At 60.8% G+C, this 55,212-nt stretch carries 57 protein-coding genes and 4 pseudogenes; 35 read left to right on the top strand and 26 right to left on the bottom strand.

What is annotated here, in order from left to right; all coding sequences use genetic code 11:
* Positions 1–206: pseudogene (locus tag KGA85_RS16920) on the bottom strand (tripartite tricarboxylate transporter substrate binding protein); the annotation flags it as partial.
* Between the two features lie 377 nt (positions 207–583).
* Here KGA85_RS16920 and KGA85_RS16925 point away from each other — a divergent pair.
* From KGA85_RS16925 to KGA85_RS16940, 4 genes are all read left to right on the top strand, one after another.
* A complete protein-coding gene (locus tag KGA85_RS16925; protein ID WP_223461400.1) occupies positions 584–841 on the top strand; it encodes a DUF2790 domain-containing protein in 258 nt (85 codons plus the stop codon).
* A gap of 84 nt (positions 842–925) precedes the next feature.
* On the top strand, positions 926–1,597 hold the full coding sequence (locus KGA85_RS16930; RefSeq protein ID WP_223543251.1) for a heavy metal response regulator transcription factor: 672 nt from the start codon (positions 926–928) through the stop codon (positions 1,595–1,597).
* Between the two features lie 8 nt (positions 1,598–1,605).
* Positions 1,606–3,036, top strand: a complete 1,431-nt coding sequence (locus KGA85_RS16935; RefSeq protein ID WP_223543252.1) for a heavy metal sensor histidine kinase — start codon at positions 1,606–1,608, stop codon at positions 3,034–3,036.
* Between the two features lie 108 nt (positions 3,037–3,144).
* Complete coding sequence (locus KGA85_RS16940; RefSeq protein WP_223543253.1) at positions 3,145–5,571, top strand: DUF3772 domain-containing protein; 2,427 nt, start codon at positions 3,145–3,147, stop codon at positions 5,569–5,571.
* Between the two features lie 30 nt (positions 5,572–5,601).
* On the opposite strand, the gene KGA85_RS16945 is transcribed toward KGA85_RS16940, so the two are convergent.
* Together KGA85_RS16945 and KGA85_RS16950 are read right to left on the bottom strand one after the other, a co-directional pair.
* Positions 5,602–7,092 carry an aldehyde dehydrogenase family protein gene (locus tag KGA85_RS16945; protein ID WP_223461395.1) on the bottom strand — a complete coding sequence of 497 codons (1,491 nt, stop codon included), beginning with the start codon at positions 7,090–7,092 and terminating at the stop codon, positions 5,602–5,604.
* A 48-nt stretch (positions 7,093–7,140) separates the two neighbouring features.
* On the bottom strand, positions 7,141–7,530 hold the full coding sequence (locus tag KGA85_RS16950) for a c-type cytochrome (RefSeq protein WP_223543254.1): 390 nt from the start codon (positions 7,528–7,530) through the stop codon (positions 7,141–7,143).
* Between the two features lie 282 nt (positions 7,531–7,812).
* Between KGA85_RS16950 and KGA85_RS16955 the strand changes: the two genes are divergently transcribed.
* The 4 genes from KGA85_RS16955 to KGA85_RS16970 all read left to right on the top strand — a co-directional run bounded on the left by KGA85_RS16955 (position 7,813) and on the right by KGA85_RS16970 (position 13,289).
* Positions 7,813–9,135, top strand: coding sequence for an alginate export family protein (locus KGA85_RS16955; RefSeq protein WP_223543255.1), 1,323 nt, complete (start codon positions 7,813–7,815; stop codon positions 9,133–9,135).
* A gap of 525 nt (positions 9,136–9,660) precedes the next feature.
* The gene (locus KGA85_RS16960; protein WP_223461390.1) at positions 9,661–10,974 is read left to right on the top strand and encodes an amino acid permease; all 1,314 of its coding nucleotides are present in this window, start codon (positions 9,661–9,663) and stop codon (positions 10,972–10,974) included.
* Positions 10,967–12,247: an aspartate aminotransferase family protein gene (locus KGA85_RS16965; protein WP_223461388.1), complete on the top strand. Its 1,281-nt coding sequence runs from the start codon at positions 10,967–10,969 to the stop codon at positions 12,245–12,247. Before KGA85_RS16960 ends, KGA85_RS16965 begins: the two co-directional genes overlap by 8 nt.
* Before the next feature lie 10 nt (positions 12,248–12,257).
* The gene (locus KGA85_RS16970; protein ID WP_223543256.1) at positions 12,258–13,289 is read left to right on the top strand and encodes a phosphotransferase enzyme family protein; all 1,032 of its coding nucleotides are present in this window, start codon (positions 12,258–12,260) and stop codon (positions 13,287–13,289) included.
* A gap of 178 nt (positions 13,290–13,467) precedes the next feature.
* On the opposite strand, the gene KGA85_RS16975 is transcribed toward KGA85_RS16970, so the two are convergent.
* Complete coding sequence (locus KGA85_RS16975; RefSeq protein ID WP_223543257.1) at positions 13,468–13,764, bottom strand: DUF6124 family protein; 297 nt, start codon at positions 13,762–13,764, stop codon at positions 13,468–13,470.
* Between the two features lie 474 nt (positions 13,765–14,238).
* Positions 14,239–14,748 carry a 4-hydroxyphenylacetate 3-monooxygenase, reductase component gene (hpaC, locus tag KGA85_RS16980; protein ID WP_056723075.1) on the bottom strand — a complete coding sequence of 170 codons (510 nt, stop codon included), beginning with the start codon at positions 14,746–14,748 and terminating at the stop codon, positions 14,239–14,241.
* A 259-nt stretch (positions 14,749–15,007) separates the two neighbouring features.
* On the opposite strand from hpaC, the gene KGA85_RS16985 reads away from it, so the two are divergent.
* Positions 15,008–15,637, top strand: coding sequence for a response regulator transcription factor (locus KGA85_RS16985; protein WP_053161157.1), 630 nt, complete (start codon positions 15,008–15,010; stop codon positions 15,635–15,637).
* A gap of 289 nt (positions 15,638–15,926) precedes the next feature.
* Here the strand turns inward: KGA85_RS16985 and feaR are convergent, their stop codons facing one another.
* On the bottom strand, positions 15,927–16,847 hold the full coding sequence (gene feaR, locus KGA85_RS16990; RefSeq protein WP_223457870.1) for a transcriptional regulator FeaR: 921 nt from the start codon (positions 16,845–16,847) through the stop codon (positions 15,927–15,929).
* Between feaR and KGA85_RS16995 the strand changes: the two genes are divergently transcribed.
* On the top strand, positions 16,846–17,001 hold the full coding sequence (locus tag KGA85_RS16995; protein WP_223457861.1) for a hypothetical protein: 156 nt from the start codon (positions 16,846–16,848) through the stop codon (positions 16,999–17,001). The genes feaR and KGA85_RS16995 overlap by 2 nt on opposite strands.
* On the opposite strand, the gene KGA85_RS17000 is transcribed toward KGA85_RS16995, so the two are convergent.
* From KGA85_RS17000 to KGA85_RS17035, 8 genes are all read right to left on the bottom strand, one after another.
* Positions 16,998–17,948, bottom strand: coding sequence for a PDR/VanB family oxidoreductase (locus KGA85_RS17000; protein WP_223457859.1), 951 nt, complete (start codon positions 17,946–17,948; stop codon positions 16,998–17,000). The genes KGA85_RS16995 and KGA85_RS17000 overlap by 4 nt on opposite strands.
* A 95-nt stretch (positions 17,949–18,043) precedes the next feature.
* Positions 18,044–18,784 (bottom strand): SDR family NAD(P)-dependent oxidoreductase, encoded by a 741-nt coding sequence (locus tag KGA85_RS17005; protein WP_223457857.1) that lies wholly within the window; start codon positions 18,782–18,784, stop codon positions 18,044–18,046.
* 10 nt (positions 18,785–18,794) lie between these two features.
* Entirely contained in the window at positions 18,795–19,295 is a 501-nt protein-coding gene (locus tag KGA85_RS17010; RefSeq protein WP_223457855.1) for an aromatic-ring-hydroxylating dioxygenase subunit beta, read from the bottom strand.
* The gene (locus tag KGA85_RS17015) at positions 19,292–20,575 is read right to left on the bottom strand and encodes an aromatic ring-hydroxylating oxygenase subunit alpha (protein WP_223543258.1); all 1,284 of its coding nucleotides are present in this window, start codon (positions 20,573–20,575) and stop codon (positions 19,292–19,294) included. Before KGA85_RS17015 ends, KGA85_RS17010 begins: the two co-directional genes overlap by 4 nt.
* Positions 20,576–20,598: 23 nt before the next feature.
* The gene (locus KGA85_RS17020) at positions 20,599–21,747 is read right to left on the bottom strand and encodes an amidase (protein ID WP_223543259.1); all 1,149 of its coding nucleotides are present in this window, start codon (positions 21,745–21,747) and stop codon (positions 20,599–20,601) included.
* Positions 21,744–22,229 (bottom strand): nuclear transport factor 2 family protein, encoded by a 486-nt coding sequence (locus KGA85_RS17025; RefSeq protein WP_223457850.1) that lies wholly within the window; start codon positions 22,227–22,229, stop codon positions 21,744–21,746. Before KGA85_RS17025 ends, KGA85_RS17020 begins: the two co-directional genes overlap by 4 nt.
* Positions 22,230–22,232: 3 nt before the next feature.
* Positions 22,233–22,604 carry a hypothetical protein gene (locus tag KGA85_RS17030; protein ID WP_046040355.1) on the bottom strand — a complete coding sequence of 124 codons (372 nt, stop codon included), beginning with the start codon at positions 22,602–22,604 and terminating at the stop codon, positions 22,233–22,235.
* Between the two features lie 37 nt (positions 22,605–22,641).
* Positions 22,642–23,805: an acyl-CoA dehydrogenase family protein gene (locus tag KGA85_RS17035; RefSeq protein ID WP_223457848.1), complete on the bottom strand. Its 1,164-nt coding sequence runs from the start codon at positions 23,803–23,805 to the stop codon at positions 22,642–22,644.
* A gap of 231 nt (positions 23,806–24,036) precedes the next feature.
* Here KGA85_RS17035 and KGA85_RS17040 point away from each other — a divergent pair, with 231 nt between their 5' ends.
* The 7 genes from KGA85_RS17040 (at position 24,037) to KGA85_RS17070 (ending at position 30,257) form a co-directional block, all read left to right on the top strand.
* Complete coding sequence (locus KGA85_RS17040; protein WP_223457840.1) at positions 24,037–25,533, top strand: ATP-binding protein; 1,497 nt, start codon at positions 24,037–24,039, stop codon at positions 25,531–25,533.
* A gap of 361 nt (positions 25,534–25,894) precedes the next feature.
* Positions 25,895–27,043, top strand: coding sequence for an amine dehydrogenase large subunit (locus tag KGA85_RS17045; RefSeq protein WP_223457838.1), 1,149 nt, complete (start codon positions 25,895–25,897; stop codon positions 27,041–27,043).
* An 11-nt stretch (positions 27,044–27,054) separates the two neighbouring features.
* A complete protein-coding gene (locus KGA85_RS17050) occupies positions 27,055–27,594 on the top strand; it encodes a MauE/DoxX family redox-associated membrane protein (protein ID WP_223457837.1) in 540 nt (179 codons plus the stop codon).
* 5 nt (positions 27,595–27,599) lie between these two features.
* On the top strand, positions 27,600–28,226 hold the full coding sequence (gene mauD, locus KGA85_RS17055; RefSeq protein WP_090454794.1) for a methylamine dehydrogenase accessory protein MauD: 627 nt from the start codon (positions 27,600–27,602) through the stop codon (positions 28,224–28,226).
* Between the two features lie 18 nt (positions 28,227–28,244).
* Positions 28,245–28,766, top strand: coding sequence for a methylamine dehydrogenase light chain (locus KGA85_RS17060; RefSeq protein WP_008050506.1), 522 nt, complete (start codon positions 28,245–28,247; stop codon positions 28,764–28,766).
* Between the two features lie 169 nt (positions 28,767–28,935).
* Entirely contained in the window at positions 28,936–29,457 is a 522-nt protein-coding gene (locus KGA85_RS17065) for a cytochrome C (RefSeq protein ID WP_223457835.1), read from the top strand.
* Between the two features lie 128 nt (positions 29,458–29,585).
* A complete protein-coding gene (locus KGA85_RS17070) occupies positions 29,586–30,257 on the top strand; it encodes a class I SAM-dependent methyltransferase (RefSeq protein ID WP_223457833.1) in 672 nt (223 codons plus the stop codon).
* A gap of 101 nt (positions 30,258–30,358) precedes the next feature.
* On the opposite strand, the gene metE is transcribed toward KGA85_RS17070, so the two are convergent.
* Positions 30,359–32,647, bottom strand: a complete 2,289-nt coding sequence (metE, locus tag KGA85_RS17075; RefSeq protein ID WP_223457831.1) for a 5-methyltetrahydropteroyltriglutamate--homocysteine S-methyltransferase — start codon at positions 32,645–32,647, stop codon at positions 30,359–30,361.
* 114 nt (positions 32,648–32,761) lie between these two features.
* Between metE and KGA85_RS17080 the strand changes: the two are divergent.
* From KGA85_RS17080 to KGA85_RS17105, 6 genes and pseudogenes are all read left to right on the top strand, one after another.
* Positions 32,762–32,905: pseudogene (locus tag KGA85_RS17080) on the top strand (hemin-degrading factor); the annotation flags it as partial.
* A gap of 166 nt (positions 32,906–33,071) precedes the next feature.
* Entirely contained in the window at positions 33,072–34,055 is a 984-nt protein-coding gene (locus tag KGA85_RS17085; RefSeq protein WP_223457874.1) for a FecCD family ABC transporter permease, read from the top strand.
* Positions 34,055–34,822 carry a heme ABC transporter ATP-binding protein gene (locus KGA85_RS17090; RefSeq protein WP_223457830.1) on the top strand — a complete coding sequence of 256 codons (768 nt, stop codon included), beginning with the start codon at positions 34,055–34,057 and terminating at the stop codon, positions 34,820–34,822. Before KGA85_RS17085 ends, KGA85_RS17090 begins: the two co-directional genes overlap by 1 nt.
* A gap of 52 nt (positions 34,823–34,874) precedes the next feature.
* Positions 34,875–35,759 (top strand): ChaN family lipoprotein, encoded by an 885-nt coding sequence (locus KGA85_RS17095; protein ID WP_223457828.1) that lies wholly within the window; start codon positions 34,875–34,877, stop codon positions 35,757–35,759.
* Positions 35,760–36,076: 317 nt separating this feature from the next.
* Complete coding sequence (locus KGA85_RS17100; RefSeq protein WP_095945888.1) at positions 36,077–36,682, top strand: SCO family protein; 606 nt, start codon at positions 36,077–36,079, stop codon at positions 36,680–36,682.
* A gap of 1 nt (position 36,683) precedes the next feature.
* The gene (locus KGA85_RS17105) at positions 36,684–37,193 is read left to right on the top strand and encodes a copper chaperone PCu(A)C (protein WP_223457826.1); all 510 of its coding nucleotides are present in this window, start codon (positions 36,684–36,686) and stop codon (positions 37,191–37,193) included.
* A gap of 122 nt (positions 37,194–37,315) precedes the next feature.
* Here the strand turns inward: KGA85_RS17105 and KGA85_RS17110 are convergent, their stop codons facing one another.
* Entirely contained in the window at positions 37,316–37,732 is a 417-nt protein-coding gene (locus KGA85_RS17110) for an organic hydroperoxide resistance protein (RefSeq protein WP_150725279.1), read from the bottom strand.
* A 124-nt stretch (positions 37,733–37,856) separates the two neighbouring features.
* Positions 37,857–38,186 (bottom strand): hypothetical protein, encoded by a 330-nt coding sequence (locus tag KGA85_RS17115; RefSeq protein WP_223457824.1) that lies wholly within the window; start codon positions 38,184–38,186, stop codon positions 37,857–37,859.
* 185 nt (positions 38,187–38,371) lie between these two features.
* On the opposite strand from KGA85_RS17115, the gene potE reads away from it, so the two are divergent.
* From potE to KGA85_RS17155, 8 genes are all read left to right on the top strand, one after another.
* Positions 38,372–39,781: a putrescine-ornithine antiporter gene (gene potE / locus KGA85_RS17120; protein WP_046040324.1), complete on the top strand. Its 1,410-nt coding sequence runs from the start codon at positions 38,372–38,374 to the stop codon at positions 39,779–39,781.
* The gene (locus KGA85_RS17125; protein ID WP_223457822.1) at positions 39,778–42,063 is read left to right on the top strand and encodes an Orn/Lys/Arg decarboxylase N-terminal domain-containing protein; all 2,286 of its coding nucleotides are present in this window, start codon (positions 39,778–39,780) and stop codon (positions 42,061–42,063) included. Before potE ends, KGA85_RS17125 begins: the two co-directional genes overlap by 4 nt.
* A gap of 186 nt (positions 42,064–42,249) precedes the next feature.
* Positions 42,250–42,651 (top strand): hypothetical protein, encoded by a 402-nt coding sequence (locus tag KGA85_RS17130; protein WP_223457820.1) that lies wholly within the window; start codon positions 42,250–42,252, stop codon positions 42,649–42,651.
* Positions 42,651–43,190, top strand: coding sequence for an HD domain-containing protein (locus KGA85_RS17135; protein ID WP_223457818.1), 540 nt, complete (start codon positions 42,651–42,653; stop codon positions 43,188–43,190). Before KGA85_RS17130 ends, KGA85_RS17135 begins: the two co-directional genes overlap by 1 nt.
* A gap of 203 nt (positions 43,191–43,393) precedes the next feature.
* Entirely contained in the window at positions 43,394–43,672 is a 279-nt protein-coding gene (locus KGA85_RS17140; protein WP_223457816.1) for a DUF3303 domain-containing protein, read from the top strand.
* A gap of 219 nt (positions 43,673–43,891) precedes the next feature.
* Positions 43,892–45,505, top strand: coding sequence for an arylsulfatase (locus tag KGA85_RS17145; protein ID WP_223457814.1), 1,614 nt, complete (start codon positions 43,892–43,894; stop codon positions 45,503–45,505).
* Between the two features lie 68 nt (positions 45,506–45,573).
* Positions 45,574–46,842, top strand: coding sequence for an OmpP1/FadL family transporter (locus KGA85_RS17150; RefSeq protein WP_223543260.1), 1,269 nt, complete (start codon positions 45,574–45,576; stop codon positions 46,840–46,842).
* Positions 46,843–46,892: 50 nt separating this feature from the next.
* Positions 46,893–47,567, top strand: a complete 675-nt coding sequence (locus KGA85_RS17155) for a DUF3313 domain-containing protein (protein ID WP_223457802.1) — start codon at positions 46,893–46,895, stop codon at positions 47,565–47,567.
* Positions 47,568–47,630: 63 nt separating this feature from the next.
* On the opposite strand, the gene KGA85_RS17160 is transcribed toward KGA85_RS17155, so the two are convergent.
* Positions 47,631–47,834, bottom strand: coding sequence for a hypothetical protein (locus tag KGA85_RS17160; RefSeq protein WP_223457876.1), 204 nt, complete (start codon positions 47,832–47,834; stop codon positions 47,631–47,633).
* Between KGA85_RS17160 and KGA85_RS31440 the strand changes: the two are divergent.
* Positions 47,794–47,931 (top strand): annotated as a pseudogene (locus KGA85_RS31440) (cupin domain-containing protein); the annotation flags it as partial. The gene KGA85_RS17160 and the pseudogene KGA85_RS31440 sit on opposite strands and share 41 nt — an antisense overlap.
* Before the next feature lie 38 nt (positions 47,932–47,969).
* Here KGA85_RS31440 and KGA85_RS17165 read toward each other — a convergent pair.
* Positions 47,970–48,056 (bottom strand): annotated as a pseudogene (locus tag KGA85_RS17165) (DUF533 domain-containing protein); the annotation flags it as partial.
* A 187-nt stretch (positions 48,057–48,243) separates the two neighbouring features.
* Between KGA85_RS17165 and pcsA the strand changes: the two are divergent.
* Both pcsA and KGA85_RS17175 read left to right on the top strand, forming a co-directional pair.
* Positions 48,244–48,966 carry a phosphatidylcholine synthase gene (gene pcsA, locus KGA85_RS17170; protein WP_223457800.1) on the top strand — a complete coding sequence of 241 codons (723 nt, stop codon included), beginning with the start codon at positions 48,244–48,246 and terminating at the stop codon, positions 48,964–48,966.
* A 2-nt stretch (positions 48,967–48,968) separates the two neighbouring features.
* Positions 48,969–49,355, top strand: coding sequence for a DUF488 domain-containing protein (locus KGA85_RS17175; RefSeq protein ID WP_223457798.1), 387 nt, complete (start codon positions 48,969–48,971; stop codon positions 49,353–49,355).
* Positions 49,356–49,503: 148 nt separating this feature from the next.
* Here KGA85_RS17175 and KGA85_RS17180 read toward each other — a convergent pair whose 3' ends face one another.
* From KGA85_RS17180 to KGA85_RS17200, 5 genes are all read right to left on the bottom strand, one after another.
* Positions 49,504–49,890: a hypothetical protein gene (locus KGA85_RS17180; protein WP_223457796.1), complete on the bottom strand. Its 387-nt coding sequence runs from the start codon at positions 49,888–49,890 to the stop codon at positions 49,504–49,506.
* Between the two features lie 37 nt (positions 49,891–49,927).
* Positions 49,928–50,527, bottom strand: a complete 600-nt coding sequence (locus tag KGA85_RS17185) for a polymorphic toxin type 44 domain-containing protein (RefSeq protein ID WP_223457794.1) — start codon at positions 50,525–50,527, stop codon at positions 49,928–49,930.
* A gap of 397 nt (positions 50,528–50,924) precedes the next feature.
* Positions 50,925–51,338 carry a hypothetical protein gene (locus tag KGA85_RS17190; protein ID WP_223457792.1) on the bottom strand — a complete coding sequence of 138 codons (414 nt, stop codon included), beginning with the start codon at positions 51,336–51,338 and terminating at the stop codon, positions 50,925–50,927.
* Entirely contained in the window at positions 51,319–52,401 is a 1,083-nt protein-coding gene (locus KGA85_RS17195; protein ID WP_223457791.1) for a polymorphic toxin type 44 domain-containing protein, read from the bottom strand. Before KGA85_RS17195 ends, KGA85_RS17190 begins: the two co-directional genes overlap by 20 nt.
* Positions 52,401–52,895: a hypothetical protein gene (locus KGA85_RS17200; RefSeq protein ID WP_223543261.1), complete on the bottom strand. Its 495-nt coding sequence runs from the start codon at positions 52,893–52,895 to the stop codon at positions 52,401–52,403. Before KGA85_RS17200 ends, KGA85_RS17195 begins: the two co-directional genes overlap by 1 nt.
* A 587-nt stretch (positions 52,896–53,482) precedes the next feature.
* Between KGA85_RS17200 and KGA85_RS17205 the strand changes: the two genes are divergently transcribed.
* Positions 53,483–53,845, top strand: a complete 363-nt coding sequence (locus tag KGA85_RS17205) for a DUF6124 family protein (protein WP_223457789.1) — start codon at positions 53,483–53,485, stop codon at positions 53,843–53,845.
* 219 nt (positions 53,846–54,064) lie between these two features.
* Here the strand turns inward: KGA85_RS17205 and KGA85_RS17210 are convergent, their stop codons facing one another.
* Together KGA85_RS17210 and KGA85_RS17215 are read right to left on the bottom strand one after the other, a co-directional pair.
* The gene (locus tag KGA85_RS17210) at positions 54,065–54,877 is read right to left on the bottom strand and encodes a class I SAM-dependent methyltransferase (protein ID WP_223457787.1); all 813 of its coding nucleotides are present in this window, start codon (positions 54,875–54,877) and stop codon (positions 54,065–54,067) included.
* Positions 54,878–54,921: 44 nt separating this feature from the next.
* A complete protein-coding gene (locus tag KGA85_RS17215; protein WP_223457785.1) occupies positions 54,922–55,191 on the bottom strand; it encodes a DUF4242 domain-containing protein in 270 nt (89 codons plus the stop codon).
* Positions 55,192–55,212 lie beyond the last annotated feature (21 nt).

Below are 55,212 nucleotides of genomic sequence, written 5' to 3' on the forward strand. Positions count from 1 at the left end.
CCCTTGTTCTCGAAGGTCACCGCCTTGGCCGCATTGGCCTCGACCATGGCCTTGCCCAGCACCCGGGCGGTCTGGTCGTAACCACCGCCCACGGAACCCGGGGCCATGAATTTCACGGTATCCAGCGCGAAGGCGGGGGCGACAAGCACGGCAGCGGTCAAACCGGCGGCCATGCAGCGACTGAAACGACGGATCAAAGCGGTCATGGGCATCTCCTGATTGCATTGTTTTTATAGGTGCCGCTTGCCCATCGAGGTGTGCGATGAACATGGGCCTGCGAACAAGCTTAGGCCATGGATCCTTGGGTTGATCTGTTTTGCTAAAACCACCCGCCAAAGGCCTGTAGGAGCGAGCTTGCTCGCGATGGACGTAAAGGCACCGCGTTTTTACAGACAACACGCGTAACCGTTAGCGACCATCGCGAGCAAGCTCGCTCCTACAGGGTTCGTGGTGTTCCAACCGGCGTTTGATTACAACTTTGTCATCAAGCTGTTGGTCGGCTGTCCGGATCACTTCGTTAGCCTGAACTCACTGTCAGGCCAACCACCGGCAGGCACCCTGCCCTTGTAGAGAGAGATTTGTCATGAAAATGTTGATCGCGGGTTTTGCCGCCCTGCTCGCCACCGGTTCGGCGTTTGCCGCCACCCAGCCCACCTCGGCGGTCATCCACGACAAGGACGGCTTCTATGTCCCGGTAGACGTGGCCAAAGTGCTATCCATGACCGACCTCAATGGCCAGTGCGGCATTGTTCCGGCGCAGTTCAACTACCTCGACCACCAGGGTCGTGAGCACCAACTGGACTACCAGGTCCAGGGCGTAGGTTGCCTTGGTGAGAACTGAGCGGATGCCTGTATTCACCGCCGACCGGGCTACACTTTCGCCATTGGCTCGCCCCTGTAGCCCGACCGGATCAGGCAGGTTTGCATGAACATCCTCGTAGTCGAAGACGAACCCAAGGCCGGCAATTACCTGCTCAACGGCCTGCAGGAACTCGGATACACCGTGAACCTGGCGCGGGACGGCGTCGATGGCCTGCACCTGGCCCTGGAACACGACTTCGATGTAATCGTACTGGACGTCATGATGCCGAAGATGGACGGCTGGGAAGTCCTGCGCCGCTTACGCAAGGAAGCCGATACGCCGGTGCTGTTCCTCACCGCCCGGGATGACATCGCCGACCGCATCAAAGGCCTCGAACTGGGCGCCGACGATTACCTGATCAAGCCGTTTTCCTTCGCCGAACTGGTGGCACGCCTGCGCACCCTGACCCGGCGCGGTCCTACCCGGGAAGAAGAGCACCTGCACGTCGACGACCTGCAGATCGACGTGCTCAAGCGCCGCGTCAGCCGCGCCGGCAACCGCATCACCCTGACCAACAAGGAGTTCGCGCTGCTGCACCTGTTCGCCACGCATCAAGGCGAAGTGCTGTCACGCTCGATGATCGCCTCCCGGGTCTGGGACATGAATTTCGACAGCGACACCAATGTCGTCGATGTCGCGGTGCGCCGCCTGCGCCTGAAAATCGATGATCCGTTCCCGCTCAAGTTGATCCGCAGCGTGCGCGGCATCGGCTACCGCTTCGACACCCAACCCTGAATGCAACCATGAATGCGATGACACCGCTGCAATCCGCCTCCCGTCTCAGCCACTCCCTGACCCTACGCCTGGCGCTGGTGTTTGCCCTGCTGGCGTTTGTCTCGCTGGCGCTGCTGGGCGTGGCGCTGTACCGCGACCTGGAGCGTGAGCTGATCCATCGCGACGACATTGCCCTGATCACCCGCATCGACCAGTTGCGCACCTTCCTCAACGACAGCAATACCCTGGACCTGATCAAGGCCAAGCCGGCGCTGTTCCAGAACATGATGGGCAACCGCGAGGCCCTGCTGACCATCGGCACCCCTGGCCAACCGCCGTTGCTGGTGGTCAACCCGGGCAACCTGACGATGCCGGTGCTGACCCCGGTGGCCATGGATCATCGGTTGACCCTGAAAGACGTGCAGCATTTGCCCAGCGTCAATGGCGTGCCGTTTTCCGCCCTGGCGGCGACCATCGACTCCGGTGACCTGGGCAGCCTGCAAGTGGTGACCGGGCGCCTGATGACCGAACGCACCGCCGTGCTCGCCGACTACCGGCTCAATGTGTACCTGTTCGCCAGCGTCGCGGCGATCCTGCTGGCGCTGTCCGGTTATGTGCTGGTGCATCGCGGCCTGTTGCCGGTGCGGCGCCTGGCCCGCCACACCCAGAGCATCGACGTCGGCAACCTCAACGAACGCCTCGACAGCCAGGGCGCGCCGCTGGAACTGCTGCCCATGATCGATGCCTTCAACGCCATGCTCGACCGCCTGGACAAAGGCTTCATCCAGCTGGGCCAGGTATCGACCGACATGGCCCACGAACTGCGCACGCCGATCAACAATTTGCTGGGGGAAACCCAGGTGGCCTTGCAGCAGAACCGCAGCACCGACGCCTATCAGCAGCTGCTGGCCTCGAATGTCGAAGAACTCGAACGCCTGGCGCGCATGCTCGACAACATGCTGTTCCTGGCCCGCACCGATCCGCGCAGTGCCTTGCGCCAGCGTCAGGAACTGGATGCCGCCGACGAAATGCAACGCATGGCCGATTATTTCGAAGGCCCGGCGACCGACGTTGGCATCTGCATCGATGCCCGAGGCAGCGGCTTGATCTGGGCCGAGCCGATGCTGCTGCGCCGGGCATTGGCCAACCTGTGCGCCAACGCTATCAAGTACGGCGCGCCGCATTCCGAGCTGTGCATCCACGCCAGCCCGACGGCCGACGGCATCCAGGTGCAAGTGCGCAACCACGGCCCGACCATCCCGGCCCAGCATCTGCCACGGCTGTTCGAACGCTTCTACCGGGTCGATGAGTCCCGCGAACGCTCGGCCCAATCCAATGGCCTGGGCCTGTCGATCGTGGCGACGATCATGCAACTGCACAATGGTGCCTGCCATGTCAGCAGTGCCGACGGCATCACCTGCTTCGAACTGTTTTTCCCGGCGCGGCAACAGCATGAGTAGCGCCTGGGCGAAAACCACACGGGGTACTTCCGACAAAACAATGCTCAAGGGTGCGTGTCATGACCTAACCTCATTGGCTATGTGACTAACAACCCGTCGAGCTCGCCAATGCGCAATGTCTTGAAGTCAATGATTTACGTCGCCTTCGCGGTTCTGGCGGCAAGCACGGGATGGCTGTTGGCGGGGGACATGGCCGACGCTCCTGCTCCTGCTCCTTCTCTTGCTCCTACTCCTGCTCTTGCCCCCGCTCCCGCTCCCGCAGCCCCGATCATCAGCATCTCCGACAGCGAGTTGCTGGGGGTGCAAAACCAGCTCAACAGCCTCAAGCAGCAGGTTTCCCAAGCCACCAATTACACTCAGCTGGAAAGCTCGCAGGACCTGGTGCAGGTACTGATTCAGGAGATTGAACGCCTGTCCACATCGCTGCTGCCTGGACAGGCGCAGTTGCAGGCGCAACTGAACGTGCTGGGGCCAGTGCCGCTTGACGAGAACGCACAGGTGACGACTGCCATTACCTCCCAACGAGACGCCCTCGGCGAGCAAAAAGACAAGATCGACAGTCAACTCAAAACCCTGGCCGCGCTAAAAATAAGTGCCGCCGAACTGATCACCCAGATTGCCAGCATCCGGCGCAGCCTGCTGGAAGCGGAAGTGACCCAGCAGACCAGCAGCATCCTGAACCCGAGCTTCTGGTCGCCATTGTTCGCTCTGCCGATCGAGGACCGCCAGCGTTTCAGCGCCCTCATCGAGCAACTCGAGGCCACGCACCGGGCCGCCTGGCAACCCGGACAACGCGGGATCACGGGCGCCCTGCTGTTGCTGGCCCTGGTCATTTGGACCGTGGGTCGAAACCTCGCCGGCCGGGGCCTGGCGTGGTTATGCTTTCATCGAATGCCTGCAGGCCGGCTGCGGCGCAGCTCCCTTGCGCTGGCGTCAGTGATGGCGACGGTGCTGACCGCCGGCATCGCCCTGCAACTGCTGCATTTTGCCGGGACCCGGCAACTGCCCTACCCCCCCCAGTTGGACGACCTGGCGCAATATCTGGAGAAGCTGGCCTATACCTGCGTGCTGATCACCGGGCTGAGTCGCGCGTTGTTGTCCACCAAACATCCTTCATGGCGCCTGCCCGATATTGCCGATCCGGTGGCGCTGGCGATGGAGCCCTATCCGCGGTTGCTGGCCAGCCTGCTACTGGTGCTGGTAACCCTGGTACAGATGAGCAATGTCACCGGCATGAGCGCCGAAGTGGTGTTGTTCGGTCGGGGCATCGTGGCATTGGTCGCGGCACTGGTGATCGGTGCGCTGTTGTTGCGCGTCAGCAAGACGCGCAGAGACCTGATCGTTGCCGGAGAAGCCCCCGAAGGCGTCACCACCTTCGCCGGTCTGATTTACACCTTCACCGGCGTTGCCGTGGTGGTGTCCCTGTTCGCCCTGTTGATCGGCTACGTGACGTTGGCCCGGTTCATCACCTATGAAATGGTCTGGATATTCATCATCTGCGCCGGTTTCTACCTGCTCACCCAGGTCTACCAGGACACCTGCGACTATGTTTTTTCGCCCCGGCAACCCACCGGCAAAGTAATCAAACAACTGCTGGGCATCGGCAATCCACGGCTGGAGCAGATCTGCACCGTCATGTCCGGGGCTGGCCGCGCCATCCTGATGCTGATCGGCGTCATTGCCCTGTTTGTCGGCGGCGTGGGGACGACGCTCGGGCAACTGGTCACCGGCACCGTGGCCGTACTCGGCGGCGAAGGGCTGCGCAAACTCAACATCGTCCCGGACAACCTGCTCAATGCCGTACTCGCCCTGGTGATCGGCATCTACCTGATTCGCTCCTTTCGACGCTGGCTGGATAACGAGTTCCTGCCCAAAACCGAGATGGACCCGGGCATGTGCGCCTCGCTCAGCACCCTGTTTGCCAACATCGGTTACGCGTCCGTGGTGCTGCTCACGCTGTCGTCGCTGGGGATCAAGTGGACCAACCTGGCGTGGATCGTCAGTGCCCTGTCAGTGGGTATCGGCTTTGGTCTTCAGGAGATCGTGAAGAATTTCATCTCCGGCCTGATCCTGCTCACAGAGCGCCCGGTGAAGGTCGGCGACCTGATCAGCATCAGCGGCGTCGAAGGCGATATACGACGGATCAACGTGCGGGCCACGGAAATACAACTGGCCGACCGCTCGATCATGATCGTGCCCAACTCCCACCTGATTTCCCAGAACCTGCGCAACGTCACCCTCGGTGGCAGCGCCCAGGGCGTGGTGATACTCGAACTGATGTTCCCGCTGGATATCGATCCGGAGCTGGTGCAAAACCTGCTGATGGACACCTATACCGAGCATGAATCCATTCTGGATAAACCAGCGCCGTTTTTGCGCTTCAGTCAGCTGAAACCCGAAGGCATCACATTGACCATCACCGGATATGTCGGCAGCCCACGCACGGTCGGCGCGATCAAAAGCGAGCTGCTGTTTGAAATTCTCAAGCGGCTGGGTGCTGCGGGGATTGAACTGACGAAACCGCCTGCCGTGTGATGCTCAATCACACGGCAGGTGGTCGCTGGATCAATGGGCGATACACACCGACTTAAGCTCGGTGTAAGCCTCGATCACCGCACGGCCAAACTCGCGGCCCATGCCCGATTGCTTGACGCCACCGAACGGCATCGCCGGGTCGAGCAGCACGTGGGCGTTGACCCACACCGTACCGGCTTCGATGCGCGGCACCAGGTTCATGGCTTTGCCCAGGTCGTTGGTCCACAAGCTGGCGGCCAGGCCGTAGCGGTTGTCGTTGGCCAGTTCGATCACGGCGTCTTCGTCGTCGAACGGCATCACGCCCAATACCGGGCCGAACACTTCTTCACGGGCCACGGCCATGCTGTGGTCGATGTCCGCCAGGATGGTCGGCTGCACGAAGAAACCATCACCCTCCAGCAACTCGCCGCCAGTCACCACGCGCGCACCTTCCTGGCGGGCCAGTTCGATGTGCTTGAGCACGCTTTGTTGTTGCTTGCGCGACACCAGCGGGTTGATCGCGGCTTCGCAGTTCATTCCGTCGCCGATCGGCATCGACGAAACAGCAGCCGCCAGGGCTTCAACGAATTGGTCGTGGATCGAGCGGTGCACGTAGAAACGCGAGGCCGCCGCGCAGACCTGGCCATTGTTCAGCAAGCCGCCGAGGATCGCGCCTTGCACGGCTTTTTCGATGTCGGCATCGGCGAGCACGATCATCGGGTTCTTGCCGCCCAGTTCCAGGGAGAAGCGCGTCATGTTTTCCATGCACGCCACGCCGACGCTCTTGCCCACGGCGGTGGAACCGGTGAACGACACTTTGCTCACCAAAGGATGCGCGGTCAGCACGCCGCCAACGGAAGCGCCGCCACCGGTGACCACGTTGAATACGCCGGCCGGGATGCCGGCTTCCAGCGCCAGTTCAGCCAGGCGCATGGCAGTCAGCGGGGTTTCCATTGCCGGCTTGATGATCACCGTGCAACCGGTGGCCAGGGCTGGCATCAGTTTCCAGGCGGCGATCAGCAGCGGGAAGTTCCACGGCACGATACCGACCACGACACCGACCGGCTCGCGCTTGGTGAACGCGGTGAATTTGGCGCCCGGTGGCAGCGGGATCGACACATCGAAGGTCTGGCCTTCGATCTTGGTCGCCCAGCCGGACATGTAGCGCATGAATTCCACGGTGGCGTTGAGGTCTAGCGCGCGGGCCATGTTGATTGACTTGCCCTGGCTCAGGGTTTCCAACTGGGCCAGTTCTTCGGCGTGCTCTTCGACCAGGCGGGTGAAGTTCAGCAGGATGCGTTCACGGTCCGCCGGGCGCAGGCTTGACCACACACCGGACTTGAACGCCTTGTGGGACGACTGCACGGCGCGCTCGACGAGTTCCAGCGGCGCATCCAGGGTTTCGCACAGGGTTTGCCCGGTGGCCGGGTTGACCACGGCGATGCTGTCGCCCTCGGCAAGCACCCACTGGCCATCGATGAAGCAACCGTGGCGACGTGCAAGGAATGCAGCAACCTGGGGCAGGATTTCAACGTTGCTCATAATTCACCTTTCATTCAGACGAGTTGTTCAGGCGCCAATCCGGCCTGATCAGTGTTGTTCTTTGAGGTAGCACGCGACCGCCTGGCGGTCGTCGGCGGAAGCCAGGCCCATGTAGGGCATGTAGGTGCCCGGCACGAAGGCCTGGGGCTGGGTGATCAGTTGCGTGATGTTCTCGGCCAGCCAGTCGACGTCTTTGTCGCGCATCGCCTGGGAGTAGCTGAAACCCGCCAGCGAACCGGACTTGCGCCCATACACACCAAACGGGTTCGGCCCCATCATCCCGGTCGTGCCCTTGGTCACCGCGTGGCAGACGCTGCACTCAGTGGCAAACACCTCGCCACCACGGCGCGTGTCCGGGGTGCACTCGGCGGCAGACACCGCCTGAACCAGGGTGAGGGACAACAAACCGATCACGGGCAATCGCAGCGAAGTGAACATAAAAAAACGACCTTGAAAATCCACGCGCCCGCCAGCAGGCGAACGCCAACACTAAAAATGCCTAGGCAACGGTGCTTCGGCAGGTTGGTAAGGATTGTCGGTGGTCGCCGGCACGCAGGTTTTGCCCTGCGTGCCAGTTGTATTGGCCGGGCTGCCAAACCGGGCAATCTGGCATGCACAACCAACTAATTGGCAAACAGGGAAAAGGGCAAACAAAAGTCGCGCCTTAGTATCCGGACAGACCGCAAACCTGCGCTCAAGAACAAGAACGGATGCCACACCATGCTCAAGTCCCCCTTGCTTCGTCTCTCGACGCTCGCGCTGATGATCAGTGCCGGCAATGCCGGTGCCTATGAACTCTACGCCGATGACGACAGCCATCTGAACGCTACCCTCGAAGCCGTATTCGGCATTTTCCACAGCCAGGAAAACTACGCCCTGTCCGGTCGCCTGAATGAAGGCAGCTCATCGTGGCGCGAGGGCTACATCAAATACGGCTTGAGCTTCGATCAAGGCCTGGGCGGTGTGGGCACCGCGTACGGCGCGGGGAACATGCTCAGTTCCGGCACCTGGGGCGACGGCGATGCCGCCGGTTTCACCGACGGTTCGGAACGCACCACCAAGTTCGAAGACGCCTACCTCGGCTGGCGTTCGGCCGATCTGTTTGGCGCACTGGGCAAGGATGGCGTCGACCTGTCCTTCGGCCGCCAGAACATCGTGGTTGGCGATGGTTTCCTGATCGATGGCGATGCGCTGAACATGGGTAAGGGCCTGGCCGACGGCCAATTCAACCGTGGTGGCGCCTATTACCTGGCAGCACGCAAAGCCTTCGACGAAACCGCCGTTTTGCGTCTGGGCGGCAAGGAAGGCTGGCGCAGCGACCTGATGTGGCTCAAATCCGACAACCGCGCCCAGGCCAAGACCGAAATGTACGTCGGCACCCTGGAGCACGTAGCCGAGGCCGGCACGGTCGGCCTGACCTACATCAAGACCACCGATATTGATGAACAGTACGCCTCCCCGGCACAACTCGAACGCGACGGCATGAAGACCTACAGCGTGCGCGCGACAGGCAATGCCGGGGTGAAGGATCTGTTCCTGTCCGGTGAGTACGCCAAGCAGGACAAACCTCACGCCGCCGACGAAAACGCCTGGTACCTGGAAGCCGGCTGGACCTTCTCCGACGCGATCTGGACCCCGAACGTCAGCTACCGCTACAGCCGTTTCTCGGAAGGCTACGACACCTTGTTCTACGGCATGAGCCGTGGTTACGGCACCTGGTTCCAGGGCGAAGTGGCAGGCAACTACGCCGGGCCGTTCAACAGCAACTCACGCATTCAAAACGTCGGGCTGAAAGTCTCGCCGCTGGAGAACCTGAACCTGGGCGCGCTGTACTTCAACTACGACACCATCGACCGCAGCCTGGGCAACACCGATGGCCACGAAGTCGACCTGTATGCCGAATGGCATGTCAACGACCACCTGACCGTGATGCCACTGGTGGGCATCTACCAACCGGACAAGAGCGCCGAAAACGGTGGTACCCAACTGGGTAACAACGACAGGAACGTCTACGCCCAGGTGGTGTTCGCCACCGGTTTCTGATTTCGGCCGAGGGCAACGGCGTTGTCGTTGCACACGTGGAAGTTGAATCCGTTGGTGGGGAGCTTTCGTACCTTAGATTTGCAGTGCCTGATACACCGCCTTCGCGAGCAAGCCCGCGAAGAGGCCATCACATCCAACATCACTGCCACCTGACACTCCGCTTTCGCGAGCAGGCTCGCTCCCACATTTGGATTTTTGCCTTACACAAGTCTTGCGTTCACCAAAGATCCCTGTGGGAGCGAGCCAGCTCGCGAAGAGGCCATCACATCCAGCATCAATGCTGACTGACACTCCGCCATCGCGAGCAGGCTCGCTCCCACAGAGATCTACGCCAGCCGACATAAATCTGTCACCCACAACCAACCACATGGCATGCGCGCAAACATGTCACCGCGCACCCCGGGCGTAGTATCAAAGCCGACCTCGGAGCAATATCCGCTCCAGGGCGCCCTGCAAAGCAAAGCTGAACCCCTTCCATTTCTCACTAACAACAATAAATCGACCTTCGGGTCGCGGGAGATTTCTGTGCTCAAGAAAAGTGCGCTGGGCTGGCCAAAGATTGCCGGCCTCGGGATTGCGTTGGTGGTGGCCGGGCAGTTTTCCGGCTGGAATTTCGGGCTGGCGGCCGGTGGCTGGCTGAACATGTTGATCGCCACGTTGTTGATGGCCCTGCTCTGCGGCGGCCTGGCGTTGTGCGTGGCGGAGCTGTCCACCGCGCTGCCCAGCGCTGGCGGTGTATTCGTCTATGCGCAAAGCGCCTTCGGGCCGTTCGTGGGTTATCTGGTCGGCGTGGCTTGCGCACTGGCGCTGACCATCGGCACCGGTGCGGCCGCGACCTTTATCTGCGCCTACACCGAATCGATTTTCGGCCTCGGTGGCTGGCCGGTGAAGATCGCCCTGTTCGCGGTGATCATCGGCATCCACATGCGCGGCGTCGGTGAGGCCATGGGCCTGACCTTCATTGCCGGCGTGATCGCCGTGGTCGCCCTGCTCACGTTTGGCGTGGCCATGGCGCCCCATGTCGAACTGGCCAATCTGCTGACATTGCCGGCCAACGTGGCAACACCGGTCAGCCTCGGCGGCATCTTCGCCTGTGTGCCATTCGCGATCTGGTTGTTCATCACAGTCGAGCAAACCGGCTCGGCAGCCGAGGAGGCGCACAACCCCGGCCGCACCATGCCCCGCGGCATTCTAGCGGCGATCGGCACCTTGTTGGTGACTGCGCTGGTGGTGCTGGTGTGCGCACCGGGTGCCGGTGGTGTCGAGCTGGTGGGTTCGGCGGGAGATCCGCTGTACGCGGCGATGTCCAGCAACAGCGCCTTCGGTGACGGTTCGTGGCTGGCCAAGGTGATTGGCTGCGGCGCGGTGTTCGGCCTGATCGCCACGTTCTTCTCGCTGGTCTACGCCGCGTCCCGTCAACTGTTCGCCATGGCCCGCGACGGCTTGTTCCCGCAGTGGCTGGGCAAGACTGGTAAACGCGGCACGCCTTACCCGGCGCTGTTGTTGATCGGCGTGATCGGCCTGCCGCTGTCGGCGGTCGACCCGGCCACGGTGATGCTCGCGGTCGTGCTGCTGCTCAACGTTTGCTACCTGCTCATCTTCGGCGCCTACCTGCACATCAAACGCAACCAACCGGAACTGCCACGCCCGTTCACCCTGGTCGGCGGCAAACTGGTTGCCTGGCTGGGCCTGGCCCTGACGCTGGTAGTGATCGCCGCCTGCTTCCAGCTCGACATGCTGATGCTGATCGCCCTCGCCGTGACCTTCACCCTGTGCATTTTCAACTACCTGCTGCGCAACCGTCGCACCACCGCCATCGAGGTTCCAGACCATGCCTGAAGACACTCTGCTACAACGCCGCCATCGCGTGCTCGGCAGCGCCTCGCCGCTGTTCTACGACAAACCCTTGCACCTGGTGCGTGGCGAAGGTGTCTGGCTGTTCGACGTCGATGGTCGCCGCTACCTCGACGTCTACAACAACGTGCCCTGCGTCGGTCACTGCAACCCCCACGTGACCGAGGCCATGCACCGCCAGGCCACCACGCTGAACATCCACACCCGCTACCTGGATGAACAAGTGGTGCGCTACGCCGAGCGCCTGACCGCGACCTTTGCAGAATCGCTGGACACCGCGATGTTCACCTGCACCGGCAGCGAGGCCAATGAACTGGCGCTGCGTCTGGCGCGATTCGCCAGCGGCGGCACCGGCATCATCGTCAGCGACTACAACTATCACGGTAACTCGGCGTCGCTGGCCGAAGTCACCACCGCCCTGCCCTCGCCGGAACCGTTTGCCGCCCACGCCCGCGCCGTGCCGATTCCGTGCTTGTACCGGGCACCGGCCGGCACCACCGAGGCGCAACTGGCCGAGCAATACGCAGCCAACATCGCCGCCGCGATTGCCTCGATGCAGGCCCAGGGCATTCGCCCCGCCGCGCTGCTGATCGACACCCTGTTCGCCAACGAAGGCTTGCCACGGGTGCCGGCCAGCTTCGTCAACAAGGCGGCGGCGCTGATCCGCGCTGCGGGTGGCCTGTTCATCGCCGACGAAGTGCAGTCCGGTTTCGGCCGCACCGGCGATCACCTGTGGGGCCATCAGGCCCACGGCGTGGTGCCGGATATCGTCACCCTTGGTAAACCGATGGGTAACGGCTATCCCCTGGCCGGGTTGATCACCCACAAGGCGCTGGTCGAATCGTTCGGTCGCCACGCCATGTACTTCAACACCTTCGGCGGCTCGCCGGTCGCGGCAGCGGTGGGCATGGCGGTGCTGGATGTGATCGAGCAACAGCAACTGCTGATGAATGCGCAAAACGTCGGCGCCTATGTACAGCAACGCCTGCAAGTATTGGCCAGCAAACACTCGATCATCGGCGACGTGCGCGGCAAGGGCCTGTTCTTCGCCATGGAGCTGGTGCGCGACCACGCCAGCAAGGAGCCGGCCGGACTGGAGGCGCGCAAGGTGGTCAACGACATGCGCGAGAACGGCGTGCTGATCAGCAAGATCGGCGCCGGCGACAACATTCTCAAGCTGCGCCCGCCGCTGGTATTCAGCCGCGATCACGCTGACTTGTTCGTCGACACACTGGACAGCGCCCTGAGCGCGATTTGAGGCTTTTGCCATGACTGAATTCCACACCCTTGCATTCGACACCCTGAGCTATGACCAGCAAGTGACCCGTCTGCACGAACTGGCGCGCCATGCCCTGCAACAGTGGGACGGCGAATTCGCCGACATTGAACTGGTGAAGTTTCGCGAGAACGCGGTGTTCTCGGCCCGCCGCCACGACGGTCAGCGGGTGGCCTTGCGCATCCATCGCAATGGCTATCACTGCGAGGCTGCGCTGCGCTCCGAACTGCAATGGATGGAAGCCCTGGCCGGCGCAGGCATTACCGTGCCGCAGATTATCCGAGCGCAAAATGAAAGCCATCTGATCGAAGTCACCCATCAGGCCATCGGCGAGGCGCGCCACATCGACATGCTCGCCTGGCTGCCCGGTGCTACCGCCGGCACTTCCGAGGCGGGCGTGCAGGCCGATACCGAAATCGATTTCCTGTTCAATGAAGCCGGTGCGATTGCCGCGCGCATCCATCTGCACTCGGCGGATTGGCAACAGCCGGACGAGTTTGTCCGGCATGCCTGGGACGAGGAAGGTCTGATCGGTGCCAATCCGTTCTGGGGGCGTTTCTGGGAGCTTGCGCAGCTCAGCGACGAGCATCGGGATCTGCTGCAACAGGCCCGGCGTACGGCGCGCAAGGACTTGCGTCAATATGGTCGGCACCTGGGCAACTTCGGCATGATCCACGCCGATCTGGTGCCTGAGAACCTGCTGATCGAAGGCCAGCGTTTGCGCCTGATCGACTTCGACGATGCCGGGTTTGGCTGGCACATGTTCGAGTTGGCCACGGCCTTGTACTTCTGCCTGGATGACCCGCGCTTTGACCAGATCAAGGCGGCGCTGCTCGACGGCTACAACGCGGTCAAACCGCTGACCGAGGCGGATCGCAAGACACTGGCGTTGTTCCTGATGCTACGTGGCACCACGTACCTGGGCTGGATTCACACCCGCCAGGGCACGCCGACAGCGATAGAAATGGCGCCGATGTTGATTGAGCGGGCTTGTTTGTTGGCTCGGGAATATTTGCAGCAGTAAAACGACTAACTCGATACATATGTGGCGAGGGAGCTTGCTCCCGCTCGGCTGCGCAGCAGTCGTAAACCCGGTCATTGCGGTACTTCTGAAGCACCGCAATGGCTGATTTTGGGGCTGCTTCGCAGCCCAGCGGGAGCAAGCTCCCTCGCCACAGGATTACCTTCCGCCTCAAGAGCCGCTATCCCGCCGGGTCAAGCCTGTCCAACGCCCGGTTCACCGCCAACTCCCCCAACATGATCACTTGCGCGATGCCCAGCAGGGTGTTGCGGTGCGTGCCTTCGAGGAAACCCGCCAGGTCATGGGCCATGACGTTCGCCGAGGCCAGCGACTCGCAGGCGTGGGCCAGCAGGGTTTCGGTGTCGATGTCGGGGTTGATGGTGAACAGGGTGGAGGGTTTGTGCGGGGTGGCCATGATGTGCAGGGCCGGGTTGGGGCAGGAATCGTTGTCTGGTGGATCAGGCGTAACCTTGAACATGATGTTCTTTTCCGTTGTGATGCAGCCACGCCGTCGCTGCTAAACGAGGGGTGGCGGCTGTACGCAGGTTAGCAGACCGGGGAAACGAAGAAAGCCGGCGCGCCCAAGGGCGCCCTACGCACAGCCACCATCAAACGCAGGTACGGAATACCTGCCTGACGGACACTCGTACGATCTTCAAATACCACGGGCTGCTAAACCCGATCACTGGGAATCAGTGACGCGAATCAAGTTACCGATGGCCTCCGAGGCGCACAAGCCGGCGGATTCTGGCGTACCTGTAGGCAATGACGCAAGGCGTTGTAGCTTGCAGGAAATGACGCCTACAGCCGTTAAACATGCATTCCAGATTGATACCGCTTTCGCGAGCAAGCCCGCTCCCACAGAGGGGCTTCGTCGCACACAGTATTTGTGTTCGCCAAAGATCCCCTGTGGGAGCGGGCTTGCTCGCGAAGAACGATAACGCGGTCTCAATCAAGCCGCGCTGGCATGCTCAACACGATGAAACAAGCGGTTGAAATACACCAGGCTGTCGCGCGGCTCGCGCACGCCCACCTTCGTCAGCTCCACGAACATCACCGAATGCGACCCCACTTCCTTGCACTCGCTGATCCGCCCTTCGAGCTGCACCAGGGCATCGCGCAGCACTGGTACGTCGGCGGCGCCGTCGTCCCACAGGTCCCAGGCGAAACGTTCGTCCATCGGCACCTTGGTCATGCCGGCGAAATGCCGGGCCAGTTCTTCCTGCTCGCCACACAGCACGTTGACGCACAGATGGCCGTTGGTGCGGAACACGTCGTGGGTGGCGCTGTTGCGGTTGACGCACACCAGCACGGTGGGCGGCGAGTCGGTCACCGAGCACACGGCGCTGGCGGTGATGCCGCAACGACCGCCGGGGCCGTTGGTGGTGATGATGTTCACCGCGGCAGGCAGCTGCGCCATGGCGTTGCGAAAGTCGATTTGCTGCTGGCTCAGGTCGGCCATGTCGATGCCCCTTCCTTCAGGAGGGCCGCTATCTTGCGGCCCGTAGGTGATGGAACAAGACTAAGGCTGCGGGCGCGCCGCAACCATTCTGACGATCCCCATGGCAGGGTTGGGTTTCCGCTAGTCGACTAGGTGGTTTCTTTATCGCAAGGGCCGGCCACAGTGGGTATTCTGCATACTGGTTCCAGAAAGATGAGCCAATGCGTGCCGCACGCTCCCGTGCGAAAACAATAATTAGAAAACTTTCGTGGCAGCCCCGATGGAAATCCGTAAACCGATTGTTTATATCGTCGACGACGACAAGGACCTGCGAACCTCACTGGCCTGGTTGCTGGAGTCGGTGAGCGTGCAGGCGCAGTGCTTTGCCGGCGCCGAAGAGTTCCTGAGCCAATACGACCCCAAGCAGCCCGCTTGCCTGGTGCTCGACGTGCGCATGCCGGAGACCAGCGGTTTCCAGTTGCAGGAAATCCTCAACCAGCGCGGCAGCACCCTGCCAACCATTTTCGTCTCGGCCCATGGCGACATTCCGATGTCGGTCACGGCGATGAAGAACGGCGCGCTGGATTTCGTCGAGAAGCCCTACAACCCGCAGCAGATGATCGACCGCATCCAGGCCGCGCTGAAGACCGCCGTACACGCCCAGGCCGATCAGCAGCAGCGTCAGAACCTGCAAGGCAAACTGGCACTGCTGACCAGCCGTGAGCGTGAAGTGTTGATGCTGGTGATCGATGGCAAGGCCAGCAAGGTGATTGCCCGGGAGCTCAACATCAGCGTGAAGACCGTTGATGTGCACCGTACCAAGATCAAGGAAAAGATGGGTGTGAGCAGCATCGCCATGCTGGTGCGCGAGGTGCTGCATTTGCCGGTGGATGAGCCGGTGCGGCATTGATCATTCTGTATTCGCCGTCAGGCCGCCATCGCGGGCAAGCCCGCTCCCACATTTTGATCTCGGCCGGACACAGACTTTGAGTTCACCGCAGATTCAATGTGGGAGCGGGCTTGCTCGCGAAGGGGCCGGCACATCCAACATCGCTGGTGACTGACACACAGCTTTCGCGAGCAAGCCCGCTCCCACAGGTTGATCTCGTCGTACACAAACTTCTGTGTTCGCTGAAGATTTAGTGTGGGAGCGAGCCTGCTCGCGATGGGGCCAGCAGACTCAACATCAATGGCGGGTGTCAGATCTGGCTATACCGCTTGCGATAAGCCCCCGGCGACACACCAAAGCGCGATTTGAAGGCCGACGAGAAGTAGCTCGAATCCGAGAACCCCCACGCATAACACAGCGCCGAAAGCTTCTGCTCGACATCGGCGCGGCGCAGGTTTTCGGCGCAGAAGTCCAGGCGCCGGTGCTTGATGTATTGCGCCACCACCAGCCCGCGCTTGGAGAACATCCGGTACAGGCCGCGTACGGAAATCCCGACTTCACGGGCAATCAGTTCGGGGCACAGTTCTTCGTCGCTGAGGTGCGCGTCGATGAAGGCGATGATCTTGCGAAATTGCCGCTCATGGGCGTCTGCACCGCAGTCGCGGGCACTGATGCCCGGTAGTAACAAACTGGCCAGGGCATCGAGCACGGCTTCGCTTTCCTGCATGTCCAGCCCGTCCTGCTGGCGGGTGTCCAGCACCAGCTTGTTGGCCATCGCCGCCAGGGGGCTGCCGGCCGCGATGCGCGTGGCGCAGTTGACGGCATTGAAGTGCGAACCCCGCTCGACCACCTGGCGCGGAAGAATCAACGACAGCTGTCGGCAATCGTCGTTGTAGATCATGTCGCTCGGACGGCTGGCGTCGATCAGGGCGATGTCGCCACAGCCCAGTTGCGCCCGGTTGTCGCCCTGCTCCAGTTGCGAGCTGCCACGCATCTGGAACACCGCGTAGTAGTGGCCGTCGCTGCTGGTGCTGACGTCCTTGCTGGTGCGGTACAAATGCACGTGCGCCATGTCGACCACACTGAGGTTGATCGCACCGCTGCGAAATTCCGTCAGTTCGCCGTAGAAATCAGTGTCCAGCGCCCGGGCATCGAAACGCCCACAGGCCTGGTTCACCTGGCTCAACCAACTTTCGAACGCCTCGTTGCGCACCGTCGATGCTGTAATCATGTCCGCAAGCCTCAGGTTTTTGTTGTTATTTTTCGACCGCTTCATCGAGCGGTTCGTCAAAACGGTTGTTTCTGTAGCCATCGCCTCCCTCGACGGCCGCCGGGCGCCCATTCAACAGGCTCCGGCCCAAGCTTTCCAGTCGACTTTCAGTTAAAGGTCCAATACCAGACGAGCGGAAAGCGCCCGTGATACACAGGCGCAAATCTGCTTGTTGGACGCCTTTTCCTTGTTCGACAGACAGTTGTCACGGTGCTCCGGCAAGCCGTCCAGCACCTCGACGATACAGGTGCCGCAGATACCTTCGCGGCACTCGGTGTCGATGTCGCAACCATGGGCCTGCAACACATCGACCAGGCTGGTGTTGGCCGGCACTTGCAGCACCACGCCGGAACTGGCCAGTTCCACTTCGAACGTGCCGGCCGGGGCGCTGTTGGCGGCCGGGTCTGCGGCGAAGTGTTCCAGGTGAATGGCATCATCCGAGCGACTGCGGGACGCCACTTCCACCACTTTGTTCATGAAGGGTGCCGGGCCGCAGGTGTAGACGTGGGCGGCGCTGCCGGCACGCTCCAGGCATTCACTCAACGCTGCGTCGAGATCCGCGGGCTCCACGCCATAGTGAAACTCCACAGATTCAGCAAAGTTCGTCGCCAACAGTTCGGTAAACGCCGCGTACTGCGCCGAGCGGGCGAAATAGTGCAGGCGATACGGCTGGCCGCTTTCCGCCAATTTGTAGGCCATGCTCAGCAGCGGCGTGACACCGATACCGGCGGCGAACAACACATGTTCGCTGGTACTTTCATCGAGACGGAACAGGTTGCGCGGCGCACCCATTTCCAGCTCCATGCCCTCTTCCACTTGCTCGTGCAGCGCCAGCGAACCGCCGCGCGACTGCGCTTCTTTCTTCACCGCCACCAGGTAGGCGCGGCGATCCTGTGGCGGGCTGCACAGCGAATACTGGCGGGTCACCCCGGTCGGCCCGGTCAGGTCGACGTGGGCACCCGGTTCATAGGTGTCGAGCGGCTGGCCGTCACTGCGCACGAGGCGAAAGGAACGGATATCCAGCGCTTCGTCGACGATCCTTTCGATCTTCACCTTCATCATTGCATCACCTGAATACTGTTGTTTCGGTTAGTACGGACATTAAAAAATCTTCGATCCAGCCCTGATCCCTGTGGCGAGGGGGCTTGCCACAATTTTTAGCGCATGAACAAGCCGCCGTTGACGTCCAGGCACGCGCCGGTCACGGAGGTCGCGTTATCGGCGACCAGCAGCAACACGCTGTCGGCGATGAACGCTGGATCACCAAGAGTGCCGGCCGGAATCATCTTGAGGATCTGCTCCAGACGCTCCGGGGCCACGCTTTCACGCACCACCGGCAAGTCCAGCGGACCCGGCGAGATGCTGTTGACCGTCACGCCTTGCGGTGCCAGTTCACGGGCGAAAACCTTGGTCAGCGTCGCCACGCCACCCTTGGCTGCGGCGTAATGCGCGCCGGTAGCGGTGCCGCCGTTCTGCCCGGCCAGGGACGCGATGTTGACGATGCGACCGAAGCCGCGCTCGGCAAAGTGCGCGCCGAACACCTGGCAGGCAACAAAGGTGCCGCGCAGGTTGATCGCCATCGACTCGTCGAATTCTTCCGGCGTGATGTCCATCAGCGCCGCGACTTTCGACACGCCAGCGTTGTTCACCAGAATGTCAGTGCCGCCCCAGTGCGCGGCGAGCAGGTCGCGGGCGCGCTGGAAGTCGGCCTTGCTGCGCACATCCAGCTCGATGGCGACGGCCGTGGAGCCGCTGCCATCCAGATCGGCGGCCAGATGCCGCACGCCATTGAGGCGCACATCGGCCAGGCCGACGCGATAACCCGCCGCATGCAGACGACGGGCGATGCACTCGCCCAGTCCGCGCGAGGCACCCGTTACAAGGGCTACTCGACTCATGATGTTACCCTCACAAAAGGAAGCCGAGCGCGCTCAGGCTGTCGGTGGAGTTGATCAGCCGTACCACTTTGCGCTCCAGGGTCGGCACGCCATCGGTGAAACGAATGCGGTGATTCAGGTCGGCCACGAACGGCGTGTGCACGCCGCGCTTGTAGGCGTAGAGCAACTGCGCCGAATTGACTTCGACGATGTCGCCGGCCGCTTCCACCAGACGGAAACGCGAGATCGTGCGAATGGTTTTCGCTGCATCCACTGCCGACGGCGAGTAGCCGGCGGTCAGGCGTTCGATGCGCAGGTCACGCATGCGCGCATCGTCGTAGGCGTAGTTCAGGGTCGCTTCGAAATCTTCGGTGTCCGGGTCGATCGGCACGATGTACTTGCCGCTTTCGCTCCACAGGGTCGCCCATTCGGCGTAGTTCTTGTGGTCGAGCAGTTCGGCTTCGCGCCAGATGAATTCGATGGCCTGGGCCAAGGGACCGGTAAAACCGTTCAGGGTGTCGTGATTGCTCATTGGCTCATCATCCTTTTCCACATGTCGTAGGCACCGCGCATGCCGCCTTCGTCGGTGGCATGGCTGACCTTGTCGCCGTTTTCAGCGGTGATTTCGCGGTTCAGGCCGCGGTTGACCAGGATTGGCGCGTTGACGCCGGCATACGAGCCGCGCTGCACGCGGTCCCAGGCCTCGGCATCGTCAGGGCTGCCGAAACCGAACGGGCCCTGGAAGTGTTCGTGGATGCGCATGCGTTCGCGGTTGGCGATTTCCGGGCCGCCGTCCATGCCGAGGGCCACGTGGCGGATCTCGGTTTCGCTGACCGATACCGGGCGCAGCACGCGGAAGAACGACATCGACATCGCCACGTTCGGGAACAGGTTCAGATTGAAACCGGCGCCGTGCAGCGAGCGCACGATGCGACGGACCTGATCGGCCGGCATGGTCTTCGACAGCTCTTCAGTCACATGGGCGAAGCGCTCCTGCAACTGTTCGGTGCCGTCGTCATGATCGAGATCAACGTGCTCCGGCACCATCACCATCACGCTGTGGCCGTTGCCCAGCGAGTGGGTGACGGCTTGTTCGTCGGTCATGAACGAGAGCATTTCCGAGGTTTCTTCATCCACCGACGACATGAACGACTTGTGCACGATCGGGAAGTGGTAACCGTCGGTGGTGTTTTCCAGCTGGATCTTCCAATTGCCCTTGAAGCTGAACTTGTGTTCGCCCTGGGTCTTGATCGGGTAGCCGGCGCCCTGCTTCATGAACAGGTCCATCCAGTGCTTGGCGCCGCCGAGGAAGTCTTCCAGCGGTTCGATCTCGTCGTTGTAGCTGGCGAAAACCATGCCGGCGTAGCTCTCGACGCGAAGGCTGGTCAGCGGCAGTTCGGACTTCTCCAGGATGCCTTCATAACCATCCGGATACGGCAGCGCACGCAGCTTGCCGTCCAAGCCATAGGACCAGCTGTGGTACGGGCAGGTGAAACCGGTGGCGTTGCCCTTGTGCTTCTCGCACACGGTGGCGCCACGGTGCCGGCAACGGTTTTCCAGCACGTTGATGTTGTTCTTCTTGTCGCGCACGACAATCACCGGGCGACGGCCAATGGTGGCGGTTTTGAAGTCGCCGCTGTTGCGCACTTCGCTTTCGTGGGCAACCCACACCCAGGTGCGGTAGAAAATCTTGTCCAGCTCGGCTTCGAACAGCGCCGGATCGTTGTACAGCGAGACATCGACGCGGTCGTGCTGGACCAGGTCTTCGGGGCTTTTCGACGTTGCGATCAGCTGATATTCATGAGTGCTCATGCGGTTCTCCTCATGGCTTCTTTTTATGATTTGGTTTTAGCAGCCAGTCGTTGACCGGCCATGCTGAGTTGCAGCTGCGCACCGAAGGCGCAGACCAATTCGTCCTGACCTTTACGGCCAACAATTTGCAGGCCGACCTTAAGCCCGCCGCAGTCGAGTTCCACCGGCACCGTCAGGGCCGGGTGGCCGCTGAGGTTGAAAGGCCGAACCAGCGGGGTCATACCGGCCACGGCCTTGCTGCCGGCGCGGGCTTCGCTGAGGGTCGGCGGCAGGGTCGGCATTGTCGGCAGCAGCAATACGGCAAAGTCTTCCAGCGCCGCGTCCACTTGTTGGGTGAACGCCGTGCGCACGGCTTCGGCCTGGGCCAGTTCTTCGCGCGTGGTGCGGCTGGCCGCCAGCAAACGTGTTTCCACATCGGCGCCGATCAGGCCCTTGCCGGTCAGATGGCCGAACGCCGCCCAGTTTTCGAAATTGATCACGGTCAGGCCGGCGGCGAACGCCGCTTCGAATTCGCTCAGGTGCAGGTTGCTGCGACGCCATCCGGCGCGGTCGGCGGCAGCTCCGAGACTTGCTTGCAGATGCGCATCGCAGGCCACCTCGAGAAAGCCGACCCTGGCGCCGTCACCTGGCAGGCCTTGAGCGGTAAAGCCCGGGCAGATCACCTGCATCGCGGCGATCAGGTCGTCCATGCTTTTGGCGAACGGCCCGACGCAATCGAGGCTGGATTCCAGCGGATGGGCGCCGACACGGCTGACGCGACCATAAGTTGGCTTCAACCCGGCAATCCCGCAGCACGCTGCCGGCACCCGCACCGAACCACCGGTGTCAGTGCCGATGGCGATGTCCGCCAGGCCTGCCGCGACCGCCGAAGCCGAACCGCTGGACGAGCCGCCAGGAACACGGTCCGGCGCTTGCGGGTTGATCGGTGTGCCGGTCCAGTCGTTGATGCCGGTCACGCCGAACGCCAGTTCATGCAGGTTGGTCTTGCCGACGATCTGCCAGCCAGCGTCGAGGATCGCATCAACCACTTCGGCGTTTTTCGTTGCCGCCGGTGCATCGGCAAACGCGCGGCTGCCCGAGCGGGTCGGATGGCCGGCGATGTCGATGGAGTCCTTGATGGCGACGCGCTTGCCGTTGCCACCGAGGAGGAATTCGCTGATGAAAGTACTCATGCGCCCGCTCCCAAGGTGAAGAGCTCCGTATTGAACAGCCGTTGCGTGCGGAAATGCGCGATCAGCCAGACGCCGTCGACGCAACGGAAATCGATGTTCAGCCGAGTGCCGAACAGCTCGTTGCGGCCATCGGCGTAGGTCGAGATCTGCTGCATGATCCACTGCCCCTGCGCCGCCTTGCCGTCGACCACGATCGATTCGCTGGTGAGGTAATGCAGGTTCAGCTTGAAGTGGTCGGACGGCGGCAGATAACCGCCGACAAACGCAGCCACCGCCTCACGCCCCTGGTGCTGACCGAAGGTCTGTGCGGTCTGGGTGCCGAGGCCTTCCCAGATCGCATCCTCGGTGAACAATTGCGCCAACTGGCTCTGATGAATCGCCGCCCGCGGCACATCGCACAGGTCCATGTAGCGCGCCATCAGGCGACGCACTGCGCTTTCCCCTTCGAGCGTCGCCAGACGCTGCAGCAAGGCCTCGTTCATGGCTTACACCTTGGCCGCATCAGGAATGGTCAACGGGCGACCGATGCGCGCTTCGATCTTGGCGTAGCGCCACAGGCTGTACTGGCCGACCGGCGTGGTGCGGAACAGGTTGCAGGCGTCGATCACCGACTGGTGGCAGTCGACGTCGGCCATGATGTACACGGTCCAGGGCGAGGTGGTGGACGGGCCGACCATCAGGCGGTCGTCGTCCATCGCGCCGAGCACGGTGATGCCGGGCATGGCGCCGAGGTCGCCCATCATCTGGCTGAAGCCTTTCCACACGCTCAGGCCTTCGCCGGTGGGCAGGTCAAAAAAGTTCTGGGTGATGCCGATGCAGAAGACGACGCGCAACGGTTCCTGGGTAGCTTGGGACATGTTGTTGATCCTTGAAAAAGTGAAAAATGAATAGGGTTCAGATGTAGCCCGGGAACGGCGGGACGCCGAGGAACACCGAGCCGGCGCCGTCGTACAGGCCTTCGCTGAGGAAGGCGTGCTGGGTCACCACCATCGAGTCGCGCAGGTAGCGTTGCAGCGGATGGCGCAGGTAAATGGCAGTGGTGCCGGCCAGGCTGTAGGCGCTCTGCACCACCTCGGCACCGGCCTGGGACACGTGAATGGCCGACAGGCGCAACAGGCTGGTCTGCTCCGGGGTGACCGGGTTGCCGGCCAGGATCGAGTTCCACACCTGCTCGGTGGCGTTGTAGAAGAAGCCGCGCGCGGCGCTGAGCTTGGCTTCGGCCTTGGCGATCTCGATGCGCACGTAGGCGCGGTCGGATAATTTCGGTGCGCCGGTGATGCCGCTGCCGCCAGCCATGCGGCTGATTTCGTCCAGCGCTGCACGGGCCAGGCCGAGGTTGACCACTGCCAGCACTTGCGCGGCGTAGGCGATCGACGGGTAGCGGAACAGCGGTTCGTCGATGGTCGCGGCACCGCCACGGATGAACGTCCAGCGCTCATCAACGTGTTTATCGGTCACCCGCAGGTCATGGCTACCGGTGCCTTTGAGACCGACCACTTCCCAGTTCTCGACGATGTCTACCTGCTCCGGGCGAAATACAGCGGTGCGCGGCTTGCCGCCGGCAGCGCCGATGCCAACGCCCAACAGGTCTGCGCCTTTGCAGCCGCTGGCGAATTTCCAGGTGCCGTTGACCTGATAGCCGCCTTCTACGGCCTCGGCCGGTTGCAAGGGGAACAGGCCGCCAGCGAATACCAGGTCAGGGCTTTCGGCGTAGAGCTCAGCCAGGGTTTCCCGCGGCAAGGCTGCCAGGTAGACACCGGCGCTACCGAAGCTGGCCACCCAGCCCGCCGAGCCATCGGCTTCGGAGATGCGCTCGATCATTTGCAGGAACAGCGACGGTGCCAGGGCGTCACCGCCGAAGCATTTCGGCGTGGCGGCACGGTAGATTCCCACCTGCTTGAATCGCTCGATCATGTCCCGAGGCACGTGGGAGCCGGCGTCGAATTCCTCGCGGCGCTGGCGGACCTCATCCAGCACTTGCTGAAATAGCTGACTCTCGACCATTGGCACGACCGGGGCGGACACAGGGTCTTGTTGCGCGACAGCTGAACGCAGCATGGGCTAGTTCTCCGTTTTGATTATTGTTAGTGGGGCTGCACCGAGAAGAGGCGTGGTTGCCCTTGCATTGAGGTCCAGTGTAAAAACCGCGTCCCGGCACAACTATTGGTGCGTGCAGCCCCCTCGCTAAAGAAAACCCCTAGACCCCCACCGGTTACCTCTGAGCGCATCCTGCTGTGCGAGCAGGTATAAAACGCCATACTGCAAATCTCTGCCGCCAGGGGCCGTGCGATGTACCAGCCAAAACCGAACGACTTTTATGCGCTGATCGAAGCCATGCCGCTGTGCATCATTCTTCATGACGCGCACACCAAGGAAATTCTCTGGGCCAACACCGCTGCCCTGGCAGCGCTCGGCTTTAGCCTGGAAGAACTGACGCCGCTCAAGGCTCCGGACATGACCCGCGACGCACCGAAGTACCGGCGATCGGTGGGCTTGCGCTGGCTGGAAGGTGCCGCGCGCACCGGGCAGCGGGCCATCGAGTGGTGCTATCGCTCCAAGCAAGGGGTGGAGATTCTTTCCGAGGCGGTGGCGACCCTGGTGCACCTGGACGGTCGAGATGTGCTGATGGTGCAGTTCCGCGATATTTCCAAGGAGGACAAGGTCAAGCGCGACCTCAAGCGTTTCGAGAGTCGGCTCAAGGCCTTCATGCAAGACCTGGCCGAAGGTGTGGCGGTGCTCGGCCCCGAGGGCGATATCGGTTTTATCAGCGACTCCGGCGCGCACCTGCTCAACAGCGAAGTGCACAAGCTGATGGGCAAGAACTTCCTGGCCTGGTGCGACGACGCATCCGGCCAGCGCCTGCTACAACAGCTTGCCCATGAGAGACCGAAGCACGCGCCGTTCAACGTGCATTACAGGGTGCAGCGCCGCGATGGCGAATGGCGCTGGCATGACGCAACCTGCCGCTACATCGAGATCGAGGACGATCTGGTCGGCCATCTGCTGCTGTTCCGCGACGTGACTGAGCAAGTGCAGGCCGAGGAGGCGCGGCGGGTCAGCGAGCAGAAACTCGAATACCTGGCGCGCTACAACGCCATGGGTGAAATGGCGGTGGCCATCGCCCACGAGTTGAGCCAGCCATTGGCGGCGACCCGCAACTTTATTGAAGGCGCGGTGATTCGCCTGGGCAACGCCGGCGAAACCGATCAAGGCGTCGCCTGGGGTTTGCAAAACGCCGTGCGGCAAATCGAGCATGCCTCGGTGATCATCAAGAGCGTGCGCGATTACGTGGTCAAGCTGGAGCAGACCGAAGAACTGGTCGACCTCAATGAGCTGCTGCGCGAAACCCGCTACTTCATCAGCCTGCGGGCCGATCCGAGCCGGGTGCGCGTGGAAATCGTCACCGCGCCCGAACCGCTGCGGGTGAGTTGCGAGAAGGTGCTGATCGGCCAGGTGATCCTCAACCTGGCCTTCAACGCCATTGAAGAAATGGCCGACTTGCCCGCCGAACGACGCTTGTTGCGTATCCATGCCAGCCGCGAGAACGATGTGGCCCTGGTGCGCATCGAAGACTGCGGTCGCGGCATTCAGGCCCAGGCGCAAGAAAAGCTGTTCGACGGCTTTTTCTCGTCCAAGGTCAGCGGCAACGGCATTGGCCTGGCGCTGTGCAAGAACATCATCGGCCGCCATCGTGGCGATATCTGGGCGCAAAACCTGGAGCCGTGCGGCGCGGTGTTCAGCTTCTCCCTTCCCCTCGCCTTGACGTACACAACCCCTGTGGCCTGACCTGCACAACCCCTGTGGCCTTACACAACCCCTGTGGCGAGGGGGCTTGCCCCCGTTGGGCTGCGAAGCGGCCCCCAACGATCCTACAGGCAGATCGAATCGCCTGATTTTGCGGCGGCTTCGCCACCGAACGGGGGCAAGCCCCCTCGCCACAAGTGCAGCTTCGCCCTTCCCCCCTCTGACGCCTGTCAGATCCCTGCCCTATCAGCTTGTGCAGCCAGTTTCATGACGCTGGCACAGACACACAAACACTTGGCAGGCAGGGCAATTCTCCCGATCGCGGGGCACGGCAGAATCAAAGGGTAAAAATCTGCCAAAGCACCCGCGATCCGCGTTACCAACAATTCAGGAAGTTCCCCTTATGCGAACAAACAGGATCTCCGTACAGTCAGCGCTAGGCCTGAGCCTGCTTGTACTCGGTTTGAACAGTGCCCGCGCGGATTTGCCCGCTGGTACGATTGGCCAGACCGTTCTGGCGTTTCCACCCGAAGCTCACCGCGCGTTTGTCATCGACGTCGAGTTCGACAGTTTCGTGGCTGGCCGCGTGACCGTGGTCGACCCGGACCAGAAGCGCATCCTCGGCATGGTGCCGACCGGTTTTGCTGCGCCGTCGACCCTCAGCCACGACAAAAAAACCATTTACAGTGCGGACATCTGGTATTCCCGCGGCACCCGTGGCACCCGCACCGACGTGCTCACCGCGTGGGACAGCTCGACCCTGTCGCCAGCCTGGGAAGTGCTGATTCCGAACAAGCGCGCCGAATCGCTGACCCAGCGTTACTCGCTCAAGCCGAGCGGCGACGACAAGTTCGTCTACGTCTACAACTTCACCCCGTCGACTTCGGTGACCGTGGTCGATACCCAGGCCAAGGCCGTTGCCACGGAAATCGCCATCCCCGGTTGCGTGCTCAACTACCCGGTCGGCAACCGCCGCTTCGCCTCGCTGTGCGGCGACGGCAGCCTGCAGGTGGTGACCCTCAACGATCAAGGCCAGGAAACCGCGCGCAGCCGCACGCCGTTCTTTGATCCGAACGCGGAAAAACTGGTAGAGCGCGCGGTCAATGTCGGCGACACCTACTACTTCACCACCACGACCGGCACCGTACGCCCGGTGGATTTCGCCGGTGATGCGCCGAAGGTCCTGCCGTCCTGGTCGCTGGTTTCCGACGAAGACAAGAAGGCCGGTTGGGCGCCGGGTGGCTGGCAGATGATGGCCGTGGCGCCAAAGCTGGATCGCCTGTACGTGCTGATGCACGACGCCCACGAACCGTTGAAGTGGGAAGACCCGAGCCCGCTGATCTGGGCGTTTGACCTCAAGACCCACAAGAAGGTGGCGACCCTGGAAGCCCCGGTTCCGGTGTGGAGCATGCAGGCCACTGGCGACGACAAGCCGTTGCTGCTCGGCGCTGATGTGGAAGGCGGTTTGCAGATTTTCGATCTGAAGACCAACAAGCTCACCGGCAGCATGCCGAAAGTCGCCAAAACCGCGACTCAGGTCCTGAGCTACTAAGAGGTTCGGCCATGCACACAGATCCGATCTTCATCATTGCCAGCGCCATCGCCATCGCGGTGTTGCTGGCCAGCGCCGCGACCCACAAGTTGCGCGCACCGGTCCGCTTCGCCCGGCAGCTGGCGGACTATCAACTGCTGCCCGAGGCGCTGGTGCGCCCGACGGCACGGCTGGTGCCGCTGCTGGAACTGGCCATCGCCTTTGCCCTGCTAGTGCCGGCCTGCCGTGGTTATGCCGCGTTGAGCGCCGCCAGCCTGTTGGCGCTGTACGCCGCCGCCATCGGCATCAATCTGTGGCGCGGTCGCGCGGACATCGATTGCGGTTGCGCCGGTCCCGACCAGGCACAGCCACTGCGCCCGGTACTGCTGCTGCGCAACAGTGCGCTGGTAGCTCTGGCGCTGGTGGCCAGCGTGGCGCCGGTTGCCCGCGACCTCAACCTGTTCGATGGCTTCGTGACCCTGGCCGCCGCCGCGGTCGCGCTGCTCATCTACGCCGCGGCCGATGGCTTGCTGGCGAATTCCCCTCTTCTGCTCAAATTGATTGGTAGGTAATCGAAATGGAAGGCTTGATTGTTTCCAACGTTCTGCTCTGGGTGCTGCTGGTGGCTGTGGCGTTTGTCGTCATGGGCCTGGTGCGGCAGATTGGCGTGCTGCACGGTCGCCTGGCGCCGGCCGGCGCGCTGATGGTCGACAAAGGCGTGGCGGTCAATGAGCCCGCGCCACAAGTCACCGCCAGCGACCGTCATGGTCGTCCGGTGAACTTCGGTTATGCCGGCGAGAAATCGCAACTGCTGTTCTTCCTCTCGCCGACCTGCCCGATCTGCAAGTCGCTGCTGCCGGCGATCAAATCCATCGCCAAGGAGCAATCGGACCGCCTGGACGTGGTGTTCGTCAGCGATGGCGACATGGACGCCCAGCAAGCGCTGATCCGCGAACACAAACTGGAAGACGCGACTTATGTGGTCGGCCCGGAAGTGGGCATGACCTACCAGATCGGCAAGCTGCCGTACGCCGCGCTGATCGACAAGGCCGGCACCCTGCGCGCCAAAGGCCTGGTCAACTCCCGCGAGCACCTGGACAGCCTGTTCGAAGTCGAGCACCTGAAGCACGCCACGTTGCAGCAATACCTCAATGCCCAACCGCACACCCACGATCACGACCACAGCCACGGCCATAGCCACTGATAAGGCAGGGAGACCTTTATGAAACTGCTGGATCTGTTGTTTGAGCGTTCGTCCCGCCGTGTCGCCGACACCACCTCGCGCCGCAAACTGCTGGCACGCATGGGTTCGCTGATGGTGGCCGGTGCCGCCCTGCCCCTGCTGCTGCCGCTGGACCGCACCAGTAAGGCCCTGGCCGCGGAACCTGCGCAGGCCGGCGACCCGGGTGATCCGAACAGCTGCGACTACTGGCGCTACTGCTCCATCGACGGCTTTCTGTGCAGCTGCTGCGGCGGGTCGGTGACGTCCTGCCCGCCGGGCACCGAAGCCTCGCAAGTGACCTGGATCGGCACCTGCCGCAACCCGGCCGACGGCAAGGACTACATCATTTCGTACAACGACTGCTGCGGTAAGCAAAGCTGCGCCCAGTGCGCCTGCACCCGTAACGACAGCGAAGAACCGGCCTACCGCCCGTTCAACAACAACGATGTGAACTGGTGCCTGGCCGCCAAATCCCACATCTACCACTGCACCGTTTCGGTCATCCGCGGCGTCGCCGTTTAAAAAACGCGCTTTGCGCCGGTTGCTCGCGCAATCGGCGTTTTTTTTTGTTGTAGGAGCGAGCTTGCTCGCGATGGTTTCAAGAGCGGCGCAGTTCCAAAAGGCAGCGTCATCGTTCACCTTCATCGCGAGCAAGCTCGCTCCTACAGAGCTGCTCAGCAGAGGTTTTTTTATGCGTAGATTGTTTTTCCTCGGCCTCATCTGCGCCCTGAGCGCCCCGCTCGCCTATGCCCGGGCCATTCCTGACCCGAACCAGCATCACGCGCCGGGCAATGAATCGCTGCAAACCCCGATTGCCCAGGCCGGTTACAGCGTCGGCGTGAACTACCAGCTGCAATGCGCCGGTTGCCACCTGGGCGATGGCACGGGTTCCGCCGCCAACGACACGCCACGGATGAAAGGCTTTGTTGGCAACTTCCTGAAAGTCCCCGGTGGCCGCGAATTCCTCGTGCGGGTGCCGGGCATGTCGCAGTCGGCATTGAACAACGCGCAACTGGCGGACTTGCTCAACTGGCTGATGCGTGAGGACGGCATGGCGGGCAACAGCCTGCCGGCCGACTATCAGCCCTACACCGCCGAAGAAGTCACCGCGTTACGGGCCAAGACCATGCTCAACCTGCCCGGCACCCGTAGCGAGTTGATCAAGGCCATGCGCGCCCAGGGCATCGCGATTGATGACGGGATGAATTATTGAGAACAGCCTGTCGGTGGTGCCGGGTAAAACCGGCTCCGCCGTTAAATCGTCTGAAAGCAAACCAGGAGAATGGACGATCGGAGCCCTTGCCCTATCCTTTCCTCCAACCCATCACGCCGGACATCGACATGTCAGCCCCCGAATCCACCCTCCTCGACAGTTGGCACCACAACGCCCGGGCCTGGATCGACGCCATCCGCAGCGGCACCATCGAAAGCCGCCTCAAGGTCACCGACCAGGCCATCCTGCTGGCGGTGCTGGGTCGCCAGCCCGAGCGTGTGCTCGACCTGGGTTGCGGCGAAGGCTGGTTGTTGCGTGCGCTGGCAAACCGGGGTATCGAGGCGGTCGGTGTCGATGGCGATGGGACGCTGGTGGAGGCGGCGCGGGCGGCGGGCGCTGCGCCGGTGCATTTGGCGAGCTATGAACAGTTGGCAGACGCGAAAGTCGACATCGGCCGCGACTACAACCTGATCTGCGCCAACTTCGCCCTGCTGCATCAGGACATCATCCCCCTGCTCGCCGCCATGAACACCCTGCTCGCCCCGGGTGGCGCGCTGGTGATCCAGACGCTGCACCCGTGGGCGGCTGCGGCGGGGGATTATCAGGATGGTTGGCGGGAAGAGACTTTCTCTGGCTTCAAGGGGCAGTGGCAAGCCATGCCGTGGTATTTCCGCACCCTGTCCAGTTGGCTCAATGCGTTGGACATGGCGGGTTTTATGCTGGCCGGCTTGCAGGAGCCACAGCACCCGCAAAGCCCAGTGCCGCAGTCATTGCTGTTGGTGGCCGAACCGCGGCGCTGAGTGGCTTTCAAAGCCAGCACACAGATGCTGACTGCCAAGCAACCCTGTGGGAGCGGCGGTGCGGCGATCCCACAGGTTTCAGTGGCGCATCTACTAAAGCGTCAGGCCAATTCTTTACGCAGCTGACGCGCAGCGTTGACCATATGCACCAGCGCCGCTTCGGTTTCCGGCCAGCCACGAGTTTTCAGGCCGCAGTCCGGGTTGACCCACAGGCGGTCGGCGGGAATACGCTTGGCGGCCTTGCGCAGCAGGTTGGCCATTTCCGAGGAGTCCGGCACCCTGGGCGAGTGGATGTCATACACGCCCGGGCCGATTTCATTCGGGTAGGCAAAGGCTTCGAACGCGTCCAGCAGTTCCATGTCCGAACGCGAGGTTTCGATGGTGATCACGTCGGCATCCATGGCGGCGATGGACTCGATCACATCGTTGAACTCGCTGTAGCACATGTGGGTGTGGATCTGGGTTTCGTCACGCACGCCGGAGGCGCACAGGCGGAACACTTCGGTCGCCCAGTCCAGGTAGTGCTGCCACTGCGCCTGGCGCAACGGCAGGCCTTCGCGGAAAGCCGCTTCGTCGATCTGCACGATCTTGATCCCGGCGGCTTCCAGGTCCACCACTTCGTCACGGATCGCCAGCGCCAGCTGACGGGCCTGCACTTCGCGGGTCACGTCCTCGCGCGGGAACGACCACATCAGCATGGTCACGGGACCGGTCAGCATGCCCTTCATCACCTTGTCGGTGAGGCCTTGGGCGTAGCGGATCCACTCCACCGTCATGGCTTTCGGACGGCTCAGGTCGCCGAAGATCACTGCCGGTTTCACGCAGCGCGAGCCGTAGCTCTGGACCCAGCCGAAACGGGTGAACACGTAGCCGTCGAGTTGCTCGGCGAAGTATTCGACCATGTCGTTACGCTCGGCTTCACCGTGCACCAGCACGTCCAGGCCCAGGTGTTCCTGCACTTGCACGGCGTGACGGATCTCGCTGTGCATGGCTTCGGTGTATTCGGCTTCGGTCAACTTGCCTTGCTTGAACGACTGGCGAGCCAGACGGATCGACGCGGTTTGCGGGAACGAACCGATGGTGGTGGTCGGGAACAGCGGCAGGTTCAGGCCGGCGCGCTGTTTCTCGATACGCTGGGCAAACTGCGAATGACGCTGGCTGTCCTGGGCGGTGATGGCGGCAACACGCGCCTGCACGGCTGGCTTGTGAATGCGTGGCGATGCGGCACGGCTGGCCTGCACGGTACGGCTTTGAGTCAGCGCTTCAAGCACCTTTGGCGCTTCCGGTTCATTCACCGCCTGAGCCAACACCGCGACTTCTTCACACTTCTGCACGGCAAACGCCAGCCAGCTTTTCAGTTCGGCATCGAGCTTGTCTTCCCGCCCCAGGTCAACCGGGCTGTGCAGCAGCGAGCAGGATGGCGCGACCCACAGGCGATCACCCAGACGCTCTTGAGCGTGCTGCAAGGTGGCCAAAGCGTTTTCCAGGTCGCAGCGCCAGACGTTACGGCCGTTGACCACACCCAGCGACAGCACTTTGTAGGCCGGCAGGCGATCGAGGATGGTCGGGTACTGCTCAGGTGCGCGCACCAGATCGATGTGCAGGCCGTCCACCGGCAGATTGGCGGCCAGGCCCAGGTTCTCTTCCAGACCACCGAAGTAAGTAGCGACCAGCTTCTTCAACGGGTCACGCTGAATCAGGTTGTAGGCCCGCTCAAAGGCGTTTTTCCATTCCTGTGGCAGGTCGAGCACCAGGATCGGCTCGTCGATTTGCACCCACTCGACGCCCTGTGCCGCCAGGCGCTGGAAGATCTGGCCGTACAACGGCAGCAGACGATCTAGCAGTTCGAGTTTGTCGAATTCGGCGCCCTTGGCCTTGCCCAGCCACAGGTAAGTCAACGGGCCGATGATCACAGGCTTGACGTTGTGCCCCAGTGCGCGGGCTTCTTCGACTTCTTCGAACAACTGGTCCCAGCCGAGCTGGAACTGCTGATCGGCGCTGAATTCAGGGACGAGGTAGTGATAGTTGGTGTCGAACCACTTGGTCATTTCCTGGGCGTGCGCGCCGCCGCAGCAACTGTCGCTCACACCGCGCGCCATGCCGAACAGGGTTTGCAGGCTGGTCTTGCCATCGTGCGGGCGGAAACGCTCCGGGATCACACCGAACATCAACGAGTGGGTCAGGACCTGGTCGTACCAGGCGAAGTCGCCGACCGGCAGCAACTCAATGCCGGCCTTTTTCTGCAAATCCCAGTGGGTCTTGCGCAGGTCGCGGCCCACGGTGCGCAGACCGGCTTCGTCGAGTTCGCCCTTCCAGAACGCCTCTTGAGCCTTTTTCAGTTCGCGATCGCGACCAATGCGCGGAAATCCAAGGGAATGGGCCACAGCCATGTCAAATAACTCCAATGCGTTCAATGGGGCCATTGTCGACAGTGCCAGCGAATGAGACAAACTCATTTTAATCTTGATGATCACAAGTTCTTCTCATGATCGATGACACTGCACAGCCTGCACTGGATGGACACCTGGTTCAGCGTGCTCGCCCCAATGTTCAACCTGCACCTGAAAACCACTGGCGTGACCGAACCGTGGCGTGTGCGTAAGCCGGGCGTCGATGGCATCATCACCCGCTACGAAGGTTTCGATGCCCGCCACCCCCTCTGATCGGCTAAGGAATAGTCCCGATGCGTATCAAAACACTGCTGGCCTGTACCACGGCGTTCTACCCGGACGCCACGGCGCAGACCGCCGGGATCAACCCATGACGGCCATTTTTCGGCCGCGTCCGACGTTGATCTTTTTGCTGCTGTTGCTGGTGCTGGTGTTCTGGCTGTCCCTGGCCCTCGGGCCGGTCAGCCTGCCGCTGGGCGATACGTTGCTGGGCGGGATGCGTCTGCTGGGGTTGCCGCTGGAAGGTGGCGACACGCAGCAGGCGCAGCTGATCCTCGGTCAGATTCGTCTGCCGCGCAGTCTGCTCGGTATCGCCGTCGGTTCGGTACTGGCGTTGTCCGGCGTGGCAATGCAGGGGTTGTTCCGCAATCCCTTGGCGGACCCTGGTCTGGTCGGCGTCTCGGGTGGTGCGGCGCTCGGTGCCGCCCTTGCCATCGTCGGCGGCAGCCTGCTCGGTGGCTTGCCGCCGGCGATCGAACCCTACTTGCTGTCGGTCAGCGCCTTCGCCGGTGGCTTGATCGTCACGGCAATGGTGTATCGCTTCGGTCGCCGCAACGGGCAAACCGACGTCGCCACCATGCTCTTGGCGGGTGTGGCAATGACGGCCATGGCCGGTGCCGGGGTCGGGCTGTTCACCTACCTGGCTGATGATGCGACCTTGCGTACCCTGACGTTCTGGAACCTGGGCAGCCTCAACGGTGCCAGCTACCCGCGTTTGTGGCCGTTGCTGATCGTCACCCTGGGCGTGGCGTTGTGGTTGCCCCGTCGGGCGGCGGCGCTCAATGCATTGCTGTTGGGTGAGTCGGAGGCCCGTCACCTGGGCTTCGACATCGAGCGGATCAAGCTTGAGCTGGTGTTGTGCACGGCGCTCGGCGTCGGCGCGGCCGTCGCGGCGGCCGGGCTGATCGGTTTTATCGGTCTGGTAGTGCCGCATCTGATGCGCCTGCTGGTCGGCCCGGATCACCGGGTGTTGCTGCCCGCGTCGTTGCTGGCCGGTGCCAGCCTGCTGTTGCTGGCCGATCTGGCGGCGCGCCTGCTGTTGGCGCCGGCTGAATTGCCCATCGGCATCGTGACCGCGCTGATCGGCGCTCCGTTTTTTCTTTATCTGCTGGTACGAGGGCGTTCCTGATGCTGCGGGCAAACAACTTGCTGGTACGTCGTGGCAAGCGCACGGTACTGGCGAACATCAATATCGAGTTGCGCCCCGGTGAAGTGCTCGGCGTGCTGGGGCCGAATGGCGCCGGCAAAAGCACCCTGCTCGCCGCTTTATGCGGCGACCTGGCGACCAGCGTAGGAACGGTCCGCCTCGACGAGCGTCCACTCGCCGACTGGCCGGGTCAGGAGCGGGCCAAACGCCTGGCCGTGCTGCCGCAGAGTTCGAGCCTGAACTTTGCGTTTTCGGTCAATGAAGTCGTCGGCATGGGTCGCTTGCCCCACGCCAGCGGCCGTGTGCGCGATGCCGAAATCGTCGCCGAGGCGCTCAAAGCCGCCGACGCGCTTCATCTTGCCGGACGCAGCTATCTGGCCCTGTCCGGCGGTGAACGCCAGCGCGTGCATCTGGCGCGGGTGCTCGCTCAGCTCTGGCCCGGTGCCGAAGGGCAAACCCTGCTGCTCGATGAACCGACGTCAATGCTCGATCCGCTGCACCAGCACACCATTTTGCAAGCCGTGCGTGATTTCGCCGAGCGCGGGGCCGCGGTGCTGGTGATCCTGCACGACCTCAACCTGGCCGCACGTTACTGCGATCAACTACTGTTGTTGCAACAGGGCCTGCCCCACGCCTACGGTCCACCGGCAGAAGTGCTGACCGCCGAAGCGCTGGCAGCGGTGTATGGGTTGGAGGTGCTGATTCACCAACACCCGGAACGCGGCCACCCGTTGATCATCGCGCGCTGATATCGCCCCCTCTTCCGTCATCGAGGGGGCACCTGTCCAATAAGGAAAACCGATGCGCTTTGTGTTGCTCTGTGCATTCAGCCTGTTGGCTGCCTGCCAAACCCATCAGGTCACACCACTGCCGGCGCCGATCGCCCCGCAAGGGCGTGATCACACCGACCTCGGGGTTATCCGTGAACTCGCCACGGGCCGTACGCTGACGCCGCAAGAACTGGTCGAACGTCTGGCCGTTGCGCCGCGTGTTCTGATCGGTGAGCAGCACGACAACCCGGACCACCACGCCCTGCAATTGTGGCTGCTGCGCGAGCTGGCGGCGCAACGGGCCCAGGGCAGCCTGCTGATGGAAATGCTCAACCCCGATCAACAGGCCAGGGTCGATGCCGCGCAAGCCGCGACCCGCGCTGGCCAGCCACCGGCCGATGCGTTCAAGGCACTGGCCTGGCAGGCCAATTGGGACTGGAGCGTGTATGGCGCACTGGTCACCTACGCGCTGCGGCAACCATATCCGCTGTTGGCGGCGAACCTGGACCGCGCGCAGATCATGCAGATCTACAAACAGCGCCCGGTACTCACGGGGCAAGCGTCCACCACCCAACAGGTGCAGGCGACCTTGCTGGAGGACATCCGCGAATCCCATTGCGGCCTGCTGCCCGAAGCGCTGATGCCAGCCATGCTCGCCGTGCAACAACAGCGTGACCGGCGCATGGCCGAACGCCTGATGGCCGCACCGACGCCTGCGATGCTGCTGGCCGGTGCCTTCCACGTACGCAAGGATCTGGGGGTGCCGCTGCACCTGAAGGACCTCGGTGCCGGTGAAGGGAATGCGGTGCTGATACTGGCCGAAGCGGGCAAAACCGTGACCGCTGAGAGTGCGGATTATGTCTGGTACACCGCCGCGCAACCGCAACAGGATCATTGCGCGCAGCTGCGTCGCTGAACTTAAGCGAAACATTGTGGCAAGGGGGGCTTGCCTGTGGCGAGGGAGCTTGCTCCCGCCGGGTTGCGAAGCGACCCCAAAAAGAGGGCCTGCTGCGCAGTCCAGCGGGAGCAAGCTCCCTCGCCACAGGTTTCAATCTGCCTGGAATCTCTAAGTCATCCCCACTCCGGCGCGACACTATGTCACGCCGCAGCAAAGGTCCAATGGTCGTATCCGCCCCTCCGGCACCGGCACAGTTTGTTAACATCCCCGCGATTTTTTCGTCTGTACAGTCATCACGCTGTCATTTCAGCCTGTTCAACAGGATGCTTTTTTCCATGAGTACTTTGTATACCCGCCGAACCGTCCTGCAAGGCATGGGCCTGTTGAGCCTGGGCCTGCTCGCCGGTTGCGACGACAGCAGCAAGCTGTCGTTCAAGTACGGCAAAGACCTCAGCGACAAGATCATGGGGCGTAACTTCAAGCTCAAGAACGCTCAGGGCGAAACCCGGATGCTGGGCAGCTATCGCGGCCTGATGCCGATGGTGTTCTTCGGTTTCACCCAGTGCCCGGCCGTGTGCCCGACCACGCTGGCCCGTGCGGCCCAGGCCAAAAAGCTGATGGGTCGCGATGGCGAAAGGCTGCAGGTGATCTTCATCACCCTGGACCCTGAGCGCGACACACCCGAGATGATCGATAAATACGTGAAAGCCTTCGACCCGAGTTTCGAAGCGCTGTACGGCACCCTGGAAGAAACCGCCGCCACCGCCAAGGAATTTGGCGTGTTCTTTGAAAAAGTGCCGAGCGGCGATACCTATACCCTCTCCCATACCGCGACCAGCTATGTCTTCGACTCCCGGGGCACTCTGCGCCTGGGACTGTCCACGTCCCTGACGGCCCAAGAGTGCGCAGAAGACCTGCTCACCGTGATGGAGGTTTGCTGAAATGAATGCCCCGCAGGCTAAAAACCGTTTCGCACAACGCTGCAAGCAACTGGCGCTGGGCTTGTCCCTGGTCGGCCTGGCCTTTCAGGTGTCGGCACAAACCGAAGTCGAAGACGCCTGGGTCCGCGCCACCGTGGCCGGCCAGCCGTCGAGCGGCGCCTTCATGACCGTCACCGCCAGCAGCGACAGCAAGTTGTTGAGCGTGCAAACGCCTATTGCCAAGCTGGTACAGATTCATGAAATGAGCATGAAAGACGACGTGATGAAAATGCAGCAGCTGCAGTCCGTTGCTCTGCCGGCCGGCAAACCGGTGAGCTTCGATCCCCACGGTTACCACATCATGCTCATGGACCTGACGGCCCAGATCAAGGAAGGCGACAAGGTGCTACTGACCCTGACCGTGGAAGACGCCAAGGGCGAGAAAGAGTCGATTCAGGTTGAAACCGTTGCCAAGGCGATTGACACCATGGATCACAGCAAGATGATGCATGATCACAGCAAGATGAATTGATTTTCTCGCAGTATCGCAATACCAAAAAAGATCGCAGCCTGCGGCAGCTCCCGTAAAACCGGTATAGGAGCGGCCGCAGGCTGCGATCTTTTTTTTAGAAATCAAGACCTGTTCATGTCAACTCAAACGAGCTTGAGCACGACGTTGATGTTGTTGCGCGTGGCTTTCGAGTACGGGCAGTACTGGTGCCCGGTGTCGACGATTTTTTGTGCGGTTTCACGGTCCAGCCCTGGCAGGCTGACATTGAGCCGCGCCTGCAGCAGGTAACCGCCTTCATTGGTGCCCAGGTCGACTTCGGCATCGACGGCCACATCCTTGGGCAACGCCACTTTCATTTCCCTGGCTGCAACCTGCATGGCGCCGATGAAACAGGCTGACCACCCGGCAGAGAACAGTTGCTCGGGGTTAGTACCGCCACCGCCCGCACCTGGCGACGACAGCTTCACATCGAGGATCCCGTCGGAGCTGCGGGAGGCGCCGTCACGCCCGCCGGTGGTGTGGGTTTGGGCGGTGTACAACACTTTATCGATCTGGTTCATGGTGACCTCCTGATTGAGTTGTAAGAAACCGGTTTTAACGCCCCATCCGATTGCAGGGATGGTCAATCAATATAGACGTCACAAACCCACACCGTGGTCGAGCCGACCGGTGCCCGCCTTCTTTTTATTTACGCGCCAACTTGTACCTGACGCAGTCCTCATAAAAGCTCTGCCGTACAGCAGTCGGTTTGAATCGCGACGGACTGTCATAAGTTTGCTCTGTAATGCCAAGAGCCATCATGCGCATCCAGGTTTTGGCGAACTTGTAGACCTGGATTTTCTGGCGGGCGGCATACAAGGAAACGCCTGAAAGCTTGAGTTCCTGTGCCCTTGCAGCGGTGCCCGCACCCCAACTGCACATGTACTTATCATTGGCGGCCAGTTCTTTTGCTTGAGCCGAACTGGCTATACCCGCAACTATTAGCGGGATTAATGCGATCCATATCTTGCGCATTTCGACCTATCTAACCGACTGAAAACAAAGTAATTTTGCAGAGAACTTTGAAACTTGGGGGCCAGCATCCTGCCTTTTCTGCAAATAAATGAAAAAGCGGAATGGGGGGGTCGTCAATTTCTTGCGAGATTTCAAACCTTTGCTATAGCTAAGGTTCTCAATCGCCAACTAAGTGAGGCAACGGAATGTCTGTCGCAAAGAAAATGAGTGTGGGGCAACTGACAATGTTGACCGCCGTCAACATGTTGGGCTCCGGCATTGTGCTGCTACCGACAAAACTCGCGGAAGTCGGTGCAATTTCGATCCTCTCCTGGCTGGTGACGGCCACCGGTTCCCTCGCTCTGGCCTACGCCTTTGCGCGATGCGGGATGCTCAGCCGCAAGACCGGCGGCATGGGCGGTTATGCCGAATACACGTTCGGTAAAGCAGGTAACTACATCACCAACTACACCTACGGTCTCTCGCTGTTGATTGCCAACGTGGCGATCAGTATTACCGCGGTCGGCTATATCCAGGTGTTGTTCGGGATAAAACTCGATTCGCTGCAAGTAGGCCTGGCCACTATTGCTTTGTTGTGGATCACCACCTTCGCCAACTTTGGCGGCGCGAGCATTACCGGCCGGATCGGCGCGATCACGGTCTGGGGTGTGATTGCTCCGGTGGTGCTGGTATCCACGGTGGGCTGGTTCTGGTTCGACAGCAGCGTTTACGCCGCTGGCTGGAACCCCCACGACAAGGGCTGGTTCGAAGCGGCAGGCGCCTCGGTGGCGATCACCCTGTGGGCCTTCCTCGGCCTGGAATCGGCTTGCGCCAACACCGACGCGGTGGAAAACCCTGAGCGCAACGTACCGATTGCCGTGCTGGGCGGCACCTTGGGTGCGGCGGTGATCTACATCGTCTCCACCAACGTCATCTTCGGTATCGTCGGCAACGAAGAACTGGTCGCGTCCACCGCGCCGTTCGGCCTGGTGTTCGCCAAGATGTTCACCCCAATGGTCGGGGACATCGTGATGGCGGCGATGGTGCTCGCCTGCATCGGTTCGTTGCTGGGTTGGCAGTTCACCATCGCCCAGGTGTACAAAAGCTCGGCGGACACCGGTTACTTCCTGTCGATCTTCGCCAAGGCCAACAAGGCGGGTACGCCGATTGTCGGCATGCTGGTACTGCTCGCCGCACAGACCGCGCTGGCCCTGCTCACCATCAGCCCCGACCTGAGCAAGCAGTTCGACACACTGGTCAACCTCGCGGTGGTGACCAACCTGGTGCCTTACATCCTGTCCATGGCCGCGCTGATGACCATGCAGAAAGTCTCCAACGTGCCGGAAGGCAAGGCACTGGTGACCAACGTCATTGCCCTGATCGCGGCGGCCTACAGCTACCTGGCGCTGTACAGTTCCGGTGAGCAGGCCCTGATGCTGGGCGGCGTGGCCACGATCGTTGGTTACACCCTGTTCGGCTTCGTCAACAACCGCCTGATCCGCCTCGAAGCACTCAACAACAGCGTACCGACGCAAACCGTCAGCGCGCAGCACCTCACTGCCGAGCCAGTGCCGGTGAACAATCTGAATACAGCCACTATGGAGGTTCAAGCATGACGGAATATAAACACTCGCTGGGCATGCTGGCGCTACTGGTCAGCAGTCCGCCGGACAAACGAACGGTGTTTGGCCGCGCCCTGGATCAACTGGTCCAGGACGTAGAGGGCCGTGGCGTCAGTGTGCTGGCCTCGGAAAGCCTCACCGATGCCGCCTCGATCCTGCGCTCGGACCCGGCCATTCAATGCGTGCTCATCCGATGGGAAATGGACACCAGCGAAGGCCACGCCGACTGCACCAAATTGCTGGTCAAGCTGCGCGAGCGCAACACCCGGGTGCCGGTGTTCCTGATCAGTGACCGTACCACCGCGTCGACCATTCCGTTATTGGTCATGCAACACGCCGACGACTTCATCTGGCTGCCCGAGGACACCTCCCGTTTCCTCAGTGGGCGCATCCTGGCGGCCATCGAACGCTATCGCCAGGCCGCCCTGCCGCCGATGTTCGGCGCGCTGGTGAAGTTTGCCCGCAGCTATGAATACTCGTGGCACACCCCCGGCCATGCCGGCGGTACGGCGTTTCTGAAGAGCACCGCAGGCCGGGCCTTCTACGAGTTCTTCGGCGAGAACCTGCTGCGCTCCGACCTGTCGATCTCGGTTGGCGAACTCGGTTCGCTGCTCGATCACAGCGGCCCTATCGGCCAGGGCGAACGCTATGCCGCCAAGGTCTTCGGCGCGCACCGCACGTATTACGTGACCAACGGCTCGTCGATGTCCAACCGTGTCATCCTCATGGCCAGCGTCACGCGCAACCAGATCGCCCTGTGCGACCGCAATTGCCACAAGTCCGCCGAGCATGCGATGACCCTGTCCGGGGCGATTCCGACCTACCTGGTGCCGACCCGCAACCGCTACGGCATCATTGGTCCGATCCTGCCGCAGACCCTGAGCGCCGAAGGCGTGAAAGCCGCCATCGCCAGCAACCCGCTGGTCAAGCCAGGCATCGACCCGACGCCGGTGCACGCGATTGTCACCAACTCCACCTACGACGGCCTGACCTACAACGTCACCCGCGTCGAAGAGCTGCTGGGCGAAAGCGTTGACCGCCTGCACTTCGACGAAGCCTGGTACGGTTATGCGCGCTTCAACCCGCTGTACAGCGGACGCCATGCCATGCACGGCGACCCGGCCGATCACGACAAGTCCAAGCCGACCGTGTTCGCCACCCAGTCGACCCACAAGTTGCTGGCTGCCCTGTCCCAGGCCTCGATGATCCACGTGCGCAACGGCCGTAACCCGATCGAACATGCGCGCTTCAACGAGTCGTACATGATGCACGCCTCGACCTCGCCGAACTACGCGATCATGGCGTCCTGCGACGTCAGCTCGGCGATGATGGAAGCACCGAGCGGGCAGATCCTCACCAACGAGTCGATTGAAGAAGCCATCAGCTTCCGCCAGGTCCTCTCGCGCATGCACAACGAGATGCTGAGCAAGGATGACTGGTTTTTCACCTGCTGGCAGCCGCCGACCGTACAGGTTGGCGCAGCGACCGTGCCGTTCCATGAGGTCGACCCGGCCACGCTGAAAACCGATCCGAACTGCTGGGTCCTGCACCCGAACGCGGTATGGCACGGCTTCGGCGACATCGAAGACGGTTACTGCATGCTCGACCCGATCAAGGTCTCGGTGCTCAGCCCGGGCATGGGCGACGATGGCAACCTGCTCGCTTCCGGCATCCCCGCTTGCGTGGTCACGGCGTACCTGGGCCGCCAGGGTATCGTGGTCGAGAAAACCACCGACTTCACCATCCTGTTCCTGTTCTCCATCGGCATCACCAAAGGCAAGTGGGGCACGCTGCTCAACGCCCTGCTCGACTTCAAGCGTGACTACGACGACAACGCCGAGCTCGAGCTGTGCCTGCCCGACCTGTACAACGCCAACCAGCATCGCTATGCCGGCATGGGCCTGAAGGATCTGGCCGACGAAATCTTCGCCGCCATGAAGAAACACAAGACCACCGCCAATATGTCCCAGGCCTTCGGCACCCTGCCAAAAGCTGAATTCAGCCCGGTGGAGGCCTATGAAAAACTGGTGCGCAACGACATCGAGCTGGTAACGCTCAACGAAGCCGCCGGACGCCTTGCCGCGACCGGTATCGTGCCGTATCCACCAGGCATCCCGCTGCTCATGCCGGGTGAGAACGCAGGGCCTGCGGACGGTCCGTTGCTGGCGTATCTCAAGGCACTGGAAGCCTTCGACAAATCCTTCCCCGGCTTCACCCATGACACCCACGGGATCGAAGTCGAAGATGGCGTTTATCGGATGCTGGTCTTGAAGTGAGGTAAGCGAGACCTGTAGGAGCGAGCTTGCTCGCGAAGGCGTCGTGTCAGACAACATCAATGTTGGCTGCAAGATCGCTTTCGCGAGCAAGTCGAATCGTCGCACCGCCGCTCCCACATTTTCAGATCGCCTTCACACCAAATCCCTATGGGCAAATACGATCACAGCGCTCTATGATTGATCCCCATGACCACCACCGCTGCGATCCGCTCACCCTGCCCGCCCGGTGCCTGCGACTGCGGGCGTGACCCGTTGCTGGAAACACCGGGGGCGGACCTGCGCATTCTGTTTCTGACCCGCAACGAAGAAAAACGCCTGATCGAACGCCTGGAAAACCTGCAGAGCCTGAGCGATCTGGAACACGTGCAACGGCGCATGTTCGAGCAGTTGGGCATCCGCGTGAACATCGCTCCCGGTTTCAACGAAGTGCGCACCATGCGCGGCATCGGCATCCAGATTGGCGAACTGCCTGGGCTGTGCCGCAAGACCCGCGCCAACATCCCCGCCGCCATTCGCCGTGCCATGGAAAAGCGCCCGGAGATTGCCTACGAACTGCTCAATGCCAACGACCTGTTGCGTGACGCCTGATGAAACCCATTCTCGAGTTCCCCATCACCGACGAGATTCTCACCTCGTTCGCCCTGGCCATCGGTGCCGATCTGCAGGGCTACCGCAACCACATTTACCGGGTGCTGAATTTCCATGGTGCCCTCAGCGGTGCCGAAGGCCTGCCCTCGGAGGCCGTTCAAATCGCGGCGGCGTTTCATGACCTGGGTATCTGGACCGATGACACCCTTGATTACCTGCCCCCGTCCATTGCCCTGGCCACCGAACATCTCGACAGCCAACAACGTCCGGAACTGAAGGATGAAGTCTGCGCGTTGATACTTGAGCATCACAAGCTGCGCCGGTATCGCGGCGCCTGCGCCGACAGCGTCGAACCCTTCCGCCAGGCCGATCTGGTGGATGTGTCCCTGGGCCTGGTGCGTTTCGGCTTGCCCCGAAGCTTCATCAAAACCGTGCAGGCGACCTTTCCCGATCACGGTTTTCACTCGATGCTGATGAAGCTTTCAGCCCGGCAATTGCTCCGCTCGCCGCTGCGCCCGCTGCCCATGTTGCGTTGGTGAAACAGGCGTCTGTTGCCCCCCTCGAAAATGCACCGGAACAGGATCAGCGGTCATACAGGAATCGCGGGGCACTGCTATGCCTTCCTTGGGAGATTTTCCGCAAGCCAGCCAGGACGAAACTGGAAACCCAAGCGTGGCCACGGCCCCGGCGCCAGCCAGGTGCGCGCAAACAACAGGTGCCAGTGCACAACAGGAGATGGCCGATGTTATTCATCGTCAGTTGGACAATCAGCCCGGACAACCGTGATGCCGCAATCGCACGCTTTCTCAAGACCGGTGGCGCACCGCCCGCAGGCGTCACCATGCACGGACGCTGGCACGCCGTAGGGAGCTCGGCCGGCTTCGGCATTGCCGAAGCGAGTGATTTTGTGCCGATTCAAAAGTGGGTGCTGGAGTGGAACGACCTGATGAGCATGGACGTGCACGCCGCATTGACCGATGAGCAAATCGCCCCATTACTGGCTGCAACTACCGCCCGGTAATGACGAAGGGAGGGCGGCGAGTATCGCTCGCCGCCCGACTTGAGCGGCTGCTTTGCCGGAAGGCCATTTCCATGCAACGCCCCTGAAACACTGACTTTCTGACTACTCATTACTGGATATTTCGCAATTCAAACCTACGCTCATCGCGGGGGATAACGCATTTCAACGGCGGTTGGGGGCTCGTCTCGATGTACTCACGCTAGTACGCAGGAGTTCGACATGAACCGGACAACCTTCTCCTCGATGTTTGCGATACCCCTGTTGCTGTCTGCAATGGCGTTTCCCGGCCAGACCCTGGCGGCCGACAAGTCCCCCAACATCCTGGTGATCATGGGCGACGATATCGGCTGGTCGAATATCGGCGTCTACAACCAGGGCATGATGGCTGGCAGAACGCCTAACCTCGACCAACTGGCGAATGAAGGCATGCGTTTCACCGACTATTACGCCGAGGCCAGTTGCACCGCCGGACGCGCCAATTTCATCACCGGCGAACTGCCGATTCGTACGGGCATGACCACCGTCGGCCAGGCCGGCTCGCCCGTGGGTATTCCCGCCGAAGCCGTCACCATCGCGACCGCGCTCAAGGCCATGGGTTATGCCACCGGCCAGTTCGGCAAGAACCACTTGGGCGACCTGAACCAGTTCCTGCCCACCGTCCACGGTTTCGATGAATTCTTCGGCTACCTCTATCACCTCGACGCCATGGAAGACCCGGCGCACCCCAATTATCCGAAGGAGCTGCTGGACAGCGTCGGCCCACGCAACATGGTCCACAGCTGGGCCTCCACCACCGATGACACGACCGTGATGCCGCGCTGGGGCAAGGTGGGCAAGCAAAAAATCGAAGACGCCGGCACGCTCTATCCGGAGCGGATGAAAACTGTCGACGAGGAGATTCGCGACAAGGCCTTCTCTTTCATCGACAAGGCCAAGCAGGACAACAAACCGTTCTTCGTCTGGCTCAACCCGACCCGCATGCACATCGTCACGCACCTGTCCGACAAGTACGAAGCCATGCGCAACTCGCAGAATGGCTGGTCGGAACAGGAAGCCGGCATGGCGCAGCTCGATGACATCGTTGGCGACGTCCTGGCGAAGCTGAAGAAAGACGGCATGGACGACAACACCATCGTGATCTTCACCACCGACAACGGTGCGGAAAACTTCACCTGGCCCGATGGCGGCACCACCCCGTTCGCCATGGGCAAAGGCACGGTCATGGAAGGTGGCTTCCGGGTGCCGGCAATCATTCGCTGGCCAGGCAAGGTGCCGGCCAATCAGATCGCCAACGGCATCATGTCCGGCATGGACTGGTTCCCGACCCTGGTCGCGGCGGCAGGCAACCCGAACATCACCGCCGAACTGCTCAAAGGCAAACAATTGGGCGATACCACCTACAAAGTTCACCTGGACGGCTATGATCAAACTCCAATGATCACCGGAAAAGGTCCGTCGAACCGTCATGAAGTCTTCTACTTCGGAGAAAGCTCCTTGGGTGCAGTGCGCATAGACGACTACAAATATCGCTTCATTGACCAACCGGGTGGCTGGTTGGGGGCTAAAGTTGATGTGGACGTGCCGAACCTGACCAATCTTCGACTCGACCCATTCGAGCGCATGGGCTGGCCGGAAAATCAGGCCGCACAGGGTTCGCAACAATACTTTGACTGGTTCAAGTTCCAATTCTGGCGTTTCGTGTTCGTCCAGCAGCAGGTGGCCAAACTGGCTGAAACAGCGATCGAGTTCCCGCCGATGCAAAAAGGCGCGAGTTTCAACCTCGACTCGGTTAAAGCCAAGATCGCCAAGGCTCGAGCAGAGATGGCCAAGTAACAGCCGAATCCACGGGTGGCTGGTGCAGTCCACCCGTATTCGAAATGGACAATTGCCGAGGGATTTCAATGCCGACAAAAACCGCTACCCTGCCCGCCTCTGCGCTACTTGCCCTGTGCTGTCAGCAAGCCTGGGCCGGCGGCATCATGCTCTATGAAATCGGCACCGATAACGCCGGCCTGGCCAATGCCGGTGCCGCCGCCCGTGCCCAAGGCCCCTCGACCATCGCCAGCAACCCCGCGGGTATGAGCTTTCTGCCCGGTACGCAAATCACCGCCGGCCTGCAGGTCCTGTACGGCGACCTGAGCTTCGACCGCGACTCTGGCACCACTACCCCGGGCAGCGGCAGTGGCAATGCCCTTGATCCGATTCCCGGTGGCAGCTTTTTCATCAGCCATGAACTGGACGAGCACTGGAGCGTCGGTTTCGGCCAGTACGGTGACTTCGGCCTGGCGGTCAATTACGACAACGACTGGTCCGGCCGCTACTTCGCGCAGAATGCCAGCCTGCTTGGCCTGTCGCTGGTACCGAGCGTGGCTTATCGCTTCAACGAGCAGTGGTCGGTCGGTTTGGGCATCAAGGCCATGTACGGCATGCTGAAGTCGGACACCGCCATCGACCGCTCCCCTTTCGGCTTCACTGACCGCGCTGACGGCCAATACAAGTACCGGGACAACACCTGGGGCTATGGCGCCAACGTGGGCGTGATCTACGCCCCGCAACCCGGCACGCGCATCGGCCTGACCTACACCAGCCAGGTCGACCTGGACTTCGAGGACCGGCTCGATGTGAAGGGCGACGGGCGCCTGCTCGAAAGAGTCAACAACACCAACACCGATCTCGACATAAAGGTGCCGCAAACCGTCACCCTGAGCCTGTTCCAGCAACTGGACCGGCAATGGGCGCTGCTGGCCTCGGCCAACTGGCAGGACTGGTCCGAGTTCGGCGACATCGCCGTAGAGGTCGACACCACGGCCTTTGGTGCGCAATCGCAAACGGTCGACGCCGGCTTCAAGGACACCTGGCACCTCTCCCTTGGCGCGCAATACCAGGCCACCGAGCAGTGGTTGTGGAACTTCGGCGTGGCCTACGACAGCAGCGCCGTCTCGGACAGCAACCGCAGCGTGGTCTTGCCGATGAACGAATCCTGGCGCATTGCCACAGGAGCCACCTATGCTCTGAACAAGGACACCGATGTCAACGTCAGTTGGGCCATGGTCTGGCTCGGCGACATGCCGGTTGACCAGGCCAAATCCGTATCGAGCAATCGAGTTTCCGGTCAATTCGACAATGCCTGGATTCAAGCCTTGACCGGGAACATGACCTGGCGATTTTGATGTCTTGTAAACAAAAGAACGACGATTTCATCCAAGGAGTAAACACCACTATGAATCTATCCCGAAAACTGCTCGTCGGCGCCGCGCTGGCCAGTCTGTTGCTAGGCGGTTGCACTTCGAAAGTGACTGAGAAGGAGCAATACTCAGGTTTCCTGTCCAACTACAACAACCTGCAGGAAGTCGAAACGCCGAGCGGCGGTACTGCGATGCGTTGGGTCAGCCCTTCGTGGAACCCGAATGCCTATGACACCGTGGTGTTCAACAAACTGGAGCTCTACCCGGCCCCCAAACCCGATGAGCGTGTCAACCAGCAGACGCTGACCGACATTCAGAACTACATGACCAGCAAGGCCAAGGCCTCCCTGGGTCAGAAGTACCGCGTAGTGTCCAACACCTCGTCCGCTCCGGCGGGTTCCCGCCCTCTGATCATGCGTGCGGCGATTACCGGGGTGAACGCCGAGAACGAAGGCATGAAGTGGTATGAAGTGGTGCCCATCGCGGCCGTAGTCGGGGCAACACAGGCAGCTACCGGTCACCGTGACCAGGACACCACCCTGTTCATCGAAGCCGAGTTCGTTGACGCAAAGAGCAACCAGACCGTGGCCAAAGTGGTGCGCAAGGTGTTTGGCACCGCCCTGGAAAATGAAAGCCAGAAGATTACTGCCAAGGACTTCAAGGCAGCGATCGACAAAATGGGCACCGACTTCCAGGCGTTCCTCAAGTAACACGTTCTTTTGGCGAGGGAGCTTGCTCCCTCGCCACATGGAGTTCCTTCCTGACCTTTCCGGTCACTTCTTCATCCCCACCCGCCGGCGCATGTGGGCGGTGATCGCCTGCCGGGTTCCGGGCATGTCTGCCCACGATTCATCCCCGACTTCGGCCAGACGTTCATGCACGTTGTGCCGGTTCCATTGATTGCCGCCCTTGAGTTCGGCGACCTCTTCGCGATAGATCGGCGTGGTCTCCGACCCGCGCGGCGGGCAGTTCTTCACGGCGCTGGATCAACTGAAGGTGCCCCAGGACCTGCCGCGGATCTTGCAGATAGCCGAAAACTTCGGGGTCACGTTTCTGTTGCCGAAGTCAATTTAGGCAATACCCTTGGCCTGCTGCTCCAGATGTATTTGCAATTGCGGAGCTCCTTGCAGTGCCGACGCCTGACTGCGCTGCCAGGCCTGGTACGACTGGAACGCCATCATGCCGAGGGACGCCAGCACCGTTGGGCTGACCCGCCCGCGCTACCGCGGATGGGTTCGGGGTACTTTTTGCCAGCGCAGCTAAGATTCATAGGTGGTGAACCTTATTCCCGGATACCCGGTCGATACCTGCAACACAACCCGGTTTGCCACCGCCCCCTTACGCGGGGTGATAACTGGCTTGCTTCATTCACTGGAGAACGCCCCCGTGATTTCAACCCTGTACATCGCCAGGCTCAAAGCATGGGGCGCCCATGGCTTTACCGCCACTGGCGTGGTCACCGCCTTCCTCGCCACCCTGGCCCTGCTGGATAACCAGCCGACCCATTGCCTGCTGTGGCTGGGCGTCGCCCTGATCGTCGACGGACTGGACGGTGCGCTGGCACGCAAGGCCAACGTGCAGTCGGTGTTGCCGAGCTTCGATGGCTCGATCCTCGACCTGGTGATCGATTACCTGACGTATGTGTTTATCCCGGCACTGTTCATCTATCGCTACATCCCGTTGCCGGACTACACCTTGCTGCTGAGCGTGTCGCTGATTCTGGTGTCGTCGCTGTTCTGCTTCTGCAACGTCAACATGAAGAGCACAGACAACTACTTCCAGGGGTTCCCCGCCGCCTGGAACGTGGTTGCCCTGTGCCTGTACATCATCGCCCCGTCGCCGTGGATCACCTTCGTCACGGTGATTGGCCTGGCGCTGCTGACTGTGAGCCGGATGAAATTCCTGCACCCGTTTCGCGTGCGCCGGTTCATGCCGATCAACATTGCGGTGACAGCCATCTGGTTGCTGTGCAGCCTGTCGCTGGTGCTCAACCATCCGCTGATCAATCCGTTGGTGATGGGGCTGTGGCTGCTGATGTCGGCGTACTTCCTGGGCATCTGCTTGTGGCGCACGGCGTTGGAGTGGCTCGACGAATCGAGGCTCAAGTAGCCATGGCGGTCCATATCGTTCAACTCGGATCACCCCGTCGACCTGACGAAGGCTTGCGCCTGGGCACGGTACGCCGCCCTCCCCGTGGCGTACCGAAAGCCGAATTCGCCCGTCGGGACTTTTATGATGTGTGGCAGCCGCTGCTGTCGCCCAGTGCGCAGTTGGTGGCCGAGGCCAAGGCTGCGCAAGATACCAAGGCCTGGGAGGTGTTCCGGCGCAAGTTCAAGGCCGAGATGAGCCAGCCCGCTGCCAGTCAGATGCTGGACCTGCTGGCCGCGCTGTCCCATCAGACGTCCCTGGCCGTGGGGTGTTATTGCGAGGATGAAGCGCATTGTCATCGGTCGGTGTTGCGCGAATTGCTGGAGGCGCGGGGGGCGGAGGTCGTTTAGCTGGTCTGAACACTGGCCCTCGTAGGAGCGAGCTTGCTCCGGGCGGCATTCCGACGATTGCGGTGTATCAGTCACAACACTTGCGACTGGACGCCCCCTATCGTGAGCAAGCCCAAACGGAAACGGCACCTTTCGGTGCCGTTTGCGATTATGGTTTCACCAAATCCCATTGGCACTCTTTCAACCTATCTACATCAATACCACTTCCTTTCTGCATATCAATGTTGCCGTCGGCGTCGAGGAAAATATGCATGTTGGGCCACTTCGGTGTGATGCTGATGCAGTGCCAACGCTCGTTCTCAACAGCCCAAGAAAACTCCATGAAAAATTCGGTATCCGGAAATAGATATCCGTGGTCACTGGTGGCACCTCCGGGAGACATCCGTCCCCTGTATATCCGGTCTTGGACGTTCCATGTATACCGCAGTCCCCGCTCAGCATCCTTGGAATAATTGACGGTTGCGGTGGGTAAAACATAAGTATTCCATAGGGCCATCAACTGCAGTACCAGCAGCGGCAGCAGCAGTGGGAACAATGGAATCCATAACCATCCTGTGTACCGAGATCGTGGTTTATTTACAGATGTGGACACTGACTCCATCTCCCCAGTTCTCTGGAGCTACTGCCAACACTTTATTCATGATCATCTGCGCTGTTATCCCGCCATTAGGGTGCTGATTGGCGAGCTTTATACCGATACTTATCGACACTCTATCAGCTACATCATCCCATGATCGTAATTGAGTCCAAGGGCTGGCTGTGGGACGAGGGCCAGGGAGCTCTCTATCCTCTTTGGGGGTTGTTCTTAACTCTTCGGCCTTGCGCAGGGTATCTGATGCAATTTGTTCGGCCCCTGCGCCATCTAGCAGCAAGCTTTCGGAAAGCCCCCCTATGATTCCAACATAACCGTAGTGGATGTTCGACCAAATATCGTAGTAGTAGAGGTACTTCCCTTGCTTGTGCCGGACTCCGGGGAATAGTTCCCGAAGCTTCGGTTTGTGGTCCCACTCCATGTTTTGACCTACTTTCTTTGTCCAGATCGCCATCGCCTCAAGCTTCTTCGTCAACGCGATAGCGTTGAAATTCGGTGGTCCGGCCAGTCTGGCATACCATGGTAGTTCCAGAAATTTCCTGGCGGCTGCGCTACTTTCATAGTTGATCAATTCCTTCATTTACAGCACGGCCGGACGCTGGATTTTTCGATTCATTTTTCCAGCGATATCGGCGTCTAATAATATCTGCGCCTGATAGTCACCCTGTGCCTGATGGCTCGGTTCTCCCGCTGGATGGCGTAGCGGTACCGATAGCAATGAACCCGATATCACAGGCAGCCTGAATCAAGGCACCTGCTTCGCAAGTAAACGGGAGCAAGCTCCCTCGCCACAGATGATTTGTTGTCCTGATAAGTGCGTTCAGGCTGGAGAACTTGGTTGCCTGGGATAACCTCTTCGCGGGCAAGCCCACAGTGGATCTCCTGAGTACTCTGCCTTTGTGAGTGCCTGCGATTAATTGTGGGAGCGAGCCTGCTCGCGAAGGCGATGGAAAAGGCAGAAAAAAAACGGCACCTTTCTATGGGCTCGCGGTATCCGTGATGCATTGTTTCAAGCGATCCGAATCCGTACCGCTGCTTGGGCTTTTGTCGAGAACCCCATCCGCTGCGATGTAGATACTGGTCGTTGGCCAGCTAGGGCTTATCATTACACAATGACTTTTATTTGAGGCCGTCCAGTCAAGCCGCATAAAGAAATCATCATCGGGAAAAAGATGGCCAGCCCCCCCTGTAGATTCGCCGGGAGAAATGTCACCTCTAAAGATATCGTGTTGAGTATTTAGGATAAATTCCATCTTCCCATTTCCTTCTTCCGAGAAATAGATTTTTACCCTTGGGACGGTGACGTACCAGACAAGATAAATAAGCAGCAATAGCGTTAACAGTCTGCGCTTGAGATAAAAGCGATCCTTTTTATTTGCAGTTGTGGACACTTATACCTTTCCCCCAATCAGAAGGATCACCTGCAAGCACTTCATCCATAATTATCTTGGCGCTGACCCCACCGGTTGAATAAGCTTTGAAGAGGCTCACGCCAATAGTTATAGACTTTCTGTCTGGAATGTCATCCCACGCCCTTAATCCCTTTATGTCCTCTGAGCGATGAGGCCCTGGCTTATTTTCCCAATCTTGAAACTTACGTACCGTGTCGGAAATGATCTGCTCAGCACCTGCACCATCCAATAACACCTGCTCCGAAAAACCTGCAGCCATTCCTACATATCCATAATGAATATTCGACCAAATATCGTAAAAATAATCATATTTCCCCTGTTTATGGCGAACATCGCCCCCGAACTCAACCTTTATCTTCGGTTTATGATCCCAGGACCGATTCTGCCCGACCCGCTCTGTCCACAGCGCAAACGCCTCGGCTTGCTTGACAAGGGCGATGCTGTGGAAATTGGGTTGGTGGCCGAGTCGCAGGTAAAACGGGATCTCCATGTATTTATTATTTTCAGCCACCGGGTCATAGCTGTTCAGCTCCTTCATTTTCGGAACCGAAGGGTGGGTGATGTTCCGGTTCATCTCATTGGCTATGTAGCTGGCCAGTTCTTCCATTCGGTCCGGGTGATTGCAAGAAGCAGGATTGCCAAGAGAGGCCGTGACCTTCGCTGCAGGTTTCAGACCTGTCATCTGGGGATTCGTTGTAAACCTGCTATCCGTTTGGGTCGCCGGAGGAGCGGCGGCCCTGATAGCACTCCGCTTAGGGCTTGTCTCATTTTGATAGCTGGCCGTAAACACCGAGGGAATCAGTTGGGCTTTGCAGGGACAATTACTGTGACTATCCAGCGTGCCAGCCATAGCTTTGCCATGGCTGATCTTGTGTGAAATACCACCGACAATCTGATAAGTCTTGCCATCTTTGCCGCAAGTGACCCGATCACCTTCGCGCGCATGAGCGATACCGTACATCATGATTCGGGTGTCACCATCCAGCACTTTGCCGCCGCAGGTGGTCTTGTCATGCAGGCCGATGAAATATCCTTTCTCCATTAGTTCTCTACTCCCTCTATGGAGGGCAGAAAATCCTCTCCCATGGGCACGCCTTCACGCGCCACGTACATGCAAATGCCTTGGGATGTATTGATGATCTCGTCGCCATTGCACAGACGACTACCGACCAGCGCCAGATGGCTATTCTCTTCGCCTGCTGTCGTTACGATCTGCGCAGTTCTGCCATCGGCATACACGACGAAATCGCCTTTCTGCGCTCCACGTACTTTTTGACCGCTGTCCAATATGAACTCCAGCGGCGACGTCGCTTGCTGGATCACCCCGCCGTCACGGGTCTGACTGCCCTCGGATGCGACTCGGTAAATAGCGCGAGGTGGATGTGTTTCAACGTAAGCACGCTGCTGATCAATGATCGCCCGGGCCTCCTCGGCAAATTGCGCAAGTTGCTCCTCGATGAAAGGCGAGTTGTCCAGACTGCGGAGAAATTCAGGAGAAACTTCGTTGGTATACAAGGGGTGCAGAGGTGCATTCATTTACAACTTCCTTATCGTCATCGATTTGAGTTGCCTTCTCTCTCGTCTCGGCAGAAGCGCTTAGCAAAGAAAATATTGGGCGACGACGAATAAGACGGTGGGACGCGTGCTGAAAGCAATCCAATGGCATAGCCAAATGAACGAATAGGAATTTTCGCAATAACCAACAACCCATTTCCTACAGCGATAGTTCCATAAGTTAATTTTTCGCGCAGTGGAGGCCCACTCAAAGAAATTTAAACGCGCCTGTTTAATCGCTTGGGAAATTACTTCCTGAAAGCTACACCACCTTGCGCCGTTGCCTACCGGTGCGACAGAATCCGCCGGCTTGTGCGTCGTGGGCTTGGGTTCTATCGTTTGCCGGTCATTGAAAAATCAGTGATCGGGCTTGGTAGGCCCGTAGCATCGACGCATAGCGTCACCTTTACTGCCCAGTGTCTGGGCGGTGTTTTTATGGTGACCATGCGCAGGGCTCCTTCGGGGGCGCCGGTTCCGATGCCCGGTCTACCAACCTTCGTATGGTCGCCACCCTTCGTTTGGTAGCGAGGCGGTGATGGCTCCTTTTAAATAGCGTCGGAGTTCCATCTATGTTCAAGGTCACACCCAATCCGCCGGAGACCGATCCGCCATCCCCGTACGAAAACGCCGCTTCAAAAAAATCTCACGTAGACGCCGAGCAGACCCTCGACTATCACCTGAAGCCAGACGTCCCCATCATGGACATTCCGCGCTCAGTCGGCACGATGTTCTTCGTCAACCCAGAGCTCGATGCAGAAACCCTGCTGGCCCATGCATGCGAATCACTGGCTTCGGCCAATGTCATGGCCATGGATCTGGCGGATCATATGGAAGGCCCCAGGCGCAACTCCCTGCTCGGCATTGCACAAGTCATCATGCTGGGCGAGCTGGCGGTGAATCGCGCGCTGGACCAACTTGACCCACCTGAGTAACCGCCGCTGCCTTTGACCGAGTCGCTTGACCTGATTTTCTGATCTCCGTTTACAGGAACAGGCACGAACAAAAACGGCACCTTCGGGCGCCGTTTTTTCGTGTAGGAGCGAGCTTGCTCGCGAAAGCGGTGTATCAGTCACAGTAGCTGCGACTGGAAGACCATCGTCGGATCGCCGCCCGGAGCAAGCTCGCTCCTACAGGGGGTTATGCGTGGTCGATCACCGCCGCGTGATCACCACTTCCAGGTATTCACTCGGCACCACCAGCGACTTGTCGCCCGCCCGGTTCATCCGGTTGATCAGCTCGCTCAGGTCGGTCTCCAGTGCCTTGGCGCCGTCCGCAGGCAGCGCGGCGAAGGCCTTGTGCACCGGCCCGTACCATTCGCGGAAGGTGTCGATGAAATGCGCCGCCGAGCGATAGCGGAAATTGAACGTGCGGCGCGTCACCTGGAGCAGGAATTCACGTTCGTCGAAATGCTCGTGCAACCAGGCTTCGGTGCCCCAGCGTGAGGGTGGACTCGCACCTGGAGGGGGTGGCAGGTGCTGGCCCAGGGTCTTGAACATCTGGCCGACGAAACCTTCCGGCGTCCAGTTGGCCAGGCCGATCCGCCCGCCCGGGCGACAAACCCGCGCCAGTTCCGCGGCGGCCTTGGGCTGGTCCGGCGTGAACATCACGCCGAAGGTCGACAGCACGGCATCAAAGCTGCCGTCGGCAAAGGGCAAGGCTTCGGCATCGGCGACCTGGAAGGAGACGTTCAGGCGTTCTGCCCGGGCCCGTTCTTCACCGCGTTCGAGCAAGGCGGCGACATAGTCGGTGGACGTCACCTGGCAGCCACGGCGGGCAGCGGCGAGGGTTGCGTTGCCGTTGCCGGCGGCAACGTCGAGCACGCGTTCATCGCACAACAGGTCGCAGGCTTCGGCCAGTTGCTCGCCGACAATCTGCAGGGTGGTACCGATCACGGCGTAGTCGCCGCTGGCCCAGGAGGCCATCTGGCGGTTTTTCAGGGCAGTCAGATCAATGGGTGTACTCATGGAGACGGTCTCTGGTTTGAAACACTAGTCGGGTCCGGTCGCGGTTACTCCGCCGTCGTCGGATCGATGATGTTCATGACCTGGGAAATGCGGTTGGCGGGAAAACCACTGATCCTGGCGTGCTCCTGGATCTGCTCCTCGTTCGGCGAGATGTACACGCAGTAGAGCTTGTCACCGGTGACATAGCTCTGCACCCACTGCACCTCTGGCAACTCACGCAACGCCTGGCAGGACTTTAGCGAAGCGGCTTTCAAATCCCTTTCCGACAGAGCTCCGGCGCCCTGGATCTCGCGTTCAATGACGAACTTAGGCATGGCAACCTCTCTTTATTGTTC

Source organism: Pseudomonas sp. GL-B-12 (assembly GCF_019955895.1).
GTDB lineage: Bacteria > Pseudomonadota > Gammaproteobacteria > Pseudomonadales > Pseudomonadaceae > Aquipseudomonas.

What these genes read in the sequence shown, in the direction of transcription:
- KGA85_RS16965 (WP_223461388.1), top strand. Translation starts at nt 10,967, where the DNA reads ATGCCTGAAGACACTCTGCTACAACGCCGCCATCGCGTGCTCGGCAGC.
- KGA85_RS17060 (WP_008050506.1), top strand. Translation starts at nt 28,245, where the DNA reads ATGAAACTGCTGGATCTGTTGTTTGAGCGTTCGTCCCGCCGTGTCGCC.
- KGA85_RS17090 (WP_223457830.1), top strand. Translation starts at nt 34,055, where the DNA reads ATGCTGCGGGCAAACAACTTGCTGGTACGTCGTGGCAAGCGCACGGTA.
- KGA85_RS17070 (WP_223457833.1), top strand. Translation starts at nt 29,586, where the DNA reads ATGTCAGCCCCCGAATCCACCCTCCTCGACAGTTGGCACCACAACGCC.
- KGA85_RS17040 (WP_223457840.1), top strand. Translation starts at nt 24,037, where the DNA reads ATGTACCAGCCAAAACCGAACGACTTTTATGCGCTGATCGAAGCCATG.
- KGA85_RS17125 (WP_223457822.1), top strand. Translation starts at nt 39,778, where the DNA reads ATGACGGAATATAAACACTCGCTGGGCATGCTGGCGCTACTGGTCAGC.
- KGA85_RS17035 (WP_223457848.1), bottom strand. Translation starts at nt 23,805, where the DNA reads ATGCTGCGTTCAGCTGTCGCGCAACAAGACCCTGTGTCCGCCCCGGTC.
- KGA85_RS17010 (WP_223457855.1), bottom strand. Translation starts at nt 19,295, where the DNA reads ATGAGCAATCACGACACCCTGAACGGTTTTACCGGTCCCTTGGCCCAG.
- mauD (WP_090454794.1), top strand. Translation starts at nt 27,600, where the DNA reads ATGGAAGGCTTGATTGTTTCCAACGTTCTGCTCTGGGTGCTGCTGGTG.
- KGA85_RS17140 (WP_223457816.1), top strand. Translation starts at nt 43,394, where the DNA reads ATGTTATTCATCGTCAGTTGGACAATCAGCCCGGACAACCGTGATGCC.
- feaR (WP_223457870.1), bottom strand. Translation starts at nt 16,847, where the DNA reads ATGATTACAGCATCGACGGTGCGCAACGAGGCGTTCGAAAGTTGGTTG.
- KGA85_RS17105 (WP_223457826.1), top strand. Translation starts at nt 36,684, where the DNA reads ATGAATGCCCCGCAGGCTAAAAACCGTTTCGCACAACGCTGCAAGCAA.
- KGA85_RS17045 (WP_223457838.1), top strand. Translation starts at nt 25,895, where the DNA reads ATGCGAACAAACAGGATCTCCGTACAGTCAGCGCTAGGCCTGAGCCTG.
- KGA85_RS17015 (WP_223543258.1), bottom strand. Translation starts at nt 20,575, where the DNA reads ATGAGCACTCATGAATATCAGCTGATCGCAACGTCGAAAAGCCCCGAA.
- KGA85_RS17135 (WP_223457818.1), top strand. Translation starts at nt 42,651, where the DNA reads ATGAAACCCATTCTCGAGTTCCCCATCACCGACGAGATTCTCACCTCG.
- KGA85_RS17195 (WP_223457791.1), bottom strand. Translation starts at nt 52,401, where the DNA reads ATGGAGAAAGGATATTTCATCGGCCTGCATGACAAGACCACCTGCGGC.
- KGA85_RS16935 (WP_223543252.1), top strand. Translation starts at nt 1,606, where the DNA reads ATGAATGCGATGACACCGCTGCAATCCGCCTCCCGTCTCAGCCACTCC.
- KGA85_RS16955 (WP_223543255.1), top strand. Translation starts at nt 7,813, where the DNA reads ATGCTCAAGTCCCCCTTGCTTCGTCTCTCGACGCTCGCGCTGATGATC.
- KGA85_RS17030 (WP_046040355.1), bottom strand. Translation starts at nt 22,604, where the DNA reads ATGTCCCAAGCTACCCAGGAACCGTTGCGCGTCGTCTTCTGCATCGGC.
- KGA85_RS16930 (WP_223543251.1), top strand. Translation starts at nt 926, where the DNA reads ATGAACATCCTCGTAGTCGAAGACGAACCCAAGGCCGGCAATTACCTG.
- KGA85_RS17210 (WP_223457787.1), bottom strand. Translation starts at nt 54,877, where the DNA reads ATGAGTACACCCATTGATCTGACTGCCCTGAAAAACCGCCAGATGGCC.
- KGA85_RS17025 (WP_223457850.1), bottom strand. Translation starts at nt 22,229, where the DNA reads ATGAACGAGGCCTTGCTGCAGCGTCTGGCGACGCTCGAAGGGGAAAGC.
- KGA85_RS17095 (WP_223457828.1), top strand. Translation starts at nt 34,875, where the DNA reads ATGCGCTTTGTGTTGCTCTGTGCATTCAGCCTGTTGGCTGCCTGCCAA.
- KGA85_RS17130 (WP_223457820.1), top strand. Translation starts at nt 42,250, where the DNA reads ATGACCACCACCGCTGCGATCCGCTCACCCTGCCCGCCCGGTGCCTGC.
- KGA85_RS17000 (WP_223457859.1), bottom strand. Translation starts at nt 17,948, where the DNA reads ATGATGAAGGTGAAGATCGAAAGGATCGTCGACGAAGCGCTGGATATC.
- KGA85_RS17110 (WP_150725279.1), bottom strand. Translation starts at nt 37,732, where the DNA reads ATGAACCAGATCGATAAAGTGTTGTACACCGCCCAAACCCACACCACC.
- metE (WP_223457831.1), bottom strand. Translation starts at nt 32,647, where the DNA reads ATGGCTGTGGCCCATTCCCTTGGATTTCCGCGCATTGGTCGCGATCGC.
- KGA85_RS17205 (WP_223457789.1), top strand. Translation starts at nt 53,483, where the DNA reads ATGTTCAAGGTCACACCCAATCCGCCGGAGACCGATCCGCCATCCCCG.
- KGA85_RS17215 (WP_223457785.1), bottom strand. Translation starts at nt 55,191, where the DNA reads ATGCCTAAGTTCGTCATTGAACGCGAGATCCAGGGCGCCGGAGCTCTG.
- KGA85_RS16970 (WP_223543256.1), top strand. Translation starts at nt 12,258, where the DNA reads ATGACTGAATTCCACACCCTTGCATTCGACACCCTGAGCTATGACCAG.
- potE (WP_046040324.1), top strand. Translation starts at nt 38,372, where the DNA reads ATGTCTGTCGCAAAGAAAATGAGTGTGGGGCAACTGACAATGTTGACC.
- KGA85_RS17005 (WP_223457857.1), bottom strand. Translation starts at nt 18,784, where the DNA reads ATGAGTCGAGTAGCCCTTGTAACGGGTGCCTCGCGCGGACTGGGCGAG.
- KGA85_RS16940 (WP_223543253.1), top strand. Translation starts at nt 3,145, where the DNA reads ATGCGCAATGTCTTGAAGTCAATGATTTACGTCGCCTTCGCGGTTCTG.
- KGA85_RS17175 (WP_223457798.1), top strand. Translation starts at nt 48,969, where the DNA reads ATGGCGGTCCATATCGTTCAACTCGGATCACCCCGTCGACCTGACGAA.
- KGA85_RS17065 (WP_223457835.1), top strand. Translation starts at nt 28,936, where the DNA reads ATGCGTAGATTGTTTTTCCTCGGCCTCATCTGCGCCCTGAGCGCCCCG.
- KGA85_RS16945 (WP_223461395.1), bottom strand. Translation starts at nt 7,092, where the DNA reads ATGAGCAACGTTGAAATCCTGCCCCAGGTTGCTGCATTCCTTGCACGT.
- KGA85_RS16950 (WP_223543254.1), bottom strand. Translation starts at nt 7,530, where the DNA reads ATGTTCACTTCGCTGCGATTGCCCGTGATCGGTTTGTTGTCCCTCACC.
- KGA85_RS17050 (WP_223457837.1), top strand. Translation starts at nt 27,055, where the DNA reads ATGCACACAGATCCGATCTTCATCATTGCCAGCGCCATCGCCATCGCG.
- KGA85_RS16925 (WP_223461400.1), top strand. Translation starts at nt 584, where the DNA reads ATGAAAATGTTGATCGCGGGTTTTGCCGCCCTGCTCGCCACCGGTTCG.
- KGA85_RS17185 (WP_223457794.1), bottom strand. Translation starts at nt 50,527, where the DNA reads ATGAAGGAATTGATCAACTATGAAAGTAGCGCAGCCGCCAGGAAATTT.
- KGA85_RS16975 (WP_223543257.1), bottom strand. Translation starts at nt 13,764, where the DNA reads ATGTTCAAGGTTACGCCTGATCCACCAGACAACGATTCCTGCCCCAAC.
- KGA85_RS17145 (WP_223457814.1), top strand. Translation starts at nt 43,892, where the DNA reads ATGAACCGGACAACCTTCTCCTCGATGTTTGCGATACCCCTGTTGCTG.
- KGA85_RS17020 (WP_223543259.1), bottom strand. Translation starts at nt 21,747, where the DNA reads ATGAGTACTTTCATCAGCGAATTCCTCCTCGGTGGCAACGGCAAGCGC.
- KGA85_RS17100 (WP_095945888.1), top strand. Translation starts at nt 36,077, where the DNA reads ATGAGTACTTTGTATACCCGCCGAACCGTCCTGCAAGGCATGGGCCTG.
- hpaC (WP_056723075.1), bottom strand. Translation starts at nt 14,748, where the DNA reads ATGGCCGACCTGAGCCAGCAGCAAATCGACTTTCGCAACGCCATGGCG.
- KGA85_RS16985 (WP_053161157.1), top strand. Translation starts at nt 15,008, where the DNA reads ATGGAAATCCGTAAACCGATTGTTTATATCGTCGACGACGACAAGGAC.
- KGA85_RS17115 (WP_223457824.1), bottom strand. Translation starts at nt 38,186, where the DNA reads ATGCGCAAGATATGGATCGCATTAATCCCGCTAATAGTTGCGGGTATA.
- KGA85_RS16995 (WP_223457861.1), top strand. Translation starts at nt 16,846, where the DNA reads ATGTCCGCAAGCCTCAGGTTTTTGTTGTTATTTTTCGACCGCTTCATC.
- KGA85_RS17150 (WP_223543260.1), top strand. Translation starts at nt 45,574, where the DNA reads ATGCCGACAAAAACCGCTACCCTGCCCGCCTCTGCGCTACTTGCCCTG.
- KGA85_RS17155 (WP_223457802.1), top strand. Translation starts at nt 46,893, where the DNA reads ATGAATCTATCCCGAAAACTGCTCGTCGGCGCCGCGCTGGCCAGTCTG.
- KGA85_RS17200 (WP_223543261.1), bottom strand. Translation starts at nt 52,895, where the DNA reads ATGAATGCACCTCTGCACCCCTTGTATACCAACGAAGTTTCTCCTGAA.